46 protein-coding genes, 1 tRNA gene and 3 pseudogenes (1 of these 50 running past the window's edge) are annotated in these 57,671 nt (G+C 56.5%); 24 read left to right on the forward strand and 26 right to left on the reverse strand.

Annotated features, from left to right (window positions below; all coding sequences use genetic code 11):
* The first annotated feature begins 149 nt into the window (after positions 1 to 149).
* The 3 genes from E1H13_RS09385 to E1H13_RS09395 all read left to right on the forward strand — a co-directional run bounded on the left by E1H13_RS09385 (position 150) and on the right by E1H13_RS09395 (position 4,368).
* Positions 150 to 497, forward strand: a complete 348-nt coding sequence (locus tag E1H13_RS09385) for a hypothetical protein (protein ID WP_169613155.1) — start codon at positions 150 to 152, stop codon at positions 495 to 497.
* Positions 498 to 793: 296 nt separating this feature from the next.
* On the forward strand, positions 794 to 1,864 hold the full coding sequence (gene ltaE / locus E1H13_RS09390) for a low-specificity L-threonine aldolase (protein ID WP_169613156.1): 1,071 nt from the start codon (positions 794 to 796) through the stop codon (positions 1,862 to 1,864).
* A 254-nt stretch (positions 1,865 to 2,118) separates the two neighbouring features.
* Positions 2,119 to 4,368, forward strand: a complete 2,250-nt coding sequence (locus E1H13_RS09395; protein ID WP_169613157.1) for an AAA family ATPase — start codon at positions 2,119 to 2,121, stop codon at positions 4,366 to 4,368.
* 23 nt (positions 4,369 to 4,391) lie between these two features.
* Here the strand turns inward: E1H13_RS09395 and E1H13_RS09400 are convergent, their stop codons facing one another.
* The 3 genes from E1H13_RS09400 to E1H13_RS09410 all read right to left on the reverse strand — a co-directional run bounded on the left by E1H13_RS09400 (position 4,392) and on the right by E1H13_RS09410 (position 8,852).
* The gene (locus E1H13_RS09400) at positions 4,392 to 4,781 is read right to left on the reverse strand and encodes a phage holin family protein (RefSeq protein WP_169613158.1); all 390 of its coding nucleotides are present in this window, start codon (positions 4,779 to 4,781) and stop codon (positions 4,392 to 4,394) included.
* Positions 4,782 to 4,882: 101 nt separating this feature from the next.
* Positions 4,883 to 5,860 carry a methyltransferase domain-containing protein gene (locus E1H13_RS09405; protein ID WP_169613159.1) on the reverse strand — a complete coding sequence of 326 codons (978 nt, stop codon included), beginning with the start codon at positions 5,858 to 5,860 and terminating at the stop codon, positions 4,883 to 4,885.
* 826 nt (positions 5,861 to 6,686) lie between these two features.
* Positions 6,687 to 8,852 (reverse strand): family 10 glycosylhydrolase, encoded by a 2,166-nt coding sequence (locus E1H13_RS09410; protein WP_169613160.1) that lies wholly within the window; start codon positions 8,850 to 8,852, stop codon positions 6,687 to 6,689.
* Positions 8,853 to 9,135: 283 nt separating this feature from the next.
* Between E1H13_RS09410 and trmFO the strand changes: the two genes are divergently transcribed.
* Both trmFO and E1H13_RS09420 read left to right on the forward strand, forming a co-directional pair.
* Entirely contained in the window at positions 9,136 to 10,521 is a 1,386-nt protein-coding gene (gene trmFO / locus E1H13_RS09415) for an FADH(2)-oxidizing methylenetetrahydrofolate--tRNA-(uracil(54)-C(5))-methyltransferase TrmFO (RefSeq protein ID WP_169613161.1), read from the forward strand.
* A 316-nt stretch (positions 10,522 to 10,837) separates the two neighbouring features.
* Complete coding sequence (locus E1H13_RS09420) at positions 10,838 to 11,083, forward strand: hypothetical protein (protein WP_169613162.1); 246 nt, start codon at positions 10,838 to 10,840, stop codon at positions 11,081 to 11,083.
* Here the strand turns inward: E1H13_RS09420 and E1H13_RS09425 are convergent.
* Positions 11,078 to 12,442, reverse strand: a complete 1,365-nt coding sequence (locus tag E1H13_RS09425) for a hypothetical protein (protein ID WP_169613163.1) — start codon at positions 12,440 to 12,442, stop codon at positions 11,078 to 11,080. The genes E1H13_RS09420 and E1H13_RS09425 overlap by 6 nt on opposite strands.
* A 299-nt stretch (positions 12,443 to 12,741) precedes the next feature.
* On the opposite strand from E1H13_RS09425, the gene E1H13_RS09430 reads away from it, so the two are divergent.
* Positions 12,742 to 13,479, forward strand: a complete 738-nt coding sequence (locus E1H13_RS09430; protein WP_169613164.1) for a rhomboid family intramembrane serine protease — start codon at positions 12,742 to 12,744, stop codon at positions 13,477 to 13,479.
* A gap of 10 nt (positions 13,480 to 13,489) precedes the next feature.
* Here the strand turns inward: E1H13_RS09430 and E1H13_RS09435 are convergent, their stop codons facing one another.
* A complete protein-coding gene (locus E1H13_RS09435; RefSeq protein WP_169613165.1) occupies positions 13,490 to 14,473 on the reverse strand; it encodes a hypothetical protein in 984 nt (327 codons plus the stop codon).
* A gap of 316 nt (positions 14,474 to 14,789) precedes the next feature.
* Here E1H13_RS09435 and E1H13_RS09440 point away from each other — a divergent pair, with 316 nt between their 5' ends.
* Complete coding sequence (locus E1H13_RS09440; RefSeq protein ID WP_169613166.1) at positions 14,790 to 15,314, forward strand: pentapeptide repeat-containing protein; 525 nt, start codon at positions 14,790 to 14,792, stop codon at positions 15,312 to 15,314.
* A gap of 85 nt (positions 15,315 to 15,399) precedes the next feature.
* Here E1H13_RS09440 and murQ read toward each other — a convergent pair whose 3' ends face one another.
* The gene (gene murQ, locus E1H13_RS09445) at positions 15,400 to 16,320 is read right to left on the reverse strand and encodes an N-acetylmuramic acid 6-phosphate etherase (RefSeq protein WP_169613167.1); all 921 of its coding nucleotides are present in this window, start codon (positions 16,318 to 16,320) and stop codon (positions 15,400 to 15,402) included.
* 54 nt (positions 16,321 to 16,374) lie between these two features.
* Positions 16,375 to 16,767, reverse strand: a complete 393-nt coding sequence (locus E1H13_RS09450) for a DUF3110 domain-containing protein (RefSeq protein ID WP_169613168.1) — start codon at positions 16,765 to 16,767, stop codon at positions 16,375 to 16,377.
* A 147-nt stretch (positions 16,768 to 16,914) separates the two neighbouring features.
* Between E1H13_RS09450 and E1H13_RS09455 the strand changes: the two genes are divergently transcribed.
* From E1H13_RS09455 to E1H13_RS09485, 7 genes are all read left to right on the forward strand, one after another.
* Complete coding sequence (locus tag E1H13_RS09455; protein ID WP_169613169.1) at positions 16,915 to 22,425, forward strand: translocation/assembly module TamB domain-containing protein; 5,511 nt, start codon at positions 16,915 to 16,917, stop codon at positions 22,423 to 22,425.
* A gap of 108 nt (positions 22,426 to 22,533) precedes the next feature.
* Entirely contained in the window at positions 22,534 to 23,136 is a 603-nt protein-coding gene (lepB, locus tag E1H13_RS09460; RefSeq protein WP_169613170.1) for a signal peptidase I, read from the forward strand.
* Between the two features lie 140 nt (positions 23,137 to 23,276).
* Positions 23,277 to 23,894, forward strand: a complete 618-nt coding sequence (locus E1H13_RS09465) for a hypothetical protein (protein WP_169613171.1) — start codon at positions 23,277 to 23,279, stop codon at positions 23,892 to 23,894.
* 46 nt (positions 23,895 to 23,940) lie between these two features.
* Positions 23,941 to 24,369, forward strand: coding sequence for a VOC family protein (locus tag E1H13_RS09470; protein ID WP_169613172.1), 429 nt, complete (start codon positions 23,941 to 23,943; stop codon positions 24,367 to 24,369).
* Positions 24,370 to 24,911: 542 nt separating this feature from the next.
* Positions 24,912 to 25,697: an RNA polymerase sigma factor SigF gene (locus E1H13_RS09475; protein WP_169613173.1), complete on the forward strand. Its 786-nt coding sequence runs from the start codon at positions 24,912 to 24,914 to the stop codon at positions 25,695 to 25,697.
* 71 nt (positions 25,698 to 25,768) lie between these two features.
* Positions 25,769 to 26,719 (forward strand): hypothetical protein, encoded by a 951-nt coding sequence (locus E1H13_RS26840; RefSeq protein ID WP_206070279.1) that lies wholly within the window; start codon positions 25,769 to 25,771, stop codon positions 26,717 to 26,719.
* 512 nt (positions 26,720 to 27,231) lie between these two features.
* On the forward strand, positions 27,232 to 28,410 hold the full coding sequence (locus E1H13_RS09485; protein ID WP_206070281.1) for a bifunctional sterol desaturase/short chain dehydrogenase: 1,179 nt from the start codon (positions 27,232 to 27,234) through the stop codon (positions 28,408 to 28,410).
* A gap of 7 nt (positions 28,411 to 28,417) precedes the next feature.
* Here the strand turns inward: E1H13_RS09485 and E1H13_RS09490 are convergent, their stop codons facing one another.
* Positions 28,418 to 29,134 carry a DUF1028 domain-containing protein gene (locus E1H13_RS09490; RefSeq protein WP_169613175.1) on the reverse strand — a complete coding sequence of 239 codons (717 nt, stop codon included), beginning with the start codon at positions 29,132 to 29,134 and terminating at the stop codon, positions 28,418 to 28,420.
* Between the two features lie 405 nt (positions 29,135 to 29,539).
* Between E1H13_RS09490 and asnB the strand changes: the two genes are divergently transcribed.
* Positions 29,540 to 31,567: an asparagine synthase (glutamine-hydrolyzing) gene (gene asnB, locus E1H13_RS09495; RefSeq protein ID WP_169613176.1), complete on the forward strand. Its 2,028-nt coding sequence runs from the start codon at positions 29,540 to 29,542 to the stop codon at positions 31,565 to 31,567.
* A 60-nt stretch (positions 31,568 to 31,627) separates the two neighbouring features.
* On the opposite strand, the gene chrA is transcribed toward asnB, so the two are convergent.
* Both chrA and E1H13_RS09505 read right to left on the reverse strand, forming a co-directional pair.
* Positions 31,628 to 32,881 carry a chromate efflux transporter gene (gene chrA / locus E1H13_RS09500; protein ID WP_169613177.1) on the reverse strand — a complete coding sequence of 418 codons (1,254 nt, stop codon included), beginning with the start codon at positions 32,879 to 32,881 and terminating at the stop codon, positions 31,628 to 31,630.
* 89 nt (positions 32,882 to 32,970) lie between these two features.
* Positions 32,971 to 33,276: pseudogene (locus E1H13_RS09505) on the reverse strand (DUF4277 domain-containing protein); the annotation flags it as partial.
* Between the two features lie 81 nt (positions 33,277 to 33,357).
* Between E1H13_RS09505 and E1H13_RS27925 the strand changes: the two are divergent.
* Positions 33,358 to 33,472 (forward strand): annotated as a pseudogene (locus E1H13_RS27925) (AraC family transcriptional regulator); the annotation flags it as partial.
* A gap of 15 nt (positions 33,473 to 33,487) precedes the next feature.
* On the opposite strand, the gene E1H13_RS09515 reads toward E1H13_RS27925, so the two are convergent.
* The 4 genes from E1H13_RS09515 to E1H13_RS09530 form a co-directional block, all read right to left on the reverse strand.
* Positions 33,488 to 36,907, reverse strand: coding sequence for a UvrD-helicase domain-containing protein (locus E1H13_RS09515; RefSeq protein WP_169613178.1), 3,420 nt, complete (start codon positions 36,905 to 36,907; stop codon positions 33,488 to 33,490).
* A 182-nt stretch (positions 36,908 to 37,089) separates the two neighbouring features.
* Positions 37,090 to 38,049, reverse strand: a complete 960-nt coding sequence (locus E1H13_RS09520; protein WP_169613179.1) for a DUF1517 domain-containing protein — start codon at positions 38,047 to 38,049, stop codon at positions 37,090 to 37,092.
* A 105-nt stretch (positions 38,050 to 38,154) separates the two neighbouring features.
* Positions 38,155 to 38,379: a sulfur carrier protein ThiS gene (thiS, locus tag E1H13_RS09525; RefSeq protein ID WP_169613180.1), complete on the reverse strand. Its 225-nt coding sequence runs from the start codon at positions 38,377 to 38,379 to the stop codon at positions 38,155 to 38,157.
* A gap of 152 nt (positions 38,380 to 38,531) precedes the next feature.
* Complete coding sequence (locus E1H13_RS09530) at positions 38,532 to 39,620, reverse strand: thiamine phosphate synthase (RefSeq protein WP_169613181.1); 1,089 nt, start codon at positions 39,618 to 39,620, stop codon at positions 38,532 to 38,534.
* A gap of 128 nt (positions 39,621 to 39,748) precedes the next feature.
* Between E1H13_RS09530 and E1H13_RS09535 the strand changes: the two genes are divergently transcribed.
* On the forward strand, positions 39,749 to 41,689 hold the full coding sequence (locus E1H13_RS09535) for a DUF1565 domain-containing protein (RefSeq protein WP_169613182.1): 1,941 nt from the start codon (positions 39,749 to 39,751) through the stop codon (positions 41,687 to 41,689).
* Between the two features lie 145 nt (positions 41,690 to 41,834).
* On the opposite strand, the gene E1H13_RS09540 is transcribed toward E1H13_RS09535, so the two are convergent.
* The 4 genes from E1H13_RS09540 to rpmI form a co-directional block, all read right to left on the reverse strand.
* Positions 41,835 to 42,377: a tetratricopeptide repeat protein gene (locus tag E1H13_RS09540; protein WP_169613183.1), complete on the reverse strand. Its 543-nt coding sequence runs from the start codon at positions 42,375 to 42,377 to the stop codon at positions 41,835 to 41,837.
* A 135-nt stretch (positions 42,378 to 42,512) separates the two neighbouring features.
* On the reverse strand, positions 42,513 to 43,232 hold the full coding sequence (locus E1H13_RS09545) for a transporter substrate-binding domain-containing protein (RefSeq protein ID WP_347404142.1): 720 nt from the start codon (positions 43,230 to 43,232) through the stop codon (positions 42,513 to 42,515).
* A 46-nt stretch (positions 43,233 to 43,278) separates the two neighbouring features.
* On the reverse strand, positions 43,279 to 43,629 hold the full coding sequence (gene rplT, locus E1H13_RS09550) for a 50S ribosomal protein L20 (RefSeq protein WP_169613185.1): 351 nt from the start codon (positions 43,627 to 43,629) through the stop codon (positions 43,279 to 43,281).
* 94 nt (positions 43,630 to 43,723) lie between these two features.
* Positions 43,724 to 43,921: a 50S ribosomal protein L35 gene (gene rpmI / locus E1H13_RS09555; RefSeq protein ID WP_169613186.1), complete on the reverse strand. Its 198-nt coding sequence runs from the start codon at positions 43,919 to 43,921 to the stop codon at positions 43,724 to 43,726.
* Between the two features lie 171 nt (positions 43,922 to 44,092).
* Between rpmI and E1H13_RS09560 the strand changes: the two genes are divergently transcribed.
* From E1H13_RS09560 to E1H13_RS09575, 4 genes and pseudogenes are all read left to right on the forward strand, one after another.
* Positions 44,093 to 44,320, forward strand: coding sequence for a DNA-directed RNA polymerase subunit omega (locus tag E1H13_RS09560; protein ID WP_169613187.1), 228 nt, complete (start codon positions 44,093 to 44,095; stop codon positions 44,318 to 44,320).
* 27 nt (positions 44,321 to 44,347) lie between these two features.
* Entirely contained in the window at positions 44,348 to 44,716 is a 369-nt protein-coding gene (locus E1H13_RS09565) for a DUF1818 family protein (RefSeq protein ID WP_169613188.1), read from the forward strand.
* A gap of 174 nt (positions 44,717 to 44,890) precedes the next feature.
* Positions 44,891 to 44,964, forward strand: a tRNA-Pro gene (locus E1H13_RS09570).
* Between the two features lie 97 nt (positions 44,965 to 45,061).
* Positions 45,062 to 45,202 (forward strand): annotated as a pseudogene (locus E1H13_RS09575) (IS4 family transposase); the annotation flags it as partial.
* A 17-nt stretch (positions 45,203 to 45,219) separates the two neighbouring features.
* On the opposite strand, the gene E1H13_RS09580 reads toward E1H13_RS09575, so the two are convergent.
* Positions 45,220 to 45,510 (reverse strand): hypothetical protein, encoded by a 291-nt coding sequence (locus tag E1H13_RS09580; protein ID WP_169613189.1) that lies wholly within the window; start codon positions 45,508 to 45,510, stop codon positions 45,220 to 45,222.
* 30 nt (positions 45,511 to 45,540) lie between these two features.
* Here E1H13_RS09580 and E1H13_RS09585 point away from each other — a divergent pair, with 30 nt between their 5' ends.
* On the forward strand, positions 45,541 to 46,560 hold the full coding sequence (locus E1H13_RS09585) for a cyanophycinase (RefSeq protein WP_169613190.1): 1,020 nt from the start codon (positions 45,541 to 45,543) through the stop codon (positions 46,558 to 46,560).
* A gap of 441 nt (positions 46,561 to 47,001) precedes the next feature.
* On the forward strand, positions 47,002 to 47,433 hold the full coding sequence (locus tag E1H13_RS09590; RefSeq protein ID WP_169613191.1) for a pentapeptide repeat-containing protein: 432 nt from the start codon (positions 47,002 to 47,004) through the stop codon (positions 47,431 to 47,433).
* 511 nt (positions 47,434 to 47,944) lie between these two features.
* Here E1H13_RS09590 and E1H13_RS09595 read toward each other — a convergent pair.
* Together E1H13_RS09595 and pntA are read right to left on the reverse strand one after the other, a co-directional pair.
* Complete coding sequence (locus E1H13_RS09595; RefSeq protein WP_169613192.1) at positions 47,945 to 49,366, reverse strand: NAD(P)(+) transhydrogenase (Re/Si-specific) subunit beta; 1,422 nt, start codon at positions 49,364 to 49,366, stop codon at positions 47,945 to 47,947.
* Positions 49,367 to 49,551: 185 nt separating this feature from the next.
* Positions 49,552 to 51,159 carry a Re/Si-specific NAD(P)(+) transhydrogenase subunit alpha gene (pntA, locus tag E1H13_RS09600; RefSeq protein ID WP_169613193.1) on the reverse strand — a complete coding sequence of 536 codons (1,608 nt, stop codon included), beginning with the start codon at positions 51,157 to 51,159 and terminating at the stop codon, positions 49,552 to 49,554.
* 673 nt (positions 51,160 to 51,832) lie between these two features.
* On the opposite strand from pntA, the gene E1H13_RS09605 reads away from it, so the two are divergent.
* Positions 51,833 to 52,831, forward strand: a complete 999-nt coding sequence (locus tag E1H13_RS09605; protein WP_169613194.1) for an ABC transporter ATP-binding protein — start codon at positions 51,833 to 51,835, stop codon at positions 52,829 to 52,831.
* A gap of 24 nt (positions 52,832 to 52,855) precedes the next feature.
* Here the strand turns inward: E1H13_RS09605 and hflX are convergent, their stop codons facing one another.
* The 5 genes from hflX to folP form a co-directional block, all read right to left on the reverse strand.
* A complete protein-coding gene (gene hflX, locus E1H13_RS09610; protein WP_169613226.1) occupies positions 52,856 to 54,541 on the reverse strand; it encodes a GTPase HflX in 1,686 nt (561 codons plus the stop codon).
* Positions 54,542 to 55,003: 462 nt separating this feature from the next.
* Positions 55,004 to 56,326, reverse strand: a complete 1,323-nt coding sequence (locus E1H13_RS09615; RefSeq protein WP_169613195.1) for a hypothetical protein — start codon at positions 56,324 to 56,326, stop codon at positions 55,004 to 55,006.
* 115 nt (positions 56,327 to 56,441) lie between these two features.
* Entirely contained in the window at positions 56,442 to 56,867 is a 426-nt protein-coding gene (locus E1H13_RS09620) for a CAAD domain-containing protein (protein ID WP_169613196.1), read from the reverse strand.
* Positions 56,868 to 57,055: 188 nt separating this feature from the next.
* Positions 57,056 to 57,229 carry a hypothetical protein gene (locus tag E1H13_RS09625; protein ID WP_169613197.1) on the reverse strand — a complete coding sequence of 58 codons (174 nt, stop codon included), beginning with the start codon at positions 57,227 to 57,229 and terminating at the stop codon, positions 57,056 to 57,058.
* Positions 57,230 to 57,435: 206 nt separating this feature from the next.
* Positions 57,436 to 57,671 carry the 3' portion of a dihydropteroate synthase gene (folP, locus tag E1H13_RS09630; protein ID WP_169613198.1) on the reverse strand. Its footprint extends 637 nt past the window's final position, so only the last 236 of its 873 coding nucleotides appear in the window; the start codon falls outside the window, past its right edge — the gene reads right to left on this strand; it ends in the stop codon at positions 57,436 to 57,438.

Below are 57,671 nucleotides of genomic sequence, written 5' to 3' on the forward strand. Positions count from 1 at the left end.
AAACCCCTCTCCCAGAAGGGCGAGGGGCTTTGAAAGCTCTACTCCCCTTTCTCCCATTTTGGGAGGAAGGGGCTGGGGGATGGAGGGAAAGCCCTGCCCACAAGGGTCTCACAGGACTTATGTGTACTTAGTAGGAGTAAATACCGTGCTTGGAGAACGATCCATCGATTTTGGATGCTTTCGCGCAGCGTGGCGGAGTCAAACTCGGCGAGCCGCTCGTTCTGCTTCCTCAGTTCTTCGTTGCTCTTCCTCAGCGCGGCGGTCTGTTTCTCGTTGGCGAAGCCTGTCGCCAGACTTATTCGACGGTCCCACGCTGCGCACGGGCTTCGCCCTACAACGCCGAAATTAACCAACGCCACCAGGAGGGCTGCCACGGTGAGCCGGTGGATTCGACAAGCTCACCACAGGTTGCTCCAGAGGCGGGCATTGGCGAGGTACCCGAAGAAGAGGAAGTCAGTTGCGTCATAGACCCTCAAAAATGCAATGCTGATCACTAACAGGGTCAGGCTTGTCCCCGGCAGCAGCGACAGAAAGTTGACCCAGCGGTTTATGCAAGCGGACTAGACACTTTCTATCATTATACGTTTAGCCCCCTAGGTGGCGTAAAGTTCAGTAAGTTGGGTGAAACTCGGTGGAACCCAACACCGGGCAACTTTCTGCGATGGAACTTAGCCCGTACAAACTTCCGGGGTTCTAGCTGGGGCTGGCTGTGATGCATCGGCATAGCATCAAACGTTAATTTTCCCTGACGCCATAATGAACATTAACGTTTCCCAGCAGTAATGCTTGACCTATGGCTACCATCCATCCCTCCGTTGACTTTCGCTCCGATACCGTCACCTGGCCCACGGACGAGATGCGAGCGGCGATGGCGGCGGCCACCGTGGGGGACGATGTTTATGGAGAAGACCCCACCGTCAATGCCCTGGAAGCCTTGGCCGCTGAAATGCTGGGCAAAGCCGCCGGGGTATGGGTGACCAGCGGCACCCAGGGTAACCTGATCGCTGCCCTGACCCACGCCCAGCGGGGGGACGAGGCGATCATGGGCGAGGATGCCCACACCTTTTGTTGGGAAGCGGGTGGCATGGCGGTCTTGGGCGGCATTACCCCCCGTCCCCTGCCCACCGACCAGCGGGGGCGGATGGATCTGGCCCAGGTGCAGCGGGCGATCCGGGGGGATGACCCGCACCTGCCCACCAGTCGGCTGATTTTGCTGGAAAACAGTTCGGGCGGTAACCATGGGGCCGCGATCGCCCCTGACTATTTCGCTGCCATCCACGGGATCGCCCAGGCCCACGGACTCAGCACCCATCTGGATGGGGCTCGCCTGTTCAATGCCACCACGGCCCTGGGGTTGCCTCCTACCGCCATCACCCAATGGGTTGACTCAGCCAGCATTTGCCTCAGTAAGGGGCTGTGTGCCCCCGTCGGCTCGGTACTGGTGGGCTCCGAAGATTTCATTCGCCAGGCCCGCCGCCAGCGCAAGCTGTTAGGGGGCGGCATGCGCCAGGCGGGGGTGCTGGCCGCAGCCGGCATCATCGCCTTAAAAACCATGACCCAGCGGCTGCAGGCCGATCACCACCTGGCCCAACGATTGGCCCAGGGGCTAGCCACCATCCCCGGAATTCAGATTGACCCGACTGTGGTAGAAACCAATATGGTGTTCTTTGCCCTGGCAGATACTGTGGCGATTACCCCCGCCGAGCTGGTGACCAGGTTGAGCCATAATTACGGCTTGCACATCGGCGGCTATGGCGATCGCACCCTGCGCGCCGTCACCCACTACTGGATTCAGCCCCAGCAGGTAGATCGCCTGGTGGAGGCGATCAGTACTTTGGTGTTAGCAGGCAGAAGTCATCACTAAAGGGGACAGGTTTCAGGGGACAGGTTTCAGCCATGGTTGGCCGACATGTACCGCCGTGCAAGCGTACCCAAGGGACATCAACCGAAAAGCGAAAAGGGAAGAACGTAGGGTGTAGCCCGTGCGCAGCAGAGGGAAGAATTCAAAGTCCAAAATCCAAAATCCAAAATTCCCCACCTCCCCACCTCCCCATCCTCCCCATCTCCCCATCCTCCCCCACTCCCCCACTTCCCCACTCTCCCACTCCCCCACTCCCCATGGACCTGTTCGACCACAACCGCCAGACCCAACTCGCCCAAGACGCCCCCCTGGCGGCGCGGTTGCGGCCTCGCACCCTGGACGAATTTATCGGTCAAGATGCGGTGGTGGGGCCGGGGCGACTGTTGCGGCGAGCGATCCAGGCGGACCAGTTATCATCGTTGATTTTCTTTGGGCCACCGGGTACGGGCAAAACTACCCTGGCTCAGATTATTGCCAATACCACCAGTGCCCACTTCATTGCCCTCAATGCGGTGCTGGCGGGGGTCAAAGATATTCGAGAGGCGATCGCCACGGCCCAGGATCTGCGGGGACAGTATGGACGCCGCACAATTTTGTTTATTGATGAAGTGCATCGGTTCAACAAGGCCCAGCAGGATGCCCTGCTGCCCTGGGTGGAAAACGGCACCGTGGTGCTGATTGGGGCCACCACCGAAAACCCATTTTTTGAGGTGAACAAGGCCCTGGTCAGCCGCTCCCGGATTTTTCAGCTGAAGTCCCTGGAGCCGGTGGATTTATATCGGGTGGTTGAGCAGGCATTGGCAGATCGAGAACGGGGTTATGGCGATCGCCCCATTCGACTAGAGCCTGACGCCCTAGACCACCTGGTCAATGTGGCCAATGGCGACGCTCGGGCCTTGCTCAACGCCCTGGAGTTGGCGGTGGAAACCACGGACCCCGATGCCCAGGGGCAGATCCCCATCACTCTGGCGGTGGCGGAAGAGTCGATCCAGCAACGGGCTGTCCTTTACGACAAGGAAGGGGACGCCCACTTTGACACCATCAGCGCCTTTATCAAAAGTGTGCGCGGCTCCGACCCGGATGCTGCCCTCTACTGGTTGGCCCGCATGGTCTATGCTGGCGAAGACCCCCGGTTTATCTTTCGCCGGTTGATTATTCTGGCCAGCGAAGACGTTGGCCTTGGGGACCCCCAGGCGGTGACGGTGGTGACCAGTTGTGCCGAGGCCTTTGACCGGGTGGGCATGCCTGAGGGGCGCTATCCCCTGGCCCAGGCCACCCTGTACCTGGCCACGGCCCCCAAATCCAACAGTACCATGGGCTTTTTTGACGCCCTGGCCCGGGTTGAGCAAGAGCAGGAAGCCGAGGTACCCAGCCCCCTGCGAGATGCCAACCGTGACAAGCAGGGGTTTGGCCATGGCCAGGGCTACCTGTACCCCCATGCCTACCGGGACCACTGGATTGAACAGCAGTACTTACCCCAGGGGTTACAGGGCAAAGTGTTCTACCAGCCCTCGAACCAGGGCTATGAAGCCACCATCCAGGCCCAGGTGGCCCGGCGGCGAGAGGCCCAACTGGCGGCCATGGTGGATGGAGGCGGGGCCTTGCCGGAGGCCTTGACCTATAGCCCTGAGGATCCCGCCCGCGATCGCTGGTTGCAGCGCACCCTCAGCCAAGCGGGGGATCAGTTGGGAGCGCTGCGCGATCGCCTATTTGCCCTGGCTCCGCCCCAACGCCATCACCGCATTCTGGACTTGAATGCCCGCACTGGGCTGCTCACTTGGGAGGCGGTGCGCCGGGTGCCAGAGGGGGGTGTTTTTGCCCGCACCCACACCGCCCAGGACCAGGCGGCCCTAACAGAACAAGCGGCCCAGCTGCCCGCCCTGACTCGGCCGATCATCGTTCACTGTCACCTAGAGGCGATCGCGACCACCCTAGAGGCCCATACCCCAGGCCTACGCTGCGATCGGATTATTGGTCGCAATGCCTTTGCCCAGGCCCAGGACCGCCACAGGTTTGGTGCCCTGCTGACAGCGCTGCTGGCCGTAGGGGGAACCATTGCCCTAGGGGAGACCATTCCCCGCCATAGCCAACCAATTATTGATTTGGTGGATACCACAGCCCTCAACCCAGGATTAGTCCGTCGCTGGCGGCAGGCAGAGGCCGCCTTAGTCAGCCCCGCCGCCCAGGGTCCGCCGTCAGCCACCAGCGATCCTCGCTTCGACTGGGATGAAAACACCCTCGCCAGCAGTTTGGACCTGGCAGGGTTAACGGTGGACATGGCCGTCGAGGCTACGATTAGCCAGATCTACATTTCCCCGGCCCTGCTGCAACGCTGGTTCGCCGTGGATAGCCCCTTACCCAGCTACCGCGATCGGCTGGCGCTACACCTGGCTGAGGCAGACCTGGCTACGATTCAGCAAACCTGCCAGCGTCAGTTACAGGGGCAGACCGTACGATGGCAAACGGCGATCGCGTTTGTGGTCGCCAGGGACAGCTGTTCGGTCTAACTTTCGGGTGCTAACTTTCGGGTCTAACTTTCAGGGGTGTTAGCTGTGTCCTGGATGGCCCTGGCACCGGCTTGGCCCACAAACAGATTATTCAAAAAGGTGGATGCCACCGACAGCACAATTGGGCCGACGATAAACGTCCAAAACCCATGGACCGAAAAACCGGGGGTAATCACCGAGGCCAGCCAGAAACAAATGCCATTTACCACCAGGGAAAACAGCCCCAGGGTCAAGATGGTGATGGGCAGCGACAGAATAAACAGAACCGGCTTGATCACCCCATTCACAATGCCGATAGCGATGGCCGCCAGCATAGCTGCTGGAAAGTTAGCCAGCATCATCCCAGGGAAAATGGCATCCACCAGAACCAGGGATAGGGCCGTGGCTAAGATACTTAAGATATACAGCACCATACAACCATCTCCTTTAGCGACGGAATAACAATTCTTCTATGGTCGCCCATGGCGCTGGTTTTGATATCTGCCTTAAGATGAGTTGATGAGTTAACGATGAGTTATGCCGAATCCTGGGTACTTACCCCCGATGCAAAGGTTGGTGCCGCTTTAATGGCGCGAAACATGCCGAATCGGCAGAGGCCAGTGCCAAAGGCCAGGCGCATCAGCAACAGGGTCGGCACCTCCCGCAGAGACTTGATTAATCCTGACGGCCCAAACTTAATCATCCCTTGGGGTCGCACAATGCCCTGCCAAATCGAGTCCAGCCACGAGGGCAAGGTCTGTTGCGACCAATCGGCGGTTGTCACCTGACCCTGGACCATGCCCGTAGCCTCCAACAGTTCGGCAAACCCTTCAATGCTGGCAAAAGCGGGGTGAGACCACTGGTCTAGCAATTGTTGCATGACTGGCTTCTCCCAGGCATTGAGCGGCTGGCGGCGAACGTCCCGCTGGTTCCAGTCGGCCACTACCAACACTCCACCGGGCTTCAGCACCCGCAGCAGCTCTTTGGCAAAGATCGCCTTATCAGGCATGTGGGGGCCAGCTTCAATGGACCACACCACGTCAAAACTGGCATCAGGAAACGACAGGGCCATGGCGTCATCGACTAAAAACTGGGCCGTCACCCCCTCTGGGGTCAACTGCCGCGCCCGCTCCACCTGGCCAGGGCTAATGGTAATCCCCGTAACCGCAAATCCATAGTCTTTGGCCAAGATGCGGCTGCTACCGCCAATCCCACAACCCACATCCAGCACTGTGGTGCCTGGGGGGAATCGGTCCAACCCTCCCCAACGCACCATTTCATGCACAAAGTCAGCTTTGGCGGCTAAAAAATCTTTACGACACGGCGGGGAGCCGTAGTGCCCCAGGTGAATATGTTCACCCCAGTAAAATTCCAAAATGCCATCGTCAGTCCATTGATCATAGGCATGGGCCACCGAGGCCGAGGATTGATAGCGACGGGCCGTCACTACGTAAATGCCGATGCCGATCGCCAGCAGCACCACGAAGACTCCTAAGCCAGAAACAAATGTCATGCGATTAAGCCTATGAACAGTCAGTTTACCTTTCGCAACCTAGACTATTGTGACAAGCTTCTGAGCCCCCAGCAATCAGGCCGACCTGATCCCCAAAAAATTACCAAATAAAATCCCCTGGCCAAAGACCAGGGGAAACCCCATCAGGAGACGCCTAGCTGACGTTCAAGTTAAGTTTCAAATCGCCTTTAAGCGCTTGTTAATAGAATATCCAATCCCCCTTGACCTTGGCAGGGCAAACCTGGGGATTTTACCTAAACCTTACGGTCACCTTTACAGTTTACTCACGAAAGTCGCTGGCTGATCTCAGGGGAAGTACGGGACTTGGGGGAGGTGGGTGGATGGGTGGATGGGTGGATGGGTGGATGGGTGGATGGGTGGATGGGTGGATGGGTGGATGGGGAGATGGGGAGGTGGGGAGGTGGGGAGGTGGGGAGGTGGGGAGTGGGGGAGTGGGGGAGTGGGGGAGGTGGTGGATTTTGGATTTTGGATTTTTCCCGTTTCGTTCTTCTTTTTTCGTTCTTCAAATGCGTAGGGGCGGACCTGTGTGTCCGTCCTGGCGGGGGAATGGGGGAGGTGGCTTTGGATTTGGGATTGAAATCGTAGGGTGCATTAGCGGTCAGGGTTCTGGGTATTGGCGGTCAACCTGGGGCCGCAATGCACCGGCCAGAAAGGTGGGGAATGGGGGTGGTGGGGAATTTTGAATTCTCTCCTTATTCGTTCTTCTATTTTCGTTTTTCCTTTTCTTCTTAGGCAACCGGAGATAGGGCGATCGCCAGGCCATCTGGCACCCGCCATAACCTACGGCTAAGCAACTTATGGTGACTTATAAAGAACTGCGATCGCCGTGATTTAAGAGTTGCTCAATGGTGGTTAAGCGATGTTGCCAGGACTGGAGGCGATAGCTACTGTTGGCCGTGTTCACCAGGGCCCCACGACTAATGGGGGCACGCACCTGGGCTAAGTCAGCTTTTGCCGCCTCTAACCGGCGCAAAGAGGGGGATGCTGCCAAGGCCTGCAATTCCGCTTCTAAACGATTGGCGGCTTCAACCCATTGAGTCAACCGATCGCGGTCCATCCACAGTTTTTGTTGAGCCAGTAGCCAGTGCCATTCTCGCTGGAGGGTCTGATAGCGGCTAAAGGCCATTTGATAGGGGGTTTGAGGGGTTGGGGAGGGGTTCCCTGGGGTGGGGGCAGAGAGGGTGTGGAAATCAGCCCCGAAATCGGCTGCGGCAAACAGGGCGTAACCGGGGGTGGGCAGGTCCCGGGACACCTGGATTTGATCGAGGGCTGCCCGGTTGGAGAGGGACAGGAGGCGAATGCCGGGAATCACTAAGGTGGACCCAAAGGTTTGGTTGATTAACCAGGGGCGCACCAGGCGATCAAAACGGCTGGTGTCGGCGGCGTAGCTCATCAACACAATCCAGTCTAAGTAGCCTGCCTGGGCCCAGGTGCCCCAGTCTTGCTGAATTCGTTGTTGGCGATCGTGCTCCCCATTGGCAAATACTGCCGCTGACATCACCAGCCTAGGTCGTTGGCGCTTCAGGGTACTGGCGATGGTCTCGACAAACGAATTGACCTGCTGAATGCGGTAGTCGGTCCAACGATCCCACAGCGCCTGTTGCTGAATTTGCTGGCTGCGGGGTATGGTCTGGTCAGGGCGAGGACTGAGATTAATTGGGTCTATCCCGGTCAGGCTCTGAAATTGCCAGCGGGCGACCTCACCATAGCCATAGGTGCGGTTGGCCCCAGGGTCTTGAAAGGGGTAGCGAATATAGTCCAGATGAACCCCATCTACCGCGTATTCGCTGACAATTTCAGTCAACAACTCGGTTAAATAGCGGCGTACCCGAGGGTTAGCCGGATCTAAAAAAGGCTTATCTTGGCCCCGGGGAATCAGGTTGCCGTGGTTGTCATAGGCGGCCCAATCCGGGTGGCGAGCCAGGAGCGGGCCGGGGTAGTCGATGGGCAAATTTAGCAGTTGATTGTGCCGCTGATTGCCCGCCGCAAACACCCACACCCAGGCGTGCAAGGTCATCTGGCGCTGGTGGGCTAAGGTCACTGCCGCCGCCAGTGGATCCCACTCGCGGGTGAGGGGGTTTTGCTCTGGGGCTACCCGACTGGGGTAAATTGGGTAACCGGCGTTCACGGTTTCAAAGAAAACTGTGGTAATGCCAGCAGCAGCCAACCGGTCAAACACCTGGGCCAATCCAGCGGGCGATCGCGCCGCGACAATGGTGCCCCGATCGAGCCAGACCGCTCGAATCTCGGCCTGGTCGACGATCGGATTCTGGGGAAAGCTGGCCCACAGTTGATCGCGCACGGCAACCCAGCGATCGCGCAAGGTATTGTGCTGCCCCGCTGCCAGCAGTTCGTCCCATTGTGCCAACAGTTGCTGGGCCTCCGTCAAGGCAGGATGCAAAATCAGTGGGGCTGTGCCGCTGCCCTTGATCGACTCAGCGGTGGCTAGCCCGCCGCCCTCCGTGGGTAGGGTCAAGGTGGTTGGCATCTCCTGGGAGTTAACCATCAACAGCGCGCTTTCTAGTCGGCCCACCAGATTTTTTAGCTCTTGCTGCATGGCTAAAAAGACCACCAGGCTGGGGGGGCGGCCGCTGGGGGGCAGGTCAATCACCGCTGGAGCGGTTTGGTCCGCCGGATCGCTCAGGCTAGGGGCGGGGTCAGCGTCAGGGGCGGGTTGAGGGGGCCGCGATCGCTGACTCGGTGGCGGTAGCGGGGGACTGACTGGGTTACTGGGTCGCCGTCCTGGGCGGGGCGGCGGCGGCTGAGGGGCAACTGGGGCCAGGATGTCGGGGAGCAGTTGATCCAGGACATCTTCGGGTGCCCCATGGACGGGTGAGTCAGCGATCGCCTGGGTTGTCGGGTAAGCGGACTGGGCATAGGCCAGAAGACAGCCGTTCCATCCCATGCCTAAACTGAGCCCCAGCAATGCTGTACCCAAGAGGGGAGCCTGTTCCCAACTCGCCTTAACCATGCCCAAACCCGATCGATACGGCGCCCATTGTGGCATAGGTGCCTGGCTTTGGCATCGGCAAAGTCCGCAGGCCGAGGATTAACCTCAGTCGAAACTCGATTGGGTTTAGGGACTTCAGGAGCCAGGGGACAGGAGACAGGGGACAGGAGACAGGGGACAGGAGACAGGAGACAGGGGACAGGGGACAGGGGACAGGGGACAGGGGACAGGGGACAGGGGAGTTGATCCCTCCTACTCATTACAATAGTTAGGAGTACTCATAAGCAGGTAAGCAGGAGTTCCCTTGAGCACCATTAACCCCATCCATGTGATTGGCGGCGGCCTAGCGGGCACCGAGGCGACCTGGCAAATTGCCCAGGCCGGGGTACCGGTAGTGCTCCATGAAATGCGACCTCACCGGCAATCCCCCGCCCACCACAGCGAGCATGTGGCCGAACTGGTGTGCAGCAATTCCTTTGGAGCCCAGGCGACAGACCGGGCTTCGGGGCTGTTGCACGAAGAACTGCGGCAACTGGGGTCGGTGGTCATCGCCAAGGCCGACCAGCACCAGGTGCCCGCTGGCGGGGCCCTGGCTGTGGATCGGGCGCTCTTCAGTCGCGACCTGACCGAAACCCTAGAACAGCACCCCTTAATTGAGTTACGGCGAGACGAAGTCAGCCAAATTCCCCCCGCCGGGATTGTGGTGCTGACCACAGGTCCCCTGACTAGCCCAGCCCTATCCCAAGACCTCCAGCGGTTTACGGGGCAGGCCTACATGAGCTTTTTTGATGCCGCCAGCCCGATTGTGGTGGGCGACAGCATCGATCAGTCGGTGGCGTTTATGGCCTCCCGCTATGACCGGGGAGAGGCAGCTTACCTCAACTGCCCGATGACCAAGGCCCAGTACCTACACTTTTGGACAGCCCTTTGTCAGGCGGAACAGGCGGAACTGAAAGACTTTGAGCGGGAGACCGCCAAGTTTTTTGAGGCCTGTCTACCGATCGAAGAAATGGCCCGTCGTGGGGAAGACACCATGCGCTATGGGCCGCTAAAGCCGGTGGGTCTGTTCGATGCCCGCCTGGGGGACTTCAAGGATCCAGCTAACAAGGCCAAAAAGCCTTATGCCGTGGTGCAACTCCGCCAGGAGGACAAAGGGGGGCAACTGTGGAACATGGTGGGCTTTCAGACGAATTTGCGCTGGGGGGAACAAAAGCGCGTGTTTCGTCTAATTCCAGGCTTAGAGCAGGCGGAGTTTGTGCGCATGGGGGTGATGCACCGCAACACCTTTGTCAATTCCCCAGAACTGCTGCACCCTACCCTGCAATTTAAGATCCGCCCCACCCTGTTGGCCGCCGGGCAGTTAGTGGGTACCGAAGGCTACACCGCAGCGTCTGCTGGCGGTTGGTTGGCAGGCACCAATGCCGCCCGTCTGGCCCTGGGCAAAGCTCCCCTGGCCCTACCGGTGACAACAATGCTAGGAGCACTGGTAGACTTTATTAGTACTGCCGAGCCCAAGCATTTTCAGCCCATGCCCCCCAACTTTGGCATCTTACCCCCCTTGCCAATCAAGGTGCGCAATAAGCGAGAACGCTATGGGCAATATCGCGATCGCGGCCTCAGCGACCTGCAAACCTGGTGCCATAACCATCAGATTGCCGCGGGAACTAGCGCCTGGGTGACCAGTGCCTAAGCTATCTATCCCAGGTCCAGCTCAGGATCTGGAGTTCTGCCTGTGGCAAAACTCCAGGTCTGGACTTGGCTCTGGTTTATTTCTGCAAGGCAGTCCTAGTGCCGAGTCAAGACTAAAAATCAGGGTCCCGCAGGTTGGGTTCCACTGCGTTTTACCCAGCCTACAAGTTTACGATTGACAGACCACTAGCCTTGTCCATATTTTTCCTCTCCATAGAATTGTGTTGGGGGGTAGGCATTCCAGCGGTCTTCTCTATAATTAAGGGGAGATTAAGAGAAACATTAAAGAGCTGTTAAGAAAAGCTAACCTATGCCCTATGACTTATTCCAATTCCTCGAATCGCCGTGAGCTAGACAATTTCCTCTATCCCCGCAGCCGCTACTACGGGGAGTTTTCGCCTCAGCAGCTCACCTTCAATGCTAATTTGCAAGAGTTTGCCCAGCGGGTAGGGTATATTTCGGGCTTGCAAACAGGGGGTAAGCTTTCCCCAGACGAGGCCTACCAACAGATTAAAGGGCTCTATAAACAGCTCAAGGCCAGCAAAAAAGGGCTGGGTCTATAAGGCCTCCGGTCCAGGGCTGTTTTCCAGGTCAGTATCGGTGTCTGCCTGGGGCGGTTGGTCAGCTTCCGGCCAGGGGATGCGCTCGTCTTCAGCCAACAGACGAGCTATTTCCCGGGCGCCATAGCGATTGATATGGCTCGGATCAGCAAACAGGTGGGATTGCCATCGCCAGACATCTAGCAGGTCAACCAGGGTCATGGCCTCGGCGCGTGCTTGCAGAAATTGCTGAAACTGCCGCTCATAGCCAATTCTGACGGGGTCTAAGTAATCATTACTGAGGGGCAGATTGACAAAGACCAGGGGAATGTTTTCTGCCCTGAGAAAATCAATCACCGCCTCAAATGACATGGCTTGCACCCCACCTTCTAAACGAAAAGGACGGTAGGCATTGTCATACTGCCCCCTTACCCGAGGAAAGGTTTGATAGTAAACCGCCGGATTGAACTGGTCATTCACCGCCAAGAACCCCTGGCTGTTAATCGGGCTGGCGGGTACTGTGCCATCCGCTTTGGCAGCCGGGTCAGCGTCTGTCTCAGGGCCTTGGTCTGTCTCTGCCTGGGGTTGACTGGCTTCAGTATCTGCCTGATCGGTATCTTGCACAGTCAGCCGGGCTCCCGTCTGTACAGCCGCATAGCCTGGGGACGCTAATACTTCCGCAAACGTACGATCAAACCGCCCACTATTTAACCCCCGAGAGCCCTCAGCCCAAATCACCAGGCGGGGATACATATCCGGTGCTAACAATTGCCGGGTAATAAAGCTTACAACCTGGGCGGTAGCCCCGTTCACGCTAAAGTTATAGACCCGCAGGCCAGGATAGCCCTGTACCGCCAGAGCCTGTTGCAACACTACCGGGTCAATCCCTTGAAGGGCACGGGAGCTACCCAGGATGAGAATATCTGGCGGCCCCAGGGTCGCCACATAGGAATGGTAGAGGCTCACCTGCTCATCAAAGACATCTGTACCCAGGGGTGGGAACACCCGTGAAACTCCGGCTTGGCGAGCCTGTTGTTGGGCCACCTGCAAATTGCTGAGGTAATCCTGGGCCTTGCGCTGGCTAAACACCTGGCGCGGGTCATCGGCTGGGATAGCCTTGAGTAGCCCCACTGACTGGCTCCAAGCTTGAGCCACCTGGTTCCACTCAGCGGCAGTGGAGGCCTCCTGAGCCAGCTGGGCGGCCCGATTTGCCTCCCCAGCCGCCTGGTACCAGAGGGTAGCGCCGTCCATTGGCGGGGAGGCGGCATTAGCGGTCAATGGCTGACGCGGTTCTGAGGTAGACGAGGGGCCATTGAGGCAGCCCGTCACTACCAAAGCCAGGGGCACTAGCCATCGTCTGGGACCAAAGTTCAATCGTGTCATTGCTCTAGCACTCGACAGCGGAAATAGCCCTGTTATGCTTAAAAGGCATAACTCCTGGAATATGGACAGATCCCTTGTCTGCCTTTTGCCTTCTTACCTTTGCCTTCCTGTACTAGCCAGTCCAGACTGGATGTTCAGCAGGCTGGTCCTGAGGGTGCAATGCTATTCTACCGTGCCAAGCCGGGGGGCTGGGGACCCAGTCTGACCTTTCGCGACGGCGGAACAGCCTTGGGAAAGATTTGCTTTTAGGAAACTCTCTGCGATAGTTGAGACTATGCCGAACGTCCATGAGGTAATCTGTGGTTCCCCTGAAAGACTACAACCCGGTACGCACAACCCCCTATGTGACCTATGGGTTAATTGTGCTGAATGTGGCCATTTTCCTCTACGAACTCAGTTTGCCCTCCACTGGGCTAACCAGCTTTTTCCAGGCCTGGGCAGTAGTCCCCCAGGAGTTATCCCATAGTTTGGATACCGGGGTCTCGGTGGTTAACGCTGAGGAGTGGCTAACCCTGATCACCAGCCAGTTCCTCCATGGCGGCTTTTTACATTTGGCTGGCAATATGCTTTATCTGTGGATCTTCGGCAACAATGTCGAAGACCAGATGGGGTCTTTCAGATTTTTGCTGTTTTACCTGCTGTGCGGGGTGCTGGCTAACCTGGCCCAGTGGTTTTTTGCCATGGGGTCTGATATTCCATCGTTAGGGGCTAGCGGCGCGATCGCTGGAGTGATGGGAGCCTATATTTTCCGGTTTCCAAATGTGCGAATTTTGACCCTGGTGCCCTTGGGCCCATTCCCCTTACCGCTGCAAATTCCAGCCATTTTCTATCTGGGTATTTGGTTTTTGCAGCAGGCCTTTTACGGCCTAGCCAGCCTCGAAGCCCCGACGATGATTGGGATGGAAGGAGGCGGCATTGCCTACATGGCCCACGCGGGTGGCTTCGTGATTGGAGCTTTAGTGGGTCCCCTATTTGGGCTGTTTGAGGACCAGGATGCCCTAGATGAAGCGGATGCTGAGGCCCCATCGGTGGATTAGGACAGCTTCGCTAAAATGTGGCGCTGACTCGCAGCGGTTGCAGGTAGTCGTAGTAGCAGGCCGCTTCGTCTACCGAAACCACCGAGTCAAGCTGGGCCAGTAAATTTTGTAGAGCGTTCACCTGGTTGCCAATCATATTGTTCACATCCAGGGTAAGGTCCAGGCTTACAGGGGCCTGGTTCCCAGCTAGCCGTCGGGTCACCAATTGTTGCCATTCCAGTTCATAGGGTAGCCAGGCATGGTCAGCGGGCTTAAACCGTTGAGCCACAGGCTGCGAGGAACGGGCATACCGTAGTACTTGGGGCGCCGAGTGGGCGGCAGCTGGCCCCAGGGGGGTGATTTCGATTTGAGTCGCCCCCAAACACTCCAGTAAATACACCAGGGCCTGTTGCCGTTCGTCTAACAGTTCGGCAAAAAAGGTGGCCACCGGCAGATACACATGCCGGTAAGCCGGCAGAGGATGCTGGCGGTAATATCGCTGGACAATGGGGTGACCGGGTAAAAATCGCATGGTTGCAGGCAATGCTGTCACGGGTGCCTTATCAACCACCATGTCATACCAATCGTTTAGGTTCACACGGGTTAAGGCCTGGTATAGCAACCGCGAGTCATGGTTTCGCCTGCGGATGGGGCTATCGTCACTGAGTTTGGCCGGCAGTTGGTCTTTGAGCAGTAGGCGTACAGTCCAGAAAAGGGCGGCCGTGCTACCAGGCAACTGCAATGCCGTTAACAGCTCTAGGGAGTTAACTAAAGAGTGGGTATACAGCATCAACTGCTGCATAGCCCGCCGCAGATCCAATTCGGCCCGGGCAATGACCACATCCTGGTCTGGCAAACTTTGCTCAATTGGATCTTGAAAATCTCGGGAGCTTTGTCCAGGACCCAGCACATGGAGCACTGACCGCTGACCTACAGGGGGAGTGTGAGGCGACCGTTGTCGACCAAAAGACCGGTGGCGAAACATGGTGGGACTAGCGAGAGAGCAGCAGAGCATCACCTAATCTCCCCTATGATGCATTACCCAGGCGATTTGTGAAACCGCAGATGGCTCTCTTAATCACACTTAGTCAAAGCCTTGTCTGGTTTAGCCTGCTCGATTCCAACGCCTGTCCAGGACAAGGGTGGATTGGGGGGTAGGCGATATCCATGGCCAGCTTTTGGGGATGCATTGCAACCTCCCTGAGTAATTGTTACATTACTTAACAAAAGCAGGCTGATGGTGAGTGCTTAACCGACCCCTAAGGTCTGTGGTGTTGCAGATAGAAAAGGTAAAGCAAGTGGCAGATCTAAGATCAACCAGAACAGACCTGATGCAGGTTTTAGATCTCTATGCTGGGGGGAGGCGCAATTTCAGTCACCTGGACTTTCATGAAGCGTGGATGCCTGGCATTGCCGTGCCGGGGATAAATTTGAGTCAAACGAACTTGGCCTCTGCTAACTTTTTTGGTGCTGTGCTAGAAGCCGCTTGCCTGAATGGGTCTAACCTGTGGCGGGCCAATTTGGGCGAAGCTAACTTAGTGCGGGTGAGTTTTCAGCGAGCCATTTTGATTCGGGCATTCCTGGGGCGAGCGGATCTATCGGCTGCGGACTTACGGTGCAGTGACTTGCGTTTGGCTGATATCAGTCAAGGCAGGTTGTGCCAGGCTAATTTGCAAAACGCTGATTTAAGCTACACCAACTTGTCTGGCGCCAACTTGACAGAGGCGGACTTGCGCGGAGCGGATTTGCGCGGAGCGGATTTGCGTGGGGCCGATTTGGCCGGGGCCATCCTGGAAGGGGCCAATCTGGATCGGGCCTTGTGGGACCAGGAAAAGCTGCCCTTGGCTAAGCGATAGTGCCCCTTCGGCAGTACTTTATGAATCGGGCGTTGTGTTGCTGTGAAATCTAAAATCAAGCAACTAGGGTCATAGACAATCTTTCCTAGAAACCGCCTAAAGCCTGACGTAAATGACCTTGGTGCTGTTTGAGGCGGGCTGCAGCGGTGATCATGTCTATCTGTCCCCAGTGCATGAGCAGGGCTAGCTTCACCTGCTGGCCACTGCGCTCGAGTAGGTCGGCCGCTGCGGTGCGATCTAGGTCGGTTAGATCACAGAGCATGCGCAGGGCGCGATCGCATAACTTAGTATTCGTCACGGCCACATCGACCATGCGGTTGCCGTAGACCTTACCCAGGCGCACCATGGTGCCAGTGGACAAAATGTTAAGCGCCATTTTAGTCACTGTCCCGGCTTTGAGGCGGGTAGACCCGGCCAGCAGCTCTGGCCCGACCACCAGCCGAATATCAATGTCTGCCACCCTGGGCACCTGCTCGACGGGCACACAAGCGATGAAGATCGTGGTTGCTCCCCGCTGGTGGGCGGCCCCCAAGGCCCCATGGACATAGGGGGTGGTACCGCCAGCGGTAATGCCCACCACCACATCTTGGGCCCGAATCTGGTGCTGGGCGATCGCCAGGGCGCCATCTTCAGCTCTATCTTCCAGAGCCTCAGAACTTTTCACCAGCGCATCGGCCCCACCAGCAATAATCCCCTGCACCAATTCCGGGGGAGTACAAAAGGTAGGGGGGCATTCCGCCGCATCCAGTACCCCCAGGCGACCGCTAGTGCCAGCCCCCACATAAAATAATCGCCCCCCCTGGCCGAGGGCGGCGGTGGTGGCCTCAATCGCCTGGGCCAGGGATGACCGGGCCGCCGCGATCGCCTCTAGGGTACGCTGATCTTCCTGGTTGAACAGGTCCACCAGTTCCAGAGCACTGAGTTGATCTAGTTGGGCACTGCGAGGATTCGCCTGTTCCGTCAGCAGGTGCCCCCGATCAGCCGGAGCGATAAACGGGTCAGACATCACGGATTAACTCATTAACTACAACTACAGAAACTACAACTACAGAAACTACAACTACAGAAGCTTTTCAAACTGTTGTCGCAGCCGATCCAGTTCCTGCTGAGAGAGGGTGTTGGCTGCCTCCTTCTCAGCGGTTGGCTGGGGCTCGGGGGGGGCATCAGGGTTCCAGTCAGTGGCCTCTACGCTCCGATCAGGGGGGACGGCCAAAGCCCCTTCCGGCACCAGCTTGCAGTCGTAGCCTGCATCTTGACAAAACTCTTCAATCTCGGCTTGATCAATGGCTTCTACGGTGGCTTCTGGGAAGTCCTGAGCCTCTAGCATCAGCCCAAAGCGGGTGGCATCATCCTCGTTTTCAAACATGAGCACGACATCGTGATCATCCACCTTTAAGGTATGAATCCCTTCGTTTTCGGTGCGGGCGTTAAACAGCAAGACATACACCACCATAGCTAGAGTCCATCAACAGGGTTGCTTCTGTCTATTCTACTGGTCTGCCTATACAGAAAGAACCTTAACGTTTTGGTCTCTGCCCGTAGGCATAACGCCAAGCCGTTAACTACTATAGGTGGGTGTTCCGTGGCAGTGTGAAAGTGCATGTCCCCTTCTCAAGAACCAGAGTCAGAACGACAGCCTAGGCAAGGTCGGCCTTGGCTAACCCTAGGGCTAATGGCGGGTTCAGTATTATTGATCGTTGGCGCTGGTACTGGCTGGCGAGGGTGGGTGTTTGCCCGACGTCATCTGACTCCCTGGCTGTCAGCACAGCTGAGCGAAACCTTAAATCGACCGGTGGAACTGGGAGATTTAGAGCACATTGGGTTTACCCGGGTGCGGGTGGGGCCATCCCAGATTCCCCCCACCGCCACTGATCCAGATACTGTTTCCCTGAACGCCATTGAGGTGCGCTTCAACCCTCTCAATCTTTGGCGGCGGGAGTTACGTTTGGATGTGGTGCTAGAGCAAGCCGACATTTATCTTGAACAGTCGGCTAGTCGGGACTGGGTGGAGGTCGAGATTGATTTACCCGATCCAGATGAGCGCTTGGATCAATGGGTTGACATTCGACCCGGGCGAATTTCGATCAGGGACAGTAGCTTGACGCTGGTGCCCTATCAGCCCTCGGCCGCCTATCCAGAGCAGGTGGCGATCGCCGATGTACAGGGCCAGTTGCGCTTTCGAGACATCCGGGTCGCGCCCTCAGCCGAGACCGCCCAGTCTCTCCCGGCCCAACAGATTGACCTAACCCTGAGGGGCGAGTCCCTGCAAGCGGGGAGTGTCGAGTTGCAGGGGGCGGTGCTGTTCCCCGGTGACCCAGACGCAGACGGACCAAACGATAACGCCGATGCCTTGGGCTGGCTGGCTGGCTTCGGCCCGGATACCTTCGGCCCTGCTGTGGCTTGGGCCCAGCCACATGACGATGCCCCACGGCCCCAGACCCAGCTCAACCTCCGTGCCCAGGAGGTGCGAGCCACCGACATCATGCCCATCGTTGATTCGTTCTTAGCCAACCCCTTGGTGGTGCAGTTTCCCACCGGGTTGGTCAGTGGCAATGTGGACATGGCCTTTGGGGGCGTGCCCTTTACCATTACCGGCACCGCCCGAGTCGATGAGGGGACGGTGGTGCCTCCGGGCCTTCCAGAACCCCTGGAAAATTTGCAGGGGGATGTACGTTTTCGGGGGCGCGAGTTTGAGTTTGAGGATGTCACCGCTACCCTCGGTGACCTGAGCGCCCGAGCCGAAGGTACCCTCAGCTTAGATACTGGCTATGACCTAACGGGTCAAGTGACCTCCTTCACCCTGGCCCAGATGGCCGACCTATTCAATCTGGAGGTACCGGTGGCTACAGCCGGGGACTTCATCGCCGATGTGGTGATGACAGGGGCCCTCAGTCGTCCGCGGGTGGTGACTGACGTTGCCTCCCAGGGAATAGTCACCATTGATCAAGTGGCGTTTGTGGATGTGGGGGGCAAGGGCACATTCGAGCGGCCTAGCCTGGTTTTTGATGGGTTCCGGGCGATTCCCCAGGCGGGTGGGTCCATCACTGGCACTGGCCAGTTTACCTTTGGTACCCCAGGCCATCTGTCCCTTTCCCTGACCGGCGATCGCCTGCCAGCGGATGCCCTGGGTCAACCCTACGGTCTACCCGACACCCTTACCCTCGGCCCCCTGTTTGTGCAGGCGGATGTCTCTGGCCCCTTGCAGCAACTGACGGGCCAGGCCAGTTGGCGAGCCCCGGCTGGCACCTATCCCGCCCGGGGAGATCTGCGCCTGGCGGATGACGTGCTGCGGTTTACCAATACTTTCGTACAGGTGGCTGGCGGCACAGTAGCCGCTGAAGGGGTGCTGGCTAATCGCCAGTGGCAAGCGGACCTGCGAGGGCAAGGGCTACAGCTGGCCCAGTTAGGTGCTGGGGTGGCGGGTGAGGTGAATGGCAACGCCCAATTGAGCGGCACCTTAGCGGACCTCAGCCTGGCTGGCATTCAGGGCCAGGGGACAGCCCAGGTCGCCCTGGCTGGAGGGACAGTGGCTAGCCAAGCTAACCTGGCTGGGGGGCGGTGGACGGCTGATGTGCGGGGGGATGGCCTGCAAATGGCCGCCTTTTCCCCCAACTTTCAGGGTACCGGGGGGGGCAATTTCCGCTTTTCTGGCACAACCGATAATTTGACCGTGGCGGGGGTGCGGGGTCAAGGACAGCTGGTGCTGTCTGACGGTCTGGCCACAGCCGCCCCGATCAATCCACAACTTTCACTGCTCCAGGAGCCCCTAGCGGCTGACTTAGCTTGGGATGGTCAGGCTGTCGTCGTGCAGCAGGCCAGTACCGCTGGTATTCGCGCCGATGGGGTGATTACCCCGCGTCTCAGCGGTCCGGGGGCACCCGCGATCGCCAACCTCGATCTGAATTTGCTGGCCGACCGGGTCAACCTGGCGACCTTGCCGGTGCCCCTGGGGATTCCGGTACAGGGGGTGGGCTCTTTTGCTGGTCGCCTCACGGGTCGCCCTGGTACCCTGGCCCTCTCGGGCTATAGCACCCTGGCGGGTCTCGCAGTCAGCGACTTGGCCTTTGCCTCCCCCCTCACCGGGCCGGTGGACTATTCCCAGGTGGCCGGGGTAAATGTGGATTTGCAGGGGGGCGGCGATCGCATTTGGGTGACTACCCAGCGGGGCGATCGCGATTTAGAGTTTCTAGTGCGCGGGGGGGATGCCCTGGCCCAGGGATATACCCAGGGAGCTGACTACTTTGCTCGCCTAGAAAATCTGCCCCTGGATGGGCTGAACCTGCCCCCTGGCGGACAAGAAGGGCTGGGTACCGTGAGTGGCACCGTGACCGAGGCTACCCTGGCGGGTAACTGGCAAACCCCCACCCTGCGGGCCAGTTTTGATATTGAAGATCCTGGCTTTGGCTATATTCAACTGCAAACCGCTGAGGTCGAAACAGCCCCCCCTGGCCAACCAGAAATCCTGGAAACCCAGTATGGTAACCTGCGGGGCACCGTCATCTACGCCGACGATGTGGTGAGTTTAATCGGCGTTGGGTTAGAGTCGGCGTCTGGGTCTAGTCGCTATCTGGCCAGTGGCACCTACGCCCTGAATACCCAGCAACTGAATGGCGAGTTGGTGGTAGACAACGGTCAGATTAACGATATCTTGACCACGTTAAAGATTTTTGAGCTGGCTGATTTCCGGCCCAATCTGCTGCAACCTCCCGAGTGGTTCAGGCGGCCCACCCCGGAGGAATTTGCTACCCTTACCACCACCAAAGTTGGCGATCGCGAGGCTTCCCTGTTAGACCAACTGCGGCGGCTGGCAGAAGTCCTAGAACTACAAGATGCCTTGGTGGCCCAAGCCGAGGCGGCCCCCCTGCCTCCCCTAGAAGAGCTGCGGGGTAGATTTTCCGGCACCGTTGTGGCCAGTGGGGCGGTGCCCCAAGATCTCACGGTCGATGTTGACCTGGCCGGCAGAAACTGGCTCTGGGGCGACCCCACCCAGCCGAATGGAACAGTCTACCGGATTGATGACATCGTCGCCAGGGGGACTTATGCAGACGATGTGATTCAGGTGAGCCCGGTCAGCCTGCGATCGCGCTTCCTGCGTAACGGGGCTGGTCCTGGGGGCGAGCCCCTGGCTGATGTGGCCCTGGCCGAGCTCAATGGAGCGATTAGTCTAGACCCCGAGACCCTCAGCCCCAGCACCCTGCGGCTGAACGTGTCCAATGTGCCCGTCCATGGGGTGCGACATGCCTTACGACTACCTGACAACCTAGACGGCTTGATTAATGTGGGTGCCTCCCTCACTGGCCCCCTGCGCAATCCTCAAATTCGCGGCCTGCTGACGGTGGATGAGGCCACCATTAACCGCAACCCAGTAGAACAAATTGCCTCTTCCTTTAACTATCAAGATGCCCGGCTTAACCTGATTGGCAGTATGACCCTAGCCGACCAAACCAGACCCCTGCGCCTGGATGCTAGCCTGCCCTATCAACTGCCGGGGGTGCAGGAAAGACCCGCCAGCGATCGCCTCAACGTCAGGCTGCAGGTCGAAGATGAAGGCTTTTCCCTGGTGAACTTGTTGACCCAGGCGTTCGCCTGGGAATCGGGCCAGGGGGAATTGGATCTTGCCCTAACAGGCCGTTGGCCGATCGATCAACCCTTCCAAGATGCCCTGGCCTCCATTCAGGTCAGAGGGGGTGCCAGTTTCGATAATGTTACCCTCACCGCCAACGCCCTGCCAGGCCCCCTGACCAATGTGCGGGGCGACATCCAGGTGGTCGAAGCTCCCCCTGACAGCCCCGATAACTCTGTCTACGTCAATGGTCTGGTGCTGGACGTCCAAAATCTGCGAGGCGACTTTAGCAACGGGGAAGTGGTCGCCCAGGGTAACCTGAAACTGTTACCGTCCATTGAAGATATCCTGCCCGGTTTGCTAGACAACGGTACTCCCACCGCTTTCTCTGCAGATGACCTGATAGATATCTCAGTGGATCGCCCCTTTGAATTAACCCTGGATAACATTGCCCTCAACTTGAGAAACCCAGCGGGCAATTATCAGGGTCGCGTCGATGGCGAGATTACTGTAGCAGGCAGTCTGTTCTTACTCGAACCGCTGTTGCAGGGGGAAATCAGGTTGTCTAACGGGGTTCTCACCCTGCCAGAAACTAACGGAGATGGCCCAGCTCCCGTCACCCCTGTGGCCACAGCTCCCCCTACCATTTATCAACCGCTGCCCCCTGTCTTCGAAGACTTCCAGCTGACCCTAGCCAATAACGTGCGCCTAGCCATTCCTGGCTTTGTAGATGTCAGGGCCGAGGGTAGCTTAGACCTGGTGGGCAGTGGTACCGATGTTAGGCCTGACGGTCGAATCAACTTGCCATCGGGGCAGATCAACTTACTCACCACCAATTTCCGGCTCACGGGGGATGAAAACTATGCCGAGTTCGATGCCCTGGATGAGACGATCGATCCCTATCTCGTGGCTAACCTATCGGCGGTGGTGGCTGACTCATCGGGCGGCAGTGGGACTCTGGCGGTGGCGACCCCCTTTCCTCGCATCGAAATTAGCGATGCTGAATTGAACCAACTGGGGTTAACCCAAAGTGGGGTGCAAACTATTCGGATTCGAGCCCGAGTCGATGGCCGAGCCAGCCGGGTGGTCACCCAGCTACAGGGGGTAGAACTGACCAGCACTCCCCCCCGCTCGGAAGGGCAAATTGTCTCGCTGATTAGTGGGGGTCTGTTAACGGCACTCGAGTCGACCCTCGGCAGTGTTTCTGGGGGCGGTGACAGCTTCCAAGGGCTGATTGCTTTTGCTGGTTCGGCTCTCCTCGCCAATCTGCAATCCCTGCTCGACGCTAGCCTTGACAATGTGGAGCTCCGGCTGTTTTCGGCGTCGCCGCCAAGTTCTCAGGGGGCTAGTGAGCTTGATGTGGGTGGTGAAGTGGGCTTTAACATTTCCCCCGCCATCTCTGTATCCGTGCAAAAAGTATTTACCAACATCACCCCCGCCGTCTTTAATGTCAGGTATCGCATTAACGATCGCATGACCTTGCGGGGCACCACCAGCTTCGAGCAATTTAATGAAAATACAGGCGCTATTTTAGAGTTTCAATTCTAGGATCCCTGTTGATGGTCATGGCCAGTGGTGGGCCTCATCCCCCTTCGTTGACCGTCATCAATGTCCTGTCCTTGGCTGTTTCCGCGTCTTGTCCCCCTATGAAATTCCATGAAAACTAAGCCGCCATCATCCACCGAGTCTACCTCCCCCGAGACAGATTCCCCCCCCTCCCGCTGGAAAACTCTCTGGGCTAGCCAAGGCAGCAATATCAGGGTGTTGGCCATTGCCCTAGTGGTGGCCCTGACGGTGCGGTTAGTTATCGCCGAACCTCGGTATATTCCCTCCAATTCGATGGATCCGACCCTGCACATCGGCGATCGCCTGATCGTCGATAAAATCAGCTATCGTTGGCAATCTCCTCATCGGGGAGACATTATCGTATTTAGGCCCCCTTCTCAGTTGACGAAGTTGGGCTATGGCAATGGTCAAGCCTTCATTAAGCGGGTGATTGGGGAACCCGGGCAAACCATCCAGGTAACCCATGGCCAAGTGCTGGTCAACCGCAACCCCTTAACCGAACCCTACCTGCTAGAACCCCCTTCCTACGAGATGGGAGCCGTTACCATTCCCCCCGGCTATGTGTTTGTGATGGGAGACAACCGCAACGACAGTAACGATTCCCACATTTGGGGGGTGCTACCCCAAACCAACATCATTGGCCGCGCTTGGCTGCGCTTTTGGCCTTTAGACCGTTTGGGACCAGTGGGGTAATACGACTCATCTATTTAGTGGTGACTGGTCAGTAATGGCGACTGGTTAGTGGCCTACTGGGGCATGAATGGCATCGTGCCATACGGTCACCGCTTCAGGCCTTTCGGTAGGATGACAATAACGCTTAGGTAAGGAGGCATATGCTAGTACAGCTTGTTCGTCCCCTGGTGCGTACCCAGGTACAAATGCTAGCCCAGGCCCAGTCTGCTGGGGCCAAGCTCATGGGCATGGTTTCCCAATGGCTGGGGTATCTGGGCATTCAGGCAGAAGTGACCCAGTTACAAACCAACGGCAACAAAATTCAGGTGTCCCTCTGTGTGGGCAAGCCCGACCAGTGCACCGAAGCCGAATGGCAGCAAATTCTCGACAACCTGAACCGGGATAACGGTACCGCAGCCGCTGACCCAATGCTCACTTACAATGCCATGTCGGCGGCCCAGCGAAATAAGGTACACCGCCTGCTAGCCTCTGTCTTGCAAGCCAGTGGCGAAGACTCCCTCGCGGAGTGGCCAACGCTGCGATCGCGGTTGGCGGCCTTTGGCATGGAAGAAGCCATGCTCCAAGGGATTCAGTCTGCCCTGAAAGCCCCCATACCGATGGATCTGCTGGTGGAACAGTTAGAACCGGATGTCGCTGCCTTTGTGCTTTCTAAAGCGATTAACATTGCCCTAATCGATCGCCAGATCAACCAGGCAGAAGACACGGCTCTCAAAGCACTGCTGAAGGTTCTAGACCAAAAAACAGTACCCCAGACATAGCCGATGGCGATCTACCCTAAAGGTAGTTGTGTTTGGGGAGATAGCAATGGGCTCGCCTGCTGTTTTGTTTCATTTGGCCTTCCCAGTGGTGGATCTAGCCATAACAAAAGACTTTTATGTCGCTGGTCTGGGGTGCCAACCCGGGCGCGAAACCCCTAACTCTTTGATTCTTGAACTTTATGGTCATCAACTGGTGGCCCACCTAACCTCAGAGGTACCCCCCCAAGTCGGCATCTACCCGCGACACTTTGGCCTGGTCTTTTTGTCTGAATCAGACTGGGAAACTTTACTGCATCGGGCCAAGCAGCATCAGTTGGCCTTTTATCAAGCCGAAAAGCGCCGGTTTCCCGGTTCCCCCCTCGAGCATCGCACCTTTTTCCTGCAAGACCCCTCCCATAACCTGCTGGAATTTAAGTACTACTGTTCCCCCAGTGCCATCTTTGGGGAAGTGGAGCACAGCCAAGTGGGTGATTAAGAATTGCCTGGCATGAGTTGGCAGAACTATGAGAACCCTTACTAAGGGTGTCAGGTGTCAGGAGCAGTTGGCCGACTTATGCCGCAGGGCCCTAGTACTCGACAGGGGTTAACTAAAACTTCACAGACTTATAGACATTTGATTAAGAGGTTCTAAAATGTCCGATTACCGAAAGGTTTCGGTGGCTGAATAAAGGTATTCTCAATAGCTTTTGTCGCACACCATTAGCTATTTATAGGGCTTGAACAGAGAAAATTATTGACATTCATCCCATCCTATACTGGGAAGCTGGCATCGGTTTTATCCGTAGTTCTGCCATTGTGACGGCCCACTTTTGCCCTTAGGCTAATGTCATGAGCACACGACGACCTCCCCGGATTGATACCGCCAACAAATCGACCGGTGGTCAAGAATTGAACGGGAGTACAAGGCTTTTAGCCTCCCCCTGACTAGGGGTAGCAAAGTCTTGGATATTGTTCAGTATTTGCTTGTCACACCTTAAATGTAGCTCCCTGGGTAGATTTAACCTTTCCTGAATCGCCATGCTAATTTCCTCAGACACTCCAACCAAAGGCAAAACTCTCGATCTGCTGCGGATCTACCAAACCGCCCCCTCCTATGAGGTGCGCAATCAGCTCGTGAGCCTCAACATTGGCTTAGTGCGTCAAGAAGCTTATCGCTGGCTGCACCAGTCTACTGAAACCTTTGACGACCTGATGCAGGTGGGTAGCTTAGGCTTGATTCGAGCCATCGAGCGCTTTGATATTGCCAAGGGCTGTGCCTTCAGTTCTTTCGCCATTCCCTACATTCGGGGAGAAATTCAGCATTATCTGCGAGACAAAAGCGCCTCCATGCGCATTCCCCGTCGCTGGCAGGCGCTACAAACCCAGGCGAATCGAGCCATTCGACAGCTACAGACAGAATTGGGGCGTCACCCGAGCGATCAGGAAATTGCAACGGTTTTAGACATTTCTGAGGCGGAGTGGCAAGATGTGAAGCTAGCTCAACGTAATCGGTCTTTGCTCAGCTTAGATGCCCCGATGCAGGATGAAGACGCCGCTTCCGCTTGCTTAGGGGAAATGTTGCCAGACCTGAAGTATAAAAGCTTTCAATTAGCTCAAGAGGATCAGATTCGTCTACAGCAAGCCTTGCACCAACTGGAGAAGCGCACCCGTGAAGTGCTGGAGTTTGTATTTCTTTACGACCTCACCCAAAAAGAAACCGCCGAGCGTATGGGAATTAGTGCGGTGACTGTATCCCGCCGTGTCAAGCAGGGCATCAAACACCTGCGGATGCTGATGACCGCCCCAGACGATGAAATTGCCTAGCCCACGCTCTACAACCAGGGAATTGAGCTATCGTTGTAGAACAAGGGTTCAGGAACTATGGAGGCCTAGCTATGGGCGCTGTGGCATTTTTACTTTTATTTTTGGTAGGGGTTTTGTTAGCCACTGTCGGTGGCCTAATCGGCATCATTGATGCCTTTCGAGTCAATGCGGTATGGGGGCTGCTGTCCCTGTTTATTCCTTTTGCCCTGCTGGTCTTCTGCATCAAGTTTTGGAACCAACGCAAGTGGGCTCGCAATAGCCTGATTGCCACCCTAGCCGGCTTGGCCTCGATGTTGGCGGCACTGCCCTTTTTAGGCCCAGTCATCCAGGAACAGATAGCGCGCCAGCAAGAAGATGCCTTGCCCATGGAAGACGTTCCCCTGGACGATGTCCCCATTCCCTTGCCAGATGCCACCATAGACGATGAAGAGTTTGCTGAACCTTTGGTGCCTGCGGCCCCTCAACTAGCAGCGATCGCCCGGGCTGATTTAATCCAATCTACTGATCCAGACGAGCGAGTCCAGCAGGTCACCAGCAGCCGTACTGATCCCTTTGCGACAGTGGCTGTACCGCCACCGCCACAGGTTACACCGCCCCCCCCCGCCCCTGATACGCCCACAGCTGTGGGACCTGGGGCTCCCGGAGCCGCCCCTCAACAACCCGCCCCTGGTGCCCCTGCCCCTGGGACAACTCCGCCCACCGCCACTGCCCCTGGCACTCCGGCACCCCCGGCAACTCCCCCAAGAGCCCCTGGCGAGGCGGCTCCGCCCTTGGCTCCTCTACCTGATTTACCCACCGCCACCCTGGCCCAAGAGGTGACTGTGACAGGGGTGATCAATATTGGGGGCGAGAATTTTGCCATTGTGCAATCCCCTGATGAGGGCACTAGTCGTTATGTGCGGGTTGGGCAACGATTGGCTAATGGAGTCCTAGTAAAACGGATTGATACCCGGGGCAGTGACCCTGTTGTCGTCCTAGAAGAGAACGGTATTGAGGTTTCTCGACCGGTGGGGGCCGCTTAGGGATTCGCAAGGTAATCGAGTCCCAATGAATTCCCGCCTGCACGGGAGGGAATTCATTGGGGGGTAATTGTGCTAGCGGATAATCTATCTACGGCAAACCTAAATCCAATACCTTGACAAGGATGGGTGCTGCCCACCACTCGGTAGAGCGCTTTTTAGAAATCACGCAAGGGTTGTGTGAAAAAGGTGATCCCAGGTGGTGATCCCAGGTATAGTGTGCCGCCAACAAACCGTAAACTCCCTGAAGAATGCTGGCATGTAGCCTGTATGGGTTTACCGCTGGTGTCAAGGCTGAAGATTCATCAGCAACGCAAGGACTGAATTCAGTCATTGAATTGTAGAGCTTCAAGTTTTACCCAGGCCAACTCATGTCAGAATACGTGAGAGCATTTTGCAGAATCAACATTTACGGTCTAGGGATTGAGTCAGTCAGGTGATTGGGGCCAGTTCGCTAGTTCGGATATCGGAGTTGTTGAAGTGCTGTCAACTTGATGTGGGTGAGGCTGTCTGGTATGCCGTGGCAAACGGTTTTTTTACAAGCAGTGTGGGGGCTAGCCTCGATTGTTTTCGCTGAAGTCATCCGGGATGGGTATCACGTTATTAGCCATTACTGGCCGCCGCTGATGCGGCTGCACAATTGGCACCACCGAACCTATAAAAAAGACTTTAGTCTGGTGAGCGAGACTTTATATCGGCAGGCTCAGCTCTACAATGACGTACCCGAAGCTTTGGTCCTGGTCGGGATGGTTGCTATGGTGGCTCTAGTTGTAGGGCAGCCGGGGCTCTGGCTAGGCTGTATCTATAGCGCTGGTTTTCTGGTATCAGCGGTGGCTCGGTCTCAGGGGTGGCTGATGGCTACCGATCTCACCCATAAGCCGGGGGAATTAACCACTACCCCGAGTAATTGGCTGGTCAACCGGACCTATCACTGGCGACATCACTTCGATGACACGAATGCCTATTTTTCTGGCTATTTTACTGTTACCGATAAACTTATGGGTACAGCCGTATCTCTCAAGGGCAAAACGGTAGCTGTCACGGGGGCTTCAGGCACCCTGGGGCGGGCACTGCTGAATGAATTGGCTCAGCAAAAAGCTAAGCCCATCGCTCTGACCACCTCCCCCAATTCCGTCTTTCCAGAGGGCATTGGCTGCTGGCACTGGCAGCCGGGGGGCGAGGCCGATTTATGGGATGCCCTCCAAAAAGTCGATATTTTGGTGATTAATCACGGGGTGAACGTGTACGGGGACCGCAGTGCCCCAGCGGTACAAACCTCATTGGAGGTAAATGCCCTGTCCGGTTGGCGACTCATGGAAGTGTTTTTTAGCACGGTGAATACGTCAGCTCAGCGAGCGAATAAAGAGGTGTGGGTAAACACATCGGAAGCCGAGGTCAGCCCTGCCTTTGGCCCACTCTACGAAATCTCTAAACGGCTGATGGGCGAGTTGGTCACCCTCCGCCGCCTGGATGCCCCTTGCGTCGTGCGCAAGATTGTCTTGGGGCCGTTTAAGAGCGACCTCAATCCTTATGGGGTGATGTCAGCTACTTGGGTCGCCTGGGCCGTGGTTGCCCTGGCTAAGCGCAATGTGCGTAATATCGTGGTCACAATCAACCCCCTCACCTATGTGACATTTCCCCTGAAGGAATTTAGCCACTGGCTCTATTTCAAGTTGTTTTCTCATCCCTCTTAGGTACCCCTCAAACTGCCCTGGGCAACCAAACTGGTTCTGGCTGCTGAGGCATGGCGAGTTGGGTGGGCATGGCCTGACGGAAGGATTGGTAATAGTCCTGGTGGGCTTCGTCGTTGAGGGCCCGCAAAACAGCGATCGGGTCTGGGTGGTGGTCAACCCGTAGATCAAGGTAGGGATAGGGGGTTTTGTCGACTACGTAAAGGGCGGCAGATTGACGGCCCCGCTTGTCACCCCCAGCCTGTTCGCCAGCCTCTAGGGCCAACAGCAGACGATCGCTAAAGCTCATCTGGTCATGCTGTTGATAGGTCTTGGCCATTGCTTCCAGCACCGCTGGGCCGGTTAGCATGTTGCCCGCTACCGAGACATAGGGGAAGGCCCGATGCCCAGCCCAGCCAGTGCAGTCGCGGCCAGTCCAGGCGGCCGTATGGCCGTTATGATCCACCAGATGCACCTGGCGCTGATGGCGATCGCAGTCGTTTTCTAGTAACCAATCCAGCACCACCTCCGCGGACGCTTCGCTGAAAGGGCTCTCGGTGGCCTGGCGACGCTCCAGCAGATCTAATCCCCAAATGCCGAGGAGGGGGTTGGTTTGGGCTTGGGTGGCGATCGCCCCGACCCCCGCCCGAGCATGGGGCACTAATGCCCCCACCGCCAAGTGCTTGGTGGCTACGGCCACCCCAGTCATACCTGTTTTTGGATCCCAAGCAACAATAGAAAACGTCATAGTGAAACCAGATTTAAAAAAATGTGTATTCAGTACACAGAATGATGTAATTGTTAATGAATTCTAAACTAAAGACTGTGGCCAATATTACGATTCCCCATAAGGCTGAGGCGTTTTTTCCTGGCTTGGGGTATTTCCATGCAAAAACTGCATAGGTCGAAGCTTGGCTTAACCCTTGAGTTTTTGTGAAAAAGCTTAAGCAGAGCCGGATTCCCCTATAGGATCACGGTTCTGGGGGTTAACAGTTAAGCAATCAGTAATGGACAGCAGCCTTTGGGGTGGGAGCTACCGCCCAAATGGACAAAATCTATTGATAGTTCTAGTTTAGTTGAGAAAAAACCTCTCTGTCCCTAGAGATCCGTTAACTTTCGAGCAACGACCTGTCGAACAACGAGGAAAAAGCCTATGTGTGGTATTGGTGGCGTGATGTATGCCGATCCGGCCCACCCTGTCGATCCCCAAGTTTTGGTGGGGATGGCCGCCATCCAGTATCATCGAGGCCCCGATGGGTTTGGTTATGAAATTGTAGAGAATCGCGGCGTTGGCTTTACCCATGCCCGCCTATCCATTATTGACTTGAACCCAGAACGGGGACGGCAACCCTTCCGCTCTGAAAATGGTCAGTTTTTGATTGCCCACAACGGTGAGTTTTATGACTACAAACGGTTGCGGGCCGATTTGACCTCCCGGGGATACACCTTTCGCACCAAGAGTGATACTGAACTGCTGCTGCACCTCAGCGATCGCTTTGGTTTAGACGGTACCCTGGCCCATTTACGGGGAGAATTTGCTTTTGCGGTGTACGAGCAGCAACAGGACCGACTCACCCTGGTGCGGGATCGGTTTGGGGTGAAGCCCCTGTTCTGGAGCCTGACCCCGGAAGGGTTTGTCTTTGGCTCTGAAATTAAGGTGGTGATGGCCCACCCGGCGGTGCCGGGCCGGTTTTCGTCTGAGGGGCTGTATCACCAGTTGATGCAGACGATGGTACCGGGGACCACGGGATTTGAGGGAATCTATGCGGTAGAACCTGGGCAAAAAGTGGTGGTGCAGCGCCGTGACGGCCAACTCACCATCCACAAAGAGCAGTACTGGGATTTGAATTTTCCCCTGCTGGGGACCCGACCTCAGCGGTCTGACCAAGACTATATGGAAGAGCTGCGGCAGCGATTTGTAGAGGCGATTCAGCTACGGCTAGAGGCGGACGTGCCCGTGGCCTGCTACCTGTCTGGGGGGATCGACTCTTGCACCATTTTGGGGGTGGCGGCGGCCTGTCAACAGTCGCCGGTTAAAGCCTTTACCATCGGCTTTGACGATGCCGATTACGACGAAACGGCGATCGCTCGGGAAATGGCGGCGGCAGTGGGGGCTGACCAGGACATTTTGATGGTCGATGGCACCCAACTGTACGACCACTTTGCCCGCACCCTATGGCATACGGAACGCAGCATCTATAACACCTTTACGGTGGCCAAGTTGCTGATGAGCGAGCATGTGCATCGGGCTGGCTACAAAGTGGTGGTGACCGGGGAAGGGTCAGACGAGTTGTTTGCAGGCTATCCCCAACTGCGGCTGGATATGATTCGCCATGGCATGGACCATGCCACCCCGGAAGAACGGGCTGATCTAGAGGCTTGGCTGGCGGAGAGTAACAAACTGTTTAAGGGGAATTTACTGGCTGAAGCTCCCCTGGAGGATTCGGCCCTGGCGGCGGTGGTCGGGTTTACCCCCAGTTGCTTACAGTCGTGGCTCAGTTCTGCTACCCACGTGCCCGCCCTGCTCCATCCCCAGCATCGCGCGGCTGTCGCTGACTATGGACCGGGTGGCGCGATCGCAGCGGCCTTGGATGCTCAACAACTGCGGGATCGCCATCCCCTGGACAAAGCTCAGTATGTGTGGATTAAGACCCAATTTGAGTCCCAGGTGCTAGGCTGGGCCGGGGACCGGGTGGATATGGCCAATTCCCTGGAAGCCCGACCTGCGTTTTTGGACCATCCCCTGGTAGAGTTTGCCGTCACCTTGCCTCCCAATCTCCGTTTTCGGGGCTACCAGGACAAGTTCATTCTGCGGGAAACCATGCGAGAACTACTGCCCGAAACCCTCTACAAACGGCAAAAATTTGCCTTCATGGCCCCCCCTTCCCACACGGATGTGGTCAAACAACGGGCGCTGCAAAACCTGGCCGATACCTATCTCAGCCGTGATGCCGTGGACGCAGCAGCGCTGCTGGATTATGGGGCGGTGCAGGCGGTACTGAAGCGGCATCAGGATGAGGCTACCCCGGTGGCGGAACGGGTGCAACTGGATGCGGTGATTAACCATTTGCTGAGTGTGCAGATTTTGCATCAGCAATTTGTCGCCCAGGATGTCACCCAACTGGCCCAAGCCAAAGCCCAGGAGGTGGGATGGTCAGCCCCCCAGACCAGCCTGGTCTAAGCTCTGGAACGTCTAGCCCTGGAACGATCGGCTGCGGTCTAGAACGCCGGTACAGATCCTCTAGACAACCACCCCCATCACCAGCCCCGCCAGGGCCCCGACTGGGATCAACTGCCAGGTGGGGCGACGAAAGCGCACCAGGGCGACGAGGGTCGCCAAGCTCAGGGCGATCGCAACTGCCGTCAGTGGCCACTGGTCTTGCCATAGGGCAGCTTGGGCTAGGGGCAGGGTAGCGGCCGCGATCGCCCCCAGGACCGCTGGCATCACCCCTTTTAGAAAACGCTTCACCCAGGGGTTCTGCCGTAGGCGCAGTAAAAAGGGGGATGTAAACATAATGAAAAAAAACGACGGCAAGAAAATTGCCACGGTGGCCACTAGGGCCCCTAGTACCCCGGCTACCTTGTAGCCCACAAAGGCGGCGGTAATCACCACTGGACCAGGGGTCAGTTCGCCCAGGGCCACTCCATCCAGAAACTGACTCCGGCTCATCCACTGAAAGTCATCCACTACTGCCGATTCCAGCAGGGGAATAATCACCAGGCCACCGCCAAAGATAAAGGCACCGACCTGGACAAAAAATAACCCTAGGGGCAGGGCGTATGCTTGAATGCGCTCTAAGCCCCAAAAGCTAGACATGACCGACGTCTCGGCAGGAACCGTTGCCAACCAGGATAGCCAAGGGACGATCCAGACACGGAGACGGGGCGATGGTCCTGGTGGGGGTAGTTGGGTGGGCCGATAGACCACTAGCCCCACTAATCCGGACAAGATAAACAGCAGCAAGACATTGGGGCGAAAGAGTAACGATATGAGCAGGACTGTCAGGGCGATCGCCACCCCGGTCCGGTCCTTAATCGCCTTTTTGGCTAGCTTCCAACAAAAGCCAAAAATAATCGCAATTACCACTGGCGAAATGCCTAAAAACAGGTGTTCAATCTGGGGTACCCCCTGAAACCGAAAGTAGGCCCAGGACAACACCACCATGATCAAAAAAGCGGGCAGGATGAAGCTGGCGCCTGCCACCAGCGCCCCCCACTGTCCGGCTCGCAGATAGCCCGTGTACATGCCCGTTTGGGTCGAGGCCGGGCCAGGCAGCATTTCGCAAATGGCCACCCCCTCCAGGAACTGCTCCTCCTGGAACCAACCCCGCCGCACCACCGCCTCGTCGTGAATCATGGCAATGTGGGCCTGGGGGCCACCAAAGCCAATTGCCCCCAGCCGTAAAAAGAGCTTTGCCAATTCCTTAAGACGAATCGACAAAGGGATCGAGTTTCGATTCAAATGTTGGGTTTCAGGTTCAGTAGAGTGACCCATAGCCTCACAGTTACTTGCTGAGGCTACTGTATCGAAACCGAACATGAAAATCCTATCGCATGGACGACATTTAGCCTGGGTGGATGCATTTCACTCACCCCAGTCTGATAGAGTTGGTCTAAGCCGCGACCCAGACGGTCATCGTTGAAATGCTCCGCCTCTAGCCCCTCGCCAAGCAAATGCTCGGTCGCCTTACCCACGAAAAATTGCTCGAATAAGTACAACGGTGCGCTGACAAAGCCTAGTCCATTCAAAATCATCGCTTTGACCACCACGCCGATGCTGATGGTCTCGCGAGGGTCGACCCCGATCCGCTCGTTGAGATAGTCCACCAAGCCCAGTTCGTCCACCAAACCCGCCACGATTCCCAGGTGATCTAAGTTCTTGACCGTCAGGTTGGAGTCACTCATCACAACGTTGCCTCCGTTGCACCACTGATGAAAGTATGTCGCCTTATTCTTGATGTGACAATTCAAATTCTTGATGTGACAATTCAAAGGCCGGAATGTAGGGTTCAACAGCCACAGTCACCTGAGCAAACAGTTTCGTCAGGCGACGGGCTTAACCCCCAGTGCTTACAGAAGTCGTTAACAAGCTTCTGCAATACTATTCAGCTCGCTGTAGCGCAGTAATTTTGGGATCAACGATTTTGCGACCCTGCCCTTGGAACTGAATCGCCAAGCAGATCTTGTTACCTGCCCCAAAAATGTGGGTCACCTGCCCGGCTCCATAGGCTTTATGCACCACCACATCCCCCACGGTCCAGTCGGCTTCGTGGGCACCGCTGCCCGGTTTGGCGTCGGTCTCTCGTTGTTTACGGGCTTCCCGCAGGGGGGTGCTCCAGCGTTGGGGCAGGCTAGCGGAACTATCACCGCTCACCAGTTCCGCCGGTAGCTCACTCAAAAACAAAGACGGGCTGGCGGGTTCGCGGTTGCCGTACAGGCGGCGGGCGCGAGCGTGGGAAATGAACAGCCGCTCCTGGGCCCGGGTAATGCCCACATAGCAGAGACGGCGCTCTTCTTCGGTGGCGGCGGGGTCTTCTAAGGACCGATGGTTGGGGAACAGACCCTGCTCTAACCCCACCAGGAACACTACTGGAAACTCTAACCCCTTCGACGAGTGCAGGGTCATCAGGGATACCGCGTTGGGCCCTTCGGCGCTGTCATCGAGATCCGAAGCCAAGGAGGCATTGGCTAAAAAAGCCAGCAGTGATGGATCTTCGCTTTCCTCTTCAAATTGCAGTACAGCGTTATAGAGTTCTTGCACGTTGCTAAAGCGATCGTCCGCTTCGTCGGTACCTTCGGCCTTGAGGGCAGCCAGGTAGCCACTGTCTTCCAGCACTCCTTGGATAATCTCGGACCCCTTTTGGTTGTCGATGTCCTGACGGTATTTCTTGATCAGGTCGGTAAAGGCCAGCACCCCTTTGGCCGACCGCCCGGCTAAGGTTTTGACGGAGGTTTCATCGGCCAGAATTTCCCATAGGGGAATATTGCCCAGGGTTTGGCTGGCTTGATCGAGTTTGTCCAGGGTGCCTTTGCCCACCCCCCGCCGGGGCACGTTGATCACTCGCTTCAGACTAACGGTGTCGAAGGGGTTGGCGATCGCCCGCAGGTAAGCCAGCACATCTTTAATTTCCCGGCGATCGTAGAACCGCAGCCCCCCCACCACCTTGTAGGGAATGCTATAGCGGGTCAGCACCTCCTCAAAGGCGCGGGACTGGGCGTTGGTGCGATAGAGAATGGCAAAGTCCCCCCAGCGCAACTCGGGATGTTGGGTTTCCAGGTTACGAATCTGGCGGACCACAAAATCGGCTTCAGTGGTTTCGTCGTCCGCCCGATACAGATAAATGCTCTCCCCTTCCCCTCGGGTAGCCCGCAGCACCTTGTCAATGCGTTCAGTGTTGTTTTCAATCAGGTAGTTGGCCACCTCCAAAATATTGGAGGTAGAACGATAGTTTTCCTCCAGCTTCACCATGGTGCGGGTGTCGTCATCGGCCAGCCCGTCGCCAAAGTCATCCTGAAAGTTCATCAGAATGGTAAAATCCGCAGCCCGGAAGGAATAGATGGAGTTATGAACAAGCACCCCCTCCGCGATGTAGCTATGGCTATGATCAACCTCTAAATCGTAGACCTCGCCGTCATAATCTTCCTGCCAAACGTCGATAACATTACGCTCCTCTAGTTGTCCGTCGATGTCTAGCAGGACCTGCATACCTGGATGCAGGTGAGACAGGGGTAAAAAGTTATAGATTTCACTGTCAATCTGGGCGCGACGACGAATATCTAACCCTCCCGCCGCCGCCGCGGCTTTAACGATGGAGACAGCCTCAGGATAAGAGGTTCGGGCCGTTTCGTAGCGGTAGGTACCCGGTAGCTTCCCTGGACATATAGGGTAGCCCGCTTCAGCAAAGTTAGCGGCAATGTCAGCTCGATTGGACGACCACTGAATGCGATGATCAGCCTTGGGGTGAACTCGTTCCTTACGGACGTTGCCAAACATGGTCAAATTAATCGTTTGACGACGCAAGCCATTTTGTGGTCGATAGTGGGGAAAATCGGGATGCAGCTCCAAGTCCTGCATCAGGGCCTCGGCCTTCGTAAACGTATCTAGCTCAGAAAATAGCTTGAAAATTGTCTCATCTGAAATACTTAACTTCCGGCCTTTGGCATGGAACACCATGGTCGGCAAACCATATTTGGCGGCGAAATAGGCCTCATAGTAAGCGGCTTCTTCGTAACTATTGGTTGCTTTTAGCACCCAGAGCTTATCGGCATTCTCCTGGGCAACTCGCACCTTAAACCCAATCTCTTTCTTGCCATGGTCATTAGCGCGCTGTCCGGTGGTTAGGCCGATGCGATAGCCACGGTCGGCCCGAAACATCAGGTAAACATAGTAGCGATCGAGCAGCGGCACCATACGGGCCATGAGAATGTGGTGGGGGGTGCCCCTAAGGATGCGGTCGCCCGCTTTGATGCACCACAACTTTCCCTTAAACTGCCCTCGCTGAATGTGGGTAATCTTGGCGGGATATAGTGTCGTTTGCCCTAGGGTAGAAAGTACTTCGTCCCCCACTTCCAGGGACTGAATCGGCACCTCTCCCTGGGGCGTTAACACGGCTGTGTTGGGGGGCAAACACTGGTCGGCATCGCCCACTACAAATACCGAGCGGTGATTCCAATCTTTGTAAGTGGCAATGGACTCCCCATTGGTGGCTAATAGCCGAATCAACTCGTACTGGGTACGGTTGGTGTCCTGGTATTCATCCACCAAAATGTGGCGGAAGCGCTTGTGCCAGTAGGCCAGCACCTGTTCGTTTTGCTGAAACAGGTACACAGGCATCAAAATCAGGTCATCAAAATCCAGGGCGTTATTTTCCGCCAGAGCCTTTTGGTAATGGCGATACACGTCGGCAATCACCCGACCTCGATAGTTGGGCTGCTCCTGTTCTAACTCATCAGGGGATAGCTTTTGGTTTTTGGCATTGCTGATGGCAAACCGCACCGATCGCGGATTGAACTTTTTATCATCCAGGTTCAGGGTCTGGGTGACGATGGTTTTAACCAGGCCCTGGGCGTCTGACTCATCAAAAATTGAGAAGTTCTTGGTCCAGCGGTAGCCCGCCGGATGCTGATACTTTTCGATATCAAACCGCAACATGCGGGCACACAGGGCATGGAAGGTGCCAATCCACAGGTATTTGGTGATGTTTTTGTATACCTGGGACTTCAGTTTGATTTGCTGGGCTTCTGACAGGGTCGATAGGGGCTTGCCGTAGTGGGCCTGGGCGTCCTGCTCGGCAAACAGGGCCTCAATCCGGGCCTTCATTTCTTTGGCCGCTTTGTTGGTGAATGTGACTGCCAGAATGTTGTCTGGGTCTGTTTTGTGGGTCAGTACCAGGTTGGCGATGCGGAATGTGAGGGCGCGGGTTTTGCCCGAGCCCGCCCCCGCCACCACCAACAGCGGGCCGCAGTAGTGTTCGACGGCTTGGCGTTGGGCAGGGTTGAGGGCAGCTAGGAAATCAGTCATTAGAGCAGGTTGGGGTTTCGCCTATTCAGTATGACATTGGACGTGAGGGGTAGGGAGGCTGGATGGGGGGGATCTGTACCGGCACCTGGCAAATTGCGCCCATATCCAGCTCAAAGCTGGAGCTTTCCCACAAAGAAAACCCCAGCTCTGAACTTGGATTGGGTACTGAATTTGACTTTAGGTTAAATCAGTTTCAGCTCAGGGTATTCGGCCACCATCTCATCAGCGGTCAGGGTTTCCCCCGCCTGTTGCGGCGTCCACAGCACTTCTATAGCCAGTAAGTTGTCGCTGGAGATGGCACCAATTTGGCTCAGGGCTTGCTTCAGATCGGCGGTGGAGCGCACCTCTGGCAAGTCTAGGCGGCCCTGGGTGGCTACCACCAGGGTGGCCAGGATGTACTCCCCTGGGGCTTCAGTGCCGTCGCCAGGCAGGGACTTGGCCTCTTTCTGGCTAATCTGACTGTTGACGTTGGACAGGGTTTCGGCCGTGAACTTGCTGCGGGCCGATAGGGTATAGCGGTTAAACGCTTGCTCGGCGCTCAGTAGACGGGTTTGCTTATCGTCGCTAGCTGCATAGACCCAGTAATCGGGATGGCGCAGTAGGGCCAGCGTGGTTTCTTGTAGCAGCTTGGCTAACCCTGCGGTGGTGCCGGTATCGGCGGTGGCCGCCAGTTGGTTCAGGTCTTCTTGCAAGCCTCGAGCTTCAGCCAGCAGGCCCACTTGCAGCTTTGCCACAGCCACTGGTGGATTGGCCGACGAGGCCATGGTGCCATAACCGTCACCGCCCCCAGCATTGCGGAAGCTGCGTACCAGGAAATTAGCGATCGCGATAAAAATCAGCAGGGTAAATAACCCGCCAAAACCACCGCCAATGCCAAAGAAGGGAAACAGAAAGGGAAAGCCAAAGCCCCCGCCTGGGTAATACCCACCGCCCCCAGGTCCAGGGGCATAGGAACGCGGTGACGGGGTCATCGGCCGGGCGGGAGCCCGAAAGCTGCCGCCGCCAATCCGGCCACCGGCCCTGGCGGCCCAGGCCCCATCGGCATGACCGAGCACTAAAACGAGAACCAAACCTAGGGCTACCAGAGGCTTAACCCAAGGTTTCAAAAGGGGCTTAATACGCCGAAACAGTCGTTGAAACATTGCTGTAAAAACAGGGTTTAAATAACGCTATGTATACTTTAACGCGAAGTCTTTCGGCCGCTAAACCTACCCTACTGCGATCGCAGTGGGTGATCCGCCCTTGTCTTAGCCGCCACCGACAATGGTGACAATTTCCAGGCGATCGTGGGGATGCAGGTAGGTAGTTTCCCACAGCTGGCGGTGCAGAATTTCGCCATTGTACTCCACCGCTACCAAGCGAGGGTTCAAGCCCAGGGATTCTAAAAAGGTCGGCAATGGGGTACCGGGGGGGCAGGTTTGGGTTTCGCCGTTGACCTGCAGATAGATGGAGTCGGAATCAGGGGTGGGCATGGGGGAAGGACGAAAAACGAAGAGGGTAGGGCGGAGCCAGTGAGTAGCAGCTTTCGTAGGGCACTGCCCACTACTCGGTAGAAAGTTTTCTAGAGGTCACCTTATTTAAGTCTAAATTTAAGTCTAATTCCTGACGTCAGCTCCCCAGATAACTATCTTACCAGTACCGTCTGGAACCTTTGGCGGTGGCTGGTTTGGGCCACCAAGTACTGGGCAATCAGGGTGGGATTTTCCGCTTCAATCAGGGCTCGCACCACGGCCACCCGCTCGGCCCCGGCTTGCAGCACCTCCGTCAGGTTGTCGGGGTTGATGCCACCGATGGCATACCAGGGCACCGTCGCTTGCTCGGCGGCGTAGCGCACATAGTCTAGGCCAGCAGCGGCCTTATCGGGCTTGGTGGGGGTGCTATATACCGGCCCCACCCCAATGTAGTCGGCCCCTGCGGCGATCGCCCGCTGCATTTCCTCTGGGTTGGTGGTCGATCGACCAATGATGCGCTGGTGTCCCAGCAACTGGCGAGCGGTGGATATTGGTAAGTCCGTTTGGCCCAGGTGGACGCCGTCGGCCTCGACGGCCAGGGCCAGATCGACTCGGTCGTTGACCAGAAACAGCGCCCCATAGCGATGGCAGAGATCCTTTAGCTTTTGGGCCAGTTCCAGACGTAGGCAGTCGTCAGTGTGTTTGTCACGGTACTGCACCAGGGCGATGCCCCCTTGCAGGGCCGCTTCTACAATCGGCAATAGGCGATCGCAGGGGGACGTGACCAGATAGGTCAGGGCCTGGTGCAGTTGCTGGCGGCGATGCCCCCCCATCAGCTCGCTTTCTAGGGTGTACACCTGGTAGCGCATGGTTTTGCAGGCAGCAGCGAAGTCACCCCGGTAGAGCTTGCCATATTCCTCTAGCACCCGCAGAGCTTCCTGTACCCGGCAGAGATTCGCCTGTAGCACCGCTGTGACGCTGGCCCGCTCCGCCTCTTGGGCATGGGTCAGGTCAGTGCCAGGGTCGCCGGGGGTGTCGCGGGCCAGTCGTAGTTCTGGGGCATGCCACTGGGCCAGGGTTTGGCGCAGGTGCTTCAGGTGTTCGGTTTGGGTGGGGTTATTGAGGCCAAACCGGCACCAATCTTCAATGATGCGTAGCCCTTCCCGGGCGCGGTCCAGATTGGCGTCTAGGATGCGGTAGACGGCTCCCTTGCTGCCGCTGGGCTGACGAGGAATGGATGACCCCAAGGGCTGATCCGGCATGGATTAAACGACGGGTGATGAACGTGTTTCATCCTAACAGATATGAACTTTAGTAAACGGAGTGGCGAATATACCGTAACCTGAGCTATCAGTTTGTCGTCTTCGCTCATTTAACCCTCACCCTGGCTATGGCTATTCGTCTTCAACCAGCCTGTATCGTCGCGATCGCCGCTCTGGTTGCCTGGGGGCATGGCCCCGCTTTAGGGCAGTCATCTCCGTCCCCGTCAGCGGCTCCCCCTGGCCCGATCGAACGGGGCCATAATCAGCGGCTGGTCCATGTCAACCCTGTCTCCGGCAGTGATGGCAACGGCGATGGCAGCCAACTGCGACCCTATCAAACCATCACCCAGGCCTTAGCGGCAGCACCGCCCCAGTCAATTGTGGTGCTGGCCTCAGGGGAATACAGTGCCGATTCGGGGGAAACCTTCCCCCTGCGCCTAAAGCCAGGGGTCACGGTCCAGGGCGCACCCGGCGTCGATCGCCCCCCAGCGGTGATTCGCGGTAGTGGGCTGTGGACCAGCCGTAACCAGGGCAGCCTGCATGTCACGGTGATCGGCGTCGATGGGGCTGGCTTAGGAAACGTCACCCTGACTAACCCCCACACCGCTGGCTACGGGATGGTGGTAGAAGCTGGACGCCCGGTGATTCGAGACAACCTGTTTGTCAGTAGTGGCTATGGGGGTGCCCTGGTGACCGGCGATAGTGCCCCGTTGCTAGAAGGCAACCGGTTTACTCACAATGGTGTCGTCGGACTGGCGATCGCCGGGCAGTCTACCGCCCAGGTACAGGGCAACCAGTTTGATAACACGGGCATCGGGATTCGGGTCGCCCCCGGTGCCCAACCCGAAATCCACAACAACCGCATTGTGCAAAACCAGGATGGCATTATTTTGGACGGCAGCGCCCAACCCTACCTGCACAACAACCACATTGCCCACAACCGTCGCAACGGGGTGGTGGAGTTTCAGGTGGCGGCTAAAGCCGATGAGTCTGGTCCGGCGATCGCCGCTCCACCTGTTCTTCATAGCCCAGCCCCAACCAGCACCCCAACTGCACCGCCAGTGGTGTCCGAGCCGTCTCCCCCTGACTCGTCTTCAGCCCCTGCCCCAGCAGGCCCCCAGGGCTTAGCCCCAACAGCATCGGCTACAGAGCCCTTACCCCCAAGCCCTCAGCCCCGCCCGGCCCAAGCCACAGCTCCGCTAGCAGAGCCGATCACCCACGCCCCAGATCCAGATGACACTGCCCTAGCCAGGGTGGCGGCGGAACCGCCTACCGCCCCCAGTCCCCCAGCCCCCGAGCCATCGACAGCAGCCCAGGGAGACGATGCTGCCACCCTGGCGATCGCGCCGCCTGCGGCTGAGCCCAACGATTCAGAACCCTTGACGGCGGCTGCCCCTGCTTCCATCCCGGAGTCACTGCCCCTATCTGCCACAGGTGAGGCCCCCGAGGTCACAGCCCCAGAGCCCCCGCAGCAGCAACCATCAGTCAGTCAGAACGCCACTGCCAACCGCGATCGCTTGGCGGCCATCCACCATCGCCTGCGCCAGCAACGGCAAAACTCCCCCAACCAGGCCACTGCTGCTTCAGAACCAGAACCAGAGCCAGAGTCTGTGCCCCTCCAGGTAATTCCGCCCCCTGCCGAGCCCGTAGTCGTGGCTGCTAATTCGGAGGTCAAGCCCGAGACGAACTCAAGTTCATCCCCCCAGGAGGCCGACAATCCTCAACTCTTGCGGGTGCCGTCGGGTTCGATTCCATCCAACTACAGTGGCGATGCGCCCACCCCGCGCTCGACCCCTGGTCAAGTTGCCGCCCCCAGTCAAGGAGGGCCGCCGCCGCCGCCGCCCTCCTTGGCTGGGTTGCTAGGACTGCACTATAAGGTGTTGGTCCCCGCCGCCGATCAGGCCGTTCAGGACCAGGTGCGGGCCCTGGTATCCGATGCCTTTCGGGTGCGGATGAACGGCCAGTGGATGATGCAGGCAGGCGCCTACCCTGATTCAGACACCGCCGCCGCCACCGCCGATCGGCTCAGAGCCCAGGGGTTACCGGCGCAGGTGGATTATGTGCCCTAGGGCAGAAGGCAGAAAATGAAGTCCCTTGCACAAAAAGGTTTCAGCAGGGTTTCAGCGTTAGCAGGAAGGGGGCTGAAATAAGTTGGCCAGGGTGTATCCAGAACTTTGTAGGATAGGCATCCTGCCTGTCCCCTGTCCCCCTCCGTTAACTCTTATCCGACGTCGCCACCAGGCGCTTGCGCAGAGAATCGGCCCGGCGCTTGGCAGTTGAATTTTGGGGCTCTGCGGCCAAGGCACTTTCGTAGACCTCCAGGGCTTGGTTCATCAGTTGCTTGCGCTCGTAGCTATGGCCCAGGTTGTTGAGGGCCGTGACATAGGCTGGTGTGATTTTTAGCGCTTCCTTGTAGTTACGAATGGCCAGGTCATACTGCTCTTGGGCAAAGTAGGCATAGCCCAGAGCATTGTGCACGACAGCAGCATTTTCGCTGTCATCGTCGCCCAGCTGCTTCAAAGCTTGCTGAAGATACAGCACCGCTTGGGTATAGAGTTTTTTATCTAATAACAGGCTGCCCAGTTCGTAGTATTCCTGGGCGGTGCCCTTTTCTTTCGTTAGCTTTGATTGCAAGCGGGATAGGGTGCTTTCAATACGACGGGTCTTAATCACCTGGCGAACCACAAAAAAGGCGGCAATGCTGAGCAGGCCAAGCAAAATGGCCAGGTAAATTAAGAGCAGATTGCTGTTCTCCATTGGTTTTTAAGACCTATTCCTATAGCGCTAAACAATCAGGATCCTAGCGGTGAGCCTGTTTATTGGAATTTCCATGGCTGCCCCCGGGCCAAGTTGCCCGTTGGCAGCCTCACAATATCATTATCTTGCCACGAGTTAGGGTAGTCCCCAGAAGGTGGCGCGCTCGTCCAACCAGCCGTCTTCCAGCCAGGTGGTGACAGCGGTATTCACTTGCGATCGCAGGCTGGTGTACTGCGTCCCCTTGGGTAAAGCCACCCCCAGGGGGTCTACCGATAGGGCCGTCGGCAAAAGGGTGTAGCCGTCATGGGTCTGCTGCCAACCAGTCAGCACGGTCAAATCGGCGGCGAAGGCGTCAACCCGACCGGTGCTGAGGTGCTCCAGGGCTTGTTGGTAACTGTCTAGGGGAGCCAACACGGCAAAAGGTAGGGTATAGCGTAAATACCCGATCGCGCTTGAGCCCTGCAACACCCCTACCCGCTGTCGCTGCACAGCTTGCAGAGTCTGGTACTGCCCCTGGCGCACCAATACCCCAGTGCCATCTAGATAGTAGGGAGGACTAAAGTCGACCACCCGCATCCGTGCTGGGGTGATAGTTAATCCGGCGATCGCAAAATCCACCCGATCCTCCAGTACTGCCGGTAACCGCTGCACATTGGCTACGGGTTCAAACACCACCGCCTCAGGGCTGCCCACAATTTCTGCCGCCAATCGCCTGGCCAAGTCAATTTCCAGGCCCATCCAGTCTCCCTCTGGGCTGCGAAAGCTGAGGGGACGCCACTGCTCCCGCACGGCTACTACGACATGCCCCCGCCGTCGAATAGTCTCCAGCTCAGCAGCAACAGAAATTGGGGACACAGCCCACTGCGCCCCCAACCCTATGCCAAAACTCAGCAGCCCTAGGCTAGCCCTTGCTGGCCACTTCAACCACTTTGGTAAAACCATCGGGATCAAGCACCGCCATTTGAGCCAGCATTTTGCGATTAATGTCGATATTGGCCTTTTTCAGTTGGCCAGTGAGCTGACTGTAGCTGATGCCATGTAGGCGAGCCGCCGCGTTGATCCGGGTGATCCACAGACGGCGGAAGTCGCGCTTGCGGTTGCGGCGATCGCGATAGGCATAACGCAGGGCTTTCATCACCTGCTGGTTAGCCGTACGAAACAGCTTAGAGTGAGATCCTCTAAACCCTTTTGCCAGTTTTAATACTTTGTTGCGGCGCTTTCGGGCAACATTGCCGCGCTTAACACGTGCCATGACTCTCTAAATCCTCAATGGTAAATGAAACGGTCAACCAAAAATCTTGTCACCAGTCGACAAAACTGGTCATCCTAAAGCAAGCATCCTTACCTTAGAGGTAGGGCAGCATCAACTCCACATTGGGGGCATCTGCTTCAGATACCACAGCAATCTTAGACAGGCGAGAGCGGCGATCGGCACCCTTGTGCTGTAACAGGTGATTTTTAAAGGCCTTGCGACGCATAATTTTGCCGCTCCCGCTACGACGGAAGCGCTTAGCGGCGGCCTTGCGAGACTTTAGCTTCGGCATAGTTCATACATGGTTTCGACACAGTCTCTTATCATACCATGGCGATCGCAGATGTCCTGGGCGAAATAGACTTCATCTCAGCCAAGGTGGTCATACTTTTGCCAGCCAATAACCGTCAGCCATCTTTAGCTTCTTGGTATGATAGGAGCCTAACCGTTATACAGGTCTTCTATGCTGAAGCGTTCTCCCTTTGATAGCACCCAAGTTATGCGCCGTACCGAAGATTTGATTCAGGCCGCTTCCAATCGCTATCGCATCACAGTACAGGTGGCCAACCGGGCCCAGCGGCGACGCTTCGAAGATTTTGAGAACTACGAAGACCCCAAGATGAAGCCGGTGCTGCGGGCGATTATTGAAATGTCTGACGAGCTTACCCAGCCTGAGATTATTGGCGAATAGCAGGGAGGCTTTCTCCCTGTCCTGGCTATGGACCAACGGTTTGTGAAAGAAGGCCCTGGCTGGCGCATTGGTTGGGATCAAGCCGCGTCCACTTACCAGGGTATGGTGGCAGGCGACACCTGGGCGCTTGAGCTGACAGGCCAAGAATTCCAGGATTTCTGTCGCCTCGCCCAGCAACTGGTTGACACTCTCCAGGCTATGGCCGCTGAATTGATGGATCAGGAACGGATTACCTGCGAAGCCGAGTCCGACCTGCTCTGGGTCGAGGCAGATGGGTTCCCCGATCAGTACTCCCTACGCTTCATTCTCAGTAACGGTCGCCGTTGTGAGGGGCAATGGGCCAGCGAGGCTACTCAGGGGTTGATGCAAGCTTTATGCCGCTTGGACTCGGTTTAAGTTGGTTGGACTGACTGGATTAACGTCAATCCAGCGAAATCCCATAGGGCCGAAAAGTCCGCCCCATTCCCCTTGGTCTGTTGCAGCCCCACAAGAAACCACAAAAAAATATCTAGGGATCGATCTGAGAATGCTGACCTGTCTGTGTTATTGTGGTTAAGCACGATTTTTGACCGGGGCGTAGCGCAGCTTGGTAGCGCACCACTTTGGGGTAGTGGGGGTCGTGGGTTCAAATCCCGCCGCTCCGATTGACTGAAACCTCGCCATTTGGCGGGGTTTTGTCGTTTCTAGGATGAGTCCCTACGTCAAGACCCTAGAGGATGGGGTGCGGAATCCCTCAGTTTATCGATCGCCTCGGTTAAACGGCAGGCGTTCAATGAGCATCTTCTAGACCTATTTACGGCCATGTTCGACTTGGGGCCAGCTTTGATTAAAGCTCACCCCAACTACCAGAATCTCCTGAATTACGGGGCTATAGCCGCTTAAGCTGGAGCCATGCCCACCTAAATTTGTTTGGAGTGTTGTAATAAGTAAGTGATGGTCAGCGCTTCCATAGCCAGCACTGGCCATTGATTGAACTGAAGCGCACAACCTCGATAGCAATAGAGTAAGGTGTTGTCTGAGCCTTCTGCATAGGTAAATTGCCTATCCTTGAAAAAGTTTCTTACCTGATGGTCAAAAATTTGGCAAATCCGATATTGATCGGATCTTTGGAGTAGATAGGTGTCTGAGAACTGTTGCCAGACACTACAAATCATGTCGGTTTTTAGCTGGGGTAGATCCCGCTCAGGCATGCTATCTGTAGGTAACCATGAGGTACTCCTATGGGTCAGCAGCATCGAGACTTTGACTACCACCGGGTTTGTCGCAACCGAGAAATTGAGACTAGAGTTCCACGAGCCGCTATGTTGCTGATCGGTGGGGCGGAAGGGGATACGTCTGGAGAGGATGCCGCCACTCGCTGGTTTTTAGAGCGAGCTCGGGGGGGAAATTATTTGGTGCTGCGGGTGGGCGGTGTCGGAACGCAAGCCAAGTGGATTTGCGATCGCTACAAAGACACCATTAGCTCAGCCGCCGAACTATCCATTGACAGTCGGGAGGCAGCTGATAATCCGGATGTGGTTGACTACATTCGGGAAGCAGATGCCCTGTTCATTGCTGGGGGAGACCAGAATGATTACCAGAAATTCTGGGAAGGGACGGCCACCGAAACCGCCATCAATTATTTAATCCACGAAAAAAAGATACCGATAGCGGGTACCAGTGCCGGCATGGCCATCTTAGGTGACCACTACTACGCCCCTGATCACCAGGGGGTGATTAGTTCTGAAATTCTCGATGATCCGTTCCATTACAATACCCAGACCATTCACCGGAGCCGGTTTATCCAACCGCCCTATCTCGAGCAAGTGATTATGGACACCCATCTGGATCGGGTGAATCGCCAGAACCCAGAGACCCGTTATGGGCGTATTCTAGGGTTGCTGGCCCGGGTTATTTATGACGATGACAATAACCTGGACCACTACGCCATTGGCCTGGAAGAGGGGGCTTTTGTGGCGATTGACGAACAGGGCATCGCCCACGTGTTTGGCAATGGTACCGAGATTGGCCAAGATGCTTACTTCTTGCAGCCCAATGGAGCCCTACCCGAACAAATGTGGCCAGGTTGGCCCCTGGTTTGGGACCATGGCGGGCAGGCGGTAAAAGTTTATCGGATTGCTGGCGATCCAGAGGGCAGTGGTTATTTTGACTTAAAGGATTGGACTACCGCTGGGGGTGGTACTTGGGAATATTGGTACACCAAGGGTGGCAAGTCGGGGCTACGCAAAACGGTCATATAACTTACTGATAAATGACTGCGGTCTGCCTGAAGGCAGAGGACTTAGGGCTAAATTTCTACCTTTCGATTCCTTACAGAATGGGGGATTTAGCTCCGCAGGCGATAAAAATATGGCATGATCTAAAGCGTAGTTCAATTGTCAAGCGACATCTACCGCTTATTGTTCAGGTAAATGAAAGCTTGTCCTGATGTTTTGGGGATTGTCCTAAGTTAAGCTTAATTTCCCCTAATTTCCAGGATGACACTTAGCGGGTAGCTGCGATCGCTCCCCCCACCACTCGCTACCGCTGCAGTTGGTTGCTTTCTCAGTTGACCCTTAACCGATAGCTGACGCTTACACCCGTGATGTTCACGCTGGTGCTGGTTTGCAAGCAGTCAATTGGGCTACCTTGGCTAGCCCTATGGTTGCTAGCCCTGCCCAGTGAAGCACGGAGGAAACCCCATGAAACTATCAACATTAGCGGGTGCAGCCGTAGCCGTTCCGATCATGTTTGCCGCACCTGTGCAGGCCGAAAATCTGGCCCATGTGCAGCAACTGCTTGAAACTAACCTTTGCCAAGGTTGCGATTTGTCAGGGGCTGACCTCACCCAGGCCCACTTGATTGGAGCTGACTTGCGCGAGGCCGATTTGACCGGTGCCATCCTGCACGAGGCCAACTTAGAAGGGGCCGACCTAACCGGCGCTGATTTAACCGGTGCCAACCTGACCCAGGCCTTTTTAACCAATGCCGTATTGGATGGAGCTGTGTTAGACAACGCCAACCTGACCCAGGCTCAGATTTATTTTGCTGAGGCCGCAGGGGCATCATTTTTGGACGCTAACCTGACCCAGGCTGAAATTGTCGGCACTCCTATCAGCATCGGTGGCGATTAAGTCGGTCTGGCTGCACTATGCCCCCCGCTGCTGGGGGTCGGCATCCCCTCCTGGGCTACTGTGTACACATAAGTCCTAAAGGCCTTGGCTGCAGGACTTTTCCCACCCTGCGGGAAGAGCAAGCTCTACATCCCCCAACCCCTTCTCCCGTTCTGGGAGAAGGGGAGCCGGAAAGCCCTGTCTGGCCTCCCCCACTCTGCGAGAAGCAAGCTACGCCCATTTTTGGGAGAGGGGGACCGTTGGCGAAGCTTGCCCAGAGGGCTTGGGGGAGAGGGCCAAGATGTGTATACACGGCATCCCCTCCTGGGAGGGGCAAGGGTGGGTTACACAGGTATAGGGAGGGGTAGCTGATGCCGCAGCGTAGTACTAATGCTCATTAGTCAAAAAAATGATGCCGGAAAATGTGCCTTAGGGTTCACGGTCTACGGCTCGCCTTAAACCGCTTACCGTGAACCGTATACCGTATACCGTAGATCCTGCTGACCCGTCACGGCTGACCTGTCACGGCTCCCTAAGCCGCTACGGCCACTGCATCGGTGGCGGCCACGTCTGACAGTTGGTTCAAGACCCCGTTGACATTGGCCTTGGCGTCGCCGAACAGCATCAGGGTGTTGTCGTGGTAGAACAGCGGGTTGTCAACCCCGGCATAGCCCGGTGACAAACTGCGCTTCAGAACTACCACAGTATCTGCCTGCCACACCTGCATCACTGGCATACCGGCAATGGGACTGGTGGGATCACTCTGGGCACTGGGGTTAACGGTGTCGTTGGCACCAATCACCAGCACCACATCCGTATTGGCGAAGTCGTCATTGATTTCATCCATTTCCAGAACAATGTCGTAGGGCACGTTGGCTTCGGCGAGCAGCACATTCATGTGACCCGGCATCCGCCCGGCGACGGGGTGAATGCCAAATTGGACCTGTTTGCCCTGGCGGCGCAAAATTTGGGTAATTTCCGCTACGGCGTGCTGGGCTTGGGCTACGGCCATGCCATAGCCGGGTACAATCACAACGCTATTGGCGGCTTCTAAAATATCCACCACATCCGCTGGATTGGTGGCTGTGGCATCTCCCGCCTGGCCAGCCCCCTGGCTGGAGCCAGCACTGGTGGCCCCAAAGCCACCCAAAACCACATTCAAAAACGAGCGGTTCATCCCTTTGCACATGATGTAGCTGAGGATAGCGCCGCTGCTGCCCACCAGGGCACCGGTAATAATCAACAGGTCGTTGTTGAGCATAAAGCCCGCCGCTGCCGAGGCCAGCCCCGAATAACTGTTGAGCAAGGAAATAACAACGGCCATATCGGCTCCGCCGATGGCCATGACGATCACAATGCCAAATACGGCTGAAATGGCGGTCATGATCCCCAGGGGAACGAGGCCAGCAGTGCCGGTTGCTGAGAGAAAGGGGGCTCCTAGAGCCGCGATCGCAATCAGCATGGCAATGGTCAACCCATGGCGAGCCGGTAGTAGCACCGAGCGGCTGGGCAAAATGCCTTGCAGCTTACCGACCGCCACCATCGACCCGGTAAAGGTGACCACCCCGATGAACACACCAGCATAGATTTCAATCCGGTGGATGGTTTCTTCGATGCCCACTAGGGTCGAACTGGGTTGTAGATACTCAGCAAAGCCAACTAACACAGCGGCCAGACCCACAAAACTGTTCAAAAATGCCACCATTTCGGGCATAGAGGTCATCGCGACCCGGCTGGCCGCCACAACCCCCACCAGCACCCCCAGCCCAATGGAGCTGGCTTGAACAGAGTAGCCCTGGCTGATAAAGGCGGTGGCGGCAAAGGCAATGGCCATACCGATGATGCCTAGCCAGTTGCCCCGCTTGGCGGTTTCCGTCTGTGACAGCCCACTCAAACTGAGAATGAAGAGGGCGCTGGCGGCGATATAGGCCGTGGTTACAAGATTGTTAGACATAAACAAAGAGAAAGTAGGGAATGGAGTGTTGAATTTTGGATTTTGGATTTTAGAGCGGCATGTCGCCCTTGACCTTCAAAATTCTCTAAGCTACTTGGCTGCAGGGGGCCGCTGGTAAATGTTCTCCCCAGGGGTGGGCATTGCCCACCATCCGGTGGCTGTGATTGGTTTGATGCAGCTTGGGCTTACTTGTGAAACATGTTCAACATTCGCTGGGAGACCATGAAGCCCCCAGCAATATTGACTGTGCCCAGGAACAGGGCGATCGCCCCTAGAATCGTCATCGGTGAGGTGATATCGCTAGAGATTTGCAACATGCCGCCGATGATGATGATGCCGCTAATGGCATTGGTAACGCTCATCAGGGGGGTGTGCAAGGAGGGGGACACATCCCAAATCACCTTCCAGCCCAAGAAACTGGCCAGCACAAACACCGTAAAGTGAGACATAAACGACTCTGGAGCCCAGAGGCCAATAGCCACAAAGGCCAGGCCAATCACTGCAGGCCAGAAAAGCTGACCCACTAGCCCTTTCTGCTTAGGCTCGGGGGCAACAGCTACGGGGGTGGCGGCTGGTTTAACGGGGGCCGAGGCCGGGGTCTCAGGCTTCGGTGGGGGCCAGATCACTTGCCCTCCCTGGACGACGGTGGTGGCCCGAATCACTTCATCGTCCAGATTAATGTCAAAGTTTTCTGAGCCCCCCAGGTCACTCAGCAGGTGGTATAGGTTATTACCATAGAGCTGACTGGCCTGGGACGCCATCCGACTGGGTAGATCGGTCAAGCCAATGATGGTGACATTGTTGTAGGTGGTGATGTCGCCCGGCTGGGTCATTTCGCAGTTGCCCCCCTGTTCAGCGGCCAAGTCCACGACTACCGAGCCAGGGGTCATGCTTTCGACCATGTCTCGGGTAATTAACAGGGGAGCCTTTTTGCCGGGCACCAGAGCTGTCGTGATAATAATGTCCACTTCTTGAGCCTGTTGGGCAAAGAGGGCCATTTCGGCGGCAATAAAGGCCTGGCTCATCACCTTGGCATAGCCCCCTTCCCCACTGCCGTCTTCTTGAAAGTGCAGCTCCAGGAACTCCGCCCCCATACTCTGCACCTGCTCTTTCACCTCAGGGCGAGTATCAAACGCTTTAACGACGGCCCCTAACCCTTTAGCGGCCCCAATGGCGGCTAACCCAGCCACCCCAGCGCCAATTACCAGCACCTTGGCGGGGGGCATTTTGCCTGCGGCGGTAATTTGGCCGGTAAAACAGCGGCCAAACTGGTTAGCCGCCTCAATCACGGCTCGATAACCCGCAATGTTAGCCATCGAACTCAAGGCATCTAGCTTTTGGGCTCGGGTAATGCGGGGCACCGCATCCATCGCCAAGACGGTTCCCCCCTGGTGCGACAACCGTTCCAAGAGTTCTGGGTTTTGGGCGGGCCAGATAAAGCTCACCAGGGTACTATCTGGCCTTAATAAATCCGCCTCATGCCGTTCCAAGGAGGGATGCCACTGGGGGGCGCGCACCTTCAGCACCACGTCAGCGGTATTCCATAAACTGGCGGCATCGGGTAGCACCTGGCAGCCTGCTTCGGTATAGGCGCGATCGCTGAACTTAGCCCCAGCCCCGGCCTGAGTTTCAACCAGAACCTCGAACCCTAGCTTCTGTAGCTTTTTAGCGGTATCTGGGGTGGCCGCTACCCGACATTCTCCAGGGAAGACCTCCTTTGGAATGCCTACCTTGAGGCCAGAGGGGGTAGTTGAATTTGCCACAGATATATCGTGGGGCTGTGCAATGGTCATAAAAGCAAAAGTTCCTACCTATAGACACCAAATCGATCCTGAAAACTGGATCGTGGGACGATGAAAATTCTAAATTGCAAAGAAAACCTTAATGTTTACACCCAGTTTCAATAAGGGACAAGCTTTGAGTTGGCAAACGTTCTCTACAATGACTCTAGCGCAATGCTCTACCCCTTCTCCTAATCGCCTTAACTCACTGGAACAAGGCTGAACAATATTTAGATTGTTTTTCGATTTGAACAAAACTAAATAGTTGACGCCAGATTCACTGTCTGGATAGTAAGGGGATGTATCAGTAAAGGGGGGCAAACTTCAAGAATGTTTTATTTGTCTGCAAATAATGATGTTATCTCCATCAAGTCCAGCTTGTCAGTCCAGATCGGAATCTGACGTTTTTCCACCAGCAGACTGCCACGCCTAACCTTGGCTTCGAGGTCTTTTACCCTCAGCCATGTCTACTTACCGCCTAGGCGCCGTCAGGACTCGCCTAACCCGTTATGTCTAGGCCCGTTATGCCCCTAGGGTTGGCTTCGTGTTATATGGCGATCGCTCTACCCACCTGGATAATGTTCCCCTTGGTAGAGAATGTTGACCCATGGCAACAGTGGAGGAGAGCAAGGGTATTCTAAGGACACATCTACCCTTGTCGTCTGTATAAACTCAGCACGGTTCTATGAGCATCCTCCAGCCCCCGGTTCAACCGGCATTTCCCCCAGAACCCCCTGCCGCTGACGAGCGTCCAGTGGTGGTGCAAACTCAGGGGTTAACCAAGGCTTACCGCACTGGTTTTTGGCTGAACCAACGGGTTACCTCCCTGCGGGACTGCTCCCTCACCATCTACCAGGGGGAGACCTTTGGCCTACTGGGACCGAATGGGGCCGGTAAGACCACCCTGTTGAAAACCTTGCTGGGTATTGTGCGTCCCACCGCTGGGACGGCTACCCTGCTGGGGCACCCGCTGGGGGATAGCCGCGTGAAGCAGCGGATTGGCTATTTGCCAGAGAATGCCTATTTCTACGACTTTTTGACCGGCTGGGAGTTTCTACACTATACGGCGGGGCTATTTGGCCTGTCACGGGCCGCCCAGCAGCGGCGGATTACGGAGCTATTAGATCTGGTGGGTTTGTCCCAAGCGGCGGCCAAGAAAAAGCAGTTGCGGCAATATTCCAAGGGGATGATGCAGCGGATTGGTATGGCCCAGGCCCTGATCAATGACCCAGATGTGGTGTTTTTAGATGAACCCATGTCGGGCCTTGACCCCACGGGACGGTTTCAGGTGCGGGAAATCATTTTGACCTTGAAGCGAGAAGGCAAAACAATCTTTTTTAACAGCCACATTTTGTCGGATGTGGAGGTGATTTGCGATCGCATCGCCATCCTCGACCAGGGGGATCTGATTGCCATGGGCAGCTTGGACCAGCTACTGGGTACCGCCGATCAATACTTCGTCAAAGGCCGGGGCGGTCACCTGCCAGATCTAGAACCTTGGTTGGATCAACTCACCGTTCAGGGGGATCTCTGGCATGGCCACATCAAAGGCAATCCCTATGAGTTTGCCAAGCAGATCCCCCTGGCCGGAGGCCACTTGATTACCTTGCATCAGACCCGACCAACGTTGGAAGAGTTTTTTATGGACCAAATTCGCCAGCGTCGCCGCGATCGCCAGTCCTGATTCATCAGGGTGCCCCATCGATCCTTAAACTGCGACAGCATAATCTACCAGTTGTACTAGTCGTTGACGCAGGGTCTCGAGCCCCAAGCGCTCGGTAGCTGAGATAAACAGGGCCTGGGGATATTCTTCGCGGGCGATCGCCAGGGCTTCGCTACTGACCCGATCGGCCTTATTAAATACCAACAGCATTGGCCCCGGCACAATCGGCATATCCTTTAAAATCCGCATCACCCAGTGGATTTGGTCTTGCCAGGCAGGGTGGGAAATATCCACCACATGCAGCAGGGCATCGGCTTCGGTCACTTCTTCCAGGGTGGCCCGAAAGGCATCCATCAGGGACGTAGGCAGTTCCTCGATAAAGCCAACGGTATCCGTCAGCACCAGTTGGGTGATCTGGTGGGTTTGGTCTGTGGTGATGGCCAGACGGCGAGTGGTGGGGTCGAGGGTGGCAAACAGTTGGTCGGCGGCGTATACCTCTGAGTTGGTCAAGGTATTCACTAACGTCGACTTACCAGCGTTGGTGTAGCCCACTACGGCCACTGACGGTAAGTTGTCATCTTGGCGACGGTGCCGCAGTCGTCCCCGGTGGGCCTGGAGTTGGTTGACCTCCTGTTGCAGCTTGGTAATCCGCCGTTGAATAGCCCGGCGCTCAGTTTCGAGTTTGGTTTCCCCAGGACCTCGGGTACCAATGCCGCCCCCCAACCGTGACATGGCTCGCCCCCGCCCAGTCAGCCGAGGCATTTGGTATTCCAGTTGGGCGAGCTCAACCTGCAATTTCCCAGCGGCAGTTTGGGCCCGTTGGGCAAAGATATCCAAAATCAATTCGGTGCGATCGACCACCCGCATGCCCACCTGGTTTTCAAGGTTCCGCACCTGGACTGGGGACAGATCCCGATCAAAGACAATCAAGTTAGCCCCTACGGTTTGGGCCGCCAAGGCAACTTCCTGCACCTTCCCGGATCCCAAAACCGTTTGAGGATGGGGTCGAGGCCGCTTTTGCACCATCGCTTCCAGCACCTCTCCTCCGGCGCTTTCCACCAGCCGCTCTAGCTCCTCTAAGCGATGCAGAAATTGTTCAGAGGATTGATTCTGGGTTTGCAGACCAACGACTACGACGCGATCGTGGTCGGTATCCACCTGGCGAGCAGTAAAGGCACGGCGAAAGTCAGCCTCTAGCTCTTCAGTGAACTCTAAAAAGTGTTGGCTCGCCAGGTCATCCAGGGCTGTGGGATCTGACACCACCCAGCGTTGTTCAGGGTGGGGCACCAGGTGAGCTAGGTACGTGGATTGGATGTAGCCAGTGGCGCCGCCGCCCCGGCGGGTAAAGCCACTACCCGTTAGGGTCAATACTGCAAGCACATCCAGTCGCTGCAACGCCATGGTGGTCAAGATGGCTTCACTGGGAGGTTCACCATCAAACTGAGTAGCAATACAGCGAATCCCACAGAGGCGCTCATCCCCGTAGCGGGGCAGTTCTACTGGCGGAATTTGGGTTTGCCGCAAGCTACCTACCCCGACACGAATCACCTGGCCTCGGCGGTTCAGGTAAGCGCAGAGGGGGGAACCCAGGTCGGTACTAACCGCCGCCAGCCGCTGGGCAAACTCAGGAGTAATAATGCAATTCCCTGGCAGTCGCTGGTGATAGAGCTTTTGTAGCTGCTTGAGCTGACTGGGTTTGAGGCCTTTTAGGTTGCCGTAGATGGTGTCGATAGGGTCGATGTCTCCTGCGCTGGGGTGGGATCAATTATATCGGGGAGGTGGGGAGGTGGGGAGGTGGGGAAGTGAAGAGGTGGGGAGGTGGGGAAGTGAAGAGGTGGGAAAGTGAAGAGGTGGGGAGGTGGGGGAATTTTGGATTTTGGACTTTGGATTTTGAATTGTTGAAATCGTGGGGTGCATTCGCGGTCGGGGCTTGGCGTTGGTAGCCAACCTGGGGCCGCAATGCACCGATGGGAATGGGTGATGGGGTGGATGGGTGGATGCGTAGGGGCGAACCGATGTGTCCGCCCTGGCGGGGGAATGGGAGGGGTGGGGAATTTTGAATTTTGAATTTTGAATTTTGGATTCTTCCCTTTTCGTTTTTCGTTCTTCAGAAGCGTAGGGGCGGACCTATGTGTCCGCCCTGAGGGGGGAATGGGTCACGGGAGGAATGCATCTGTTGTGGCTTGCAGGCTGCTAAAGATTGCGATCGCGCAGGAGTTTTTGCCATTCAGCATCCAACTTATCTTTCTGCTCGATCTCTTGATCCACCAGGTCTGTCTCGGTGGTGTAGGCCAGGTCGTCAGTCCCGACTACGGTTTGACCGGCTAGGGTTTGGGCGAAGGAGAGCTTTTCCTTCACCTCGGGAGCGGGTTGTAGCAGCTGTTCGGCTCGTTGTTCCCTGGCCTGGTTGCGGGCTTCAATCTTTTTATTTTGCCACTGCACCCAGAAATAGCGCCCCAGGGGAATAGCCAAGAAGGCGGTGCCGTAAGCTAGTAGCCCCCAGTACAGGGTATTGGCCAGGGCTACAACGCCCCCTAACTCGGCTACCAGAGCCTGGTCTTGTAACAGGTTACCCAGCACCAGCCCTCCAATCAGGTTGGCACCACCCAGGCCAATGGCTAGCATAATCTGGCTGGAGCTGGCCTGGCTAAACTGGCGGGGCAACTCTTGCAGAAACTTAGGAATTGACCGTGTCCGCCCGGCGGCGGCTGTGACTTGTAGCTCGGGAAACTGGTAGACAATCCCCCCCTCTGGGCTCACCTGGGGACGACCATCGAATCGACTTAACACTGGCAGCATAAAATCTTCTAGTTCCTGGTCCCAACCCTGGCCTAAATCGCCTAAAAAGGGAGCGATTTGCTCGGCTACGACAGCGCCATCATTGGCTCGAATTACCGCTGCGATCGCCTGCCAACGGCGATCGTCTAAATCGGCATTGGGGTTACCATCCCCAAACAAGAAAGAAAACACCGCTTCTAAAAAGTTCAAGTCGCTGTCAGACCCACCCTGGGCTCTTACCTGACGGCGGGGAGCACGGCGGCGAGGGTTAGGGGAAAACCACCAAAAAATATTGGGGCCAAACCACACCCGCGGCAGCATCACCATGCCGCCGCCGCCATAGCCACGGTTACGATTATTCCCCTGGCTGCTGGCTGAATTGGCCGCCACCACCAGCGCAATGATGGCCACCGCAATCAGCACCAACGACAAAATCAGGGCAATGCCAAACGAAACCCGAATCAGGTAAAACAGTACTTGCCAGACTTTCTGCCAAGCGGCTTGCCACCGCAAACGCCATGATTTACTGAGCAGCACAGCCCGCAGGTTTTTGGGAAAGACATAGGCGATCTCCCCGGCCTCGGATACTTGTAGATGAGCCTGCACATCCGTCGCCAGGGCCAACACCCCTTGCTGGGCCTCCTGTAGCGATAGGCCCGCCTGGGCGGCCACATCCCCTATGGTGACCCGATAGTCTAAGCGCTCAATGGCCTGGGTGATCGTTTTAGAATGAGCCATATACGAGTCCCCTGGTTCCAGGGCTTCCCTCTAATACCTACTGATTAGTATAAAGAGGGAATTCCTAGAACACAGGGGACGGTAACCGAACACGGCCCAGGTACGTGGTTAGAGATTAGCTTTTACCGAGCACCTGATCACGAATAGCGGCAATATCTTCCAGCAGCTCTTGCCGATTAGAGGCTTTCAGCAAGTACCGATATAAGAACCAACCGCTGTAGATCAGGCCGATTAGCTCAAAGGTAGGCGCTAGCAGCGGTACGTCGTTGACGGCTCCTAACAGCGCCAACACCAGCTTAACGGCAATAATGGCCGCAATAATTAAGCCGACGGTGACAATGGGACGCCGATACCGCTTGAAAAACTCAGAAACATACTCGGGCAAATCGCCCAGCAGCGCAGAGATCTTTTCCCACACTTGCTTAACCTGCCGAGAGGTTTCTTCGCCGAGGGCAGAGGCGGCAGAATCTGACGTGTCAGCGGCAACCGGCGGGGTTTCTGGTTCGTTAAAACTCTGGTCTGACTGAAATTCTGTGCTCATGGCTGATGTTCCCAGGGCTTTGCTATAGGGTGGACTGAATAATTACGAAACAAGAATACACTACTTCACCCGATTTGCTTTGCAGGTTAGGAGAGTTATAGACCGAATTCTTCCGTTTTTCAAATGTTATGTCTGTAACTCTCGCCAACCCGGCTTTGAACCCCCTGGCTCAGGGGTAAGCGGCGTGTTTACTCGCCAGAGAGCCCTTCCAGGGAATCTAAATAGTTGTAAAGCCGACGCTGATCGACCACGATCGCAGGATCTGGTGGTAACGATGACTGGCGATCGCGGCACCGAGCAGCCCTGGCCCAACGAATAAACCCTTGATCTTCCCGACGATCAGCGCGATAGCGTCTGGCCATAGCTACTCTCAGTATCAACTCTTGTACTATAGCTAATCTTGTATACAGAACATCGCGAGGAATTACGGAGGGAAGAGGGAAGAGGGAAGAGGGAAAATTTTGAGTTTTGAGTTTTGCACCTCCCCACCTCTTTACCTCCCCCACCTCCCCCATCCCATCCACCCATCCACCCATCCACCCATCCACCCATCCACTCCCCCCCTCCCCTACGATCGCCAGACCGCATCGGCAACTCGACAGACATCGTGCATTTCAGCCCCATCGTGGACCCGCAGAATATCAGCCCCATTGGCGATCGCGGCGCAGCAGGTGGCCGCTGTGCCCCAGACCCGTTGTTGTGGATCAGGGCGGTCTAGGATGCCGCCAATAAAGCTTTTGCGAGAAGGACCCACCAGCACTGGATGCCCCAGCTGGCGAAAGTCTCGCAAGCGACGGAGTAGCT

It is taken from the genome of Nodosilinea sp. P-1105 (assembly GCF_012911975.1).
GTDB lineage: Bacteria > Cyanobacteriota > Cyanobacteriia > Phormidesmidales > Phormidesmidaceae > Nodosilinea.

Coding starts and splice junctions, on each gene's coding strand:
- ltaE (WP_169613156.1), top strand. CDS start 794: ATGGCTACCATCCATCCCTCCGTTGACTTTCGCTCCGATACCGTCACC.
- E1H13_RS09395 (WP_169613157.1), top strand. CDS start 2,119: ATGGACCTGTTCGACCACAACCGCCAGACCCAACTCGCCCAAGACGCC.
- E1H13_RS09400 (WP_169613158.1), bottom strand. CDS start 4,781: ATGGTGCTGTATATCTTAAGTATCTTAGCCACGGCCCTATCCCTGGTT.
- E1H13_RS09405 (WP_169613159.1), bottom strand. CDS start 5,860: ATGACATTTGTTTCTGGCTTAGGAGTCTTCGTGGTGCTGCTGGCGATC.
- E1H13_RS09410 (WP_169613160.1), bottom strand. CDS start 8,852: ATGGTTAAGGCGAGTTGGGAACAGGCTCCCCTCTTGGGTACAGCATTG.
- E1H13_RS09420 (WP_169613162.1), top strand. CDS start 10,838: ATGACTTATTCCAATTCCTCGAATCGCCGTGAGCTAGACAATTTCCTC.
- E1H13_RS09425 (WP_169613163.1), bottom strand. CDS start 12,442: ATGACACGATTGAACTTTGGTCCCAGACGATGGCTAGTGCCCCTGGCT.
- E1H13_RS09435 (WP_169613165.1), bottom strand. CDS start 14,473: ATGCTCTGCTGCTCTCTCGCTAGTCCCACCATGTTTCGCCACCGGTCT.
- E1H13_RS09440 (WP_169613166.1), top strand. CDS start 14,790: ATGCAGGTTTTAGATCTCTATGCTGGGGGGAGGCGCAATTTCAGTCAC.
- murQ (WP_169613167.1), bottom strand. CDS start 16,320: ATGTCTGACCCGTTTATCGCTCCGGCTGATCGGGGGCACCTGCTGACG.
- E1H13_RS09450 (WP_169613168.1), bottom strand. CDS start 16,767: ATGGTGGTGTATGTCTTGCTGTTTAACGCCCGCACCGAAAACGAAGGG.
- E1H13_RS09455 (WP_169613169.1), top strand. CDS start 16,915: ATGTCCCCTTCTCAAGAACCAGAGTCAGAACGACAGCCTAGGCAAGGT.
- lepB (WP_169613170.1), top strand. CDS start 22,534: ATGAAAACTAAGCCGCCATCATCCACCGAGTCTACCTCCCCCGAGACA.
- E1H13_RS09465 (WP_169613171.1), top strand. CDS start 23,277: ATGCTAGTACAGCTTGTTCGTCCCCTGGTGCGTACCCAGGTACAAATG.
- E1H13_RS09470 (WP_169613172.1), top strand. CDS start 23,941: ATGGGCTCGCCTGCTGTTTTGTTTCATTTGGCCTTCCCAGTGGTGGAT.
- E1H13_RS09475 (WP_169613173.1), top strand. CDS start 24,912: ATGCTAATTTCCTCAGACACTCCAACCAAAGGCAAAACTCTCGATCTG.
- E1H13_RS26840 (WP_206070279.1), top strand. CDS start 25,769: ATGGGCGCTGTGGCATTTTTACTTTTATTTTTGGTAGGGGTTTTGTTA.
- E1H13_RS09485 (WP_206070281.1), top strand. CDS start 27,232: ATGCCGTGGCAAACGGTTTTTTTACAAGCAGTGTGGGGGCTAGCCTCG.
- E1H13_RS09490 (WP_169613175.1), bottom strand. CDS start 29,134: ATGACGTTTTCTATTGTTGCTTGGGATCCAAAAACAGGTATGACTGGG.
- asnB (WP_169613176.1), top strand. CDS start 29,540: ATGTGTGGTATTGGTGGCGTGATGTATGCCGATCCGGCCCACCCTGTC.
- chrA (WP_169613177.1), bottom strand. CDS start 32,881: ATGGGTCACTCTACTGAACCTGAAACCCAACATTTGAATCGAAACTCG.
- E1H13_RS09515 (WP_169613178.1), bottom strand. CDS start 36,907: ATGACTGATTTCCTAGCTGCCCTCAACCCTGCCCAACGCCAAGCCGTC.
- E1H13_RS09520 (WP_169613179.1), bottom strand. CDS start 38,049: ATGTTTCAACGACTGTTTCGGCGTATTAAGCCCCTTTTGAAACCTTGG.
- thiS (WP_169613180.1), bottom strand. CDS start 38,379: ATGCCCACCCCTGATTCCGACTCCATCTATCTGCAGGTCAACGGCGAA.
- E1H13_RS09530 (WP_169613181.1), bottom strand. CDS start 39,620: ATGCCGGATCAGCCCTTGGGGTCATCCATTCCTCGTCAGCCCAGCGGC.
- E1H13_RS09535 (WP_169613182.1), top strand. CDS start 39,749: ATGGCTATTCGTCTTCAACCAGCCTGTATCGTCGCGATCGCCGCTCTG.
- E1H13_RS09540 (WP_169613183.1), bottom strand. CDS start 42,377: ATGGAGAACAGCAATCTGCTCTTAATTTACCTGGCCATTTTGCTTGGC.
- rplT (WP_169613185.1), bottom strand. CDS start 43,629: ATGGCACGTGTTAAGCGCGGCAATGTTGCCCGAAAGCGCCGCAACAAA.
- rpmI (WP_169613186.1), bottom strand. CDS start 43,921: ATGCCGAAGCTAAAGTCTCGCAAGGCCGCCGCTAAGCGCTTCCGTCGT.
- E1H13_RS09560 (WP_169613187.1), top strand. CDS start 44,093: ATGCTGAAGCGTTCTCCCTTTGATAGCACCCAAGTTATGCGCCGTACC.
- E1H13_RS09565 (WP_169613188.1), top strand. CDS start 44,348: ATGGACCAACGGTTTGTGAAAGAAGGCCCTGGCTGGCGCATTGGTTGG.
- E1H13_RS09580 (WP_169613189.1), bottom strand. CDS start 45,510: ATGCCTGAGCGGGATCTACCCCAGCTAAAAACCGACATGATTTGTAGT.
- E1H13_RS09585 (WP_169613190.1), top strand. CDS start 45,541: ATGGGTCAGCAGCATCGAGACTTTGACTACCACCGGGTTTGTCGCAAC.
- E1H13_RS09590 (WP_169613191.1), top strand. CDS start 47,002: ATGAAACTATCAACATTAGCGGGTGCAGCCGTAGCCGTTCCGATCATG.
- E1H13_RS09595 (WP_169613192.1), bottom strand. CDS start 49,366: ATGTCTAACAATCTTGTAACCACGGCCTATATCGCCGCCAGCGCCCTC.
- pntA (WP_169613193.1), bottom strand. CDS start 51,159: ATGACCATTGCACAGCCCCACGATATATCTGTGGCAAATTCAACTACC.
- E1H13_RS09605 (WP_169613194.1), top strand. CDS start 51,833: ATGAGCATCCTCCAGCCCCCGGTTCAACCGGCATTTCCCCCAGAACCC.
- E1H13_RS09615 (WP_169613195.1), bottom strand. CDS start 56,326: ATGGCTCATTCTAAAACGATCACCCAGGCCATTGAGCGCTTAGACTAT.
- E1H13_RS09620 (WP_169613196.1), bottom strand. CDS start 56,867: ATGAGCACAGAATTTCAGTCAGACCAGAGTTTTAACGAACCAGAAACC.
- E1H13_RS09625 (WP_169613197.1), bottom strand. CDS start 57,229: ATGGCCAGACGCTATCGCGCTGATCGTCGGGAAGATCAAGGGTTTATT.